A 57,671-nucleotide genomic window follows, 5' to 3' on the forward strand; every position below is an offset into this window, starting at 1 on the left:
AGACCTGCGCTTCCCCGGTTAGTGGTTCCAGTCCGAGTCCAGACTACACCAGAACTGGATGCGCGACTATGACCCCACAACAGGACGATACATCCAGGCAGACCCGCTGGGGCTGGTCGATGGGGCGAGTGTGTATGGGTACGCGCTCCAGAATCCGGGGCGTTATGTGGATCCGCGGGGGGAGCAAGCCGTGCCCCCGTCAGGTCCAAACGGCGTTGTCCCCGGAGGACCGTGGACACCAGCAGGACCTGGTCAAAAACCATACACTTACTATGGTCCCAAGCCAAAGGCGGGGGGACCACGTGCCATTTGCCGATACGTTCCTGACGGCAAAAACGGCGGGCCCAGAACCGCAAAATCCGGGTATTGGAAGACCCAGTCATCGGGGCAAAGCGGTTGGCAGCGATACGATCTGAACGGAAACCCGCAAACTGCGGATCAGGCACATCCGAGACCACCTCTTCCGAGGCCCGTTTTTCCTCTGATAATGTTCTTTGATCCCTCTTTCTTTGATATATGTGGTATATGCCCAAGGACATGACTTGACATGAAGATAATCCCAAAATCGGATTTGGAACCGGTCTGGACCAACACCGGTCAACGAACTGGTTGCATACCGGTTCATGAGCCCTTTCCCCATTCCGTTTTGCCTTTTATGCTTTACGAAGCAAACGCCTGGCTCGGCGGACCTGCAGGTCGCGTTCTTGTTGTTAGAAGTCTCGCAGGCCATCAGCCATCATTGGATGGGTTGCTTGCGGGTTTGATCGGTTTCGAGCCCGTTGCCGCAATGTTGCCATTCGGCATCCGGTTTGATGTGCACTCTTATCAGAACATGGACCAGCTGGACGAAGACGCTACGACACGGTCTGAGGTTCAGAGCATTATTGGCCTTTTGACGGTATGTCTGATTGGCGACGTGTCTTGTGTATTGCGATCAACAGATGGCACCTGTGATATTGAGATTCATGACCAAAGTGTTACGTTTTGGTACAGTACGGCATCCGAAAAAACGGTTCTGATTGATATTCTCGGGCGCTACGGGATTGATGTCGATCGGCAGCAGGCGAGGGTCTGAGTGATCTCGAACCCGTTACGCCACCGGAGCGTCCACGCTCCTGCAGGAATACATCTGGTTCGAGGGCGTGGCGGTGGTCGACGGGCAGACGGATGAGGTGTTCTTTGTCTGGACGGATCACATTGGGCGACCTGTCTTTGCGACGGACGACACCGGGATCAAGGTGTGGGAGGCGTCCTATCTGCCCTTCGGCGGGGTGGATGTGAGCACCGGCGCTGCGATCAACCTGCGCTTCCCCGGCCAGTGGTTCCACGCCTCAAGCGGCCTGCACCAGAACTGGATGCGCGAATATGATCCTACGACGGGGCGGTACATCCAGGCTGACCCGCTGGGGTTGGTTGATGGGGCATCAGTTTATGGATATGCTCTGCAGAATCCAGGACGGTATGTTGATCCGACTGGTGAATTCGTTCCTATCTTGATCGGACTTGGGATTGGTTTATTGATCGATACAGCAATACATCACTTGGAAGATAAGTGTACTTGCGAAAATCCAGGGATCTTACCATCCAATAAGTACACGGCTCTTGGGGGAGCATCCGGTGCTACAGGCGCATTTGTTGGTGGGAAAACAGGTGGGGTCGCGGGAGGTGGTAAGTCCGGTTATCGCACGAGCGTATGGAGTAAGGTTGGCGGCAAAGCTACTCGTCCGATCGGAAGAACAATTGCGCGCCGCTTGCCTTACGTCGGCACGGCATTTGTATTGAGCGATCTGTATCGCTTTAGAGGATGCTTCATTGACAAAATCTGATTTCTATCAAGCAGCTCTAAAAAAGCTTGCCATAGATCCAATCAACAAAAGAGAGGATATACTCTCTAGCAGGCTCGTCCACGATCTGGGGATTGCTGGCGATGACTTCCAAGATTTCTTTGAAATACTTGACGCAATGAGGCCGGTTAGTGGCAAAATTCCTGCCAAGTACATTCCAAGCGAGTTGAGCAAAGACGCCTTTTTGGTCGCTCGTGCCCACAGCTGGCTTGCAAGAAAATCACCAACGTACAAGCAGTATTGCCTCAAGAGAATTGTCACGCCACAGTTGGAATTGCGCAAGCTTGATGAATTTTTGTACGATACCTGATCGACGCAATGCTACGAGCTGTATTGCATTGTATTATCTGGAAAGTCGTCTTGCGAATTGCTTCGTCGTTTCAACTTTGATTGAGTTACGGTCGATGACCCAGTTGGATGTGACAGTTCACGTAGCGATCGAGGGTGGCATTGATTTCCGGAGATGTTCCATGCCTCAAGCGGCCTGCACCAGAACTGGATGCGGGAGACAAGAGATCTGGAAGGTTAGCTACCCACCCCCAGCTCCCAACCCAAACACTTTGACCAATTCCAACCTATCTAACTGACCTTTTGCACATTGTGTCTCAGCCTGCTCGCGCATGGGTTTGAAACCTTCATCTCGCGCTGCTGCGTGCAATGCTTTGGGCGTTGCGCTAGCACTTATGGCCGCAGTGGTCTTTGGGCCCGGCTCAAAAAACTCCGACACCACCGTCCGCCCTGCTTTGCCGGAACCCGCGCAAGTATCGCACCCCACGCCACGACATTCAGCGCAGTTGGTCCGCACCAAACGTTGAGACAACACACCGCGCAACGTATCCGCCAACAGATAGGCAGGAATACCCAGATCAATAAGGCGCGTGACGGCGGACACCGCATCGTTGGTGTGGATTGTACTCAGCACAAGACGGCCCACCAAAGCGGCCCGCACTGCAATCTCGGCTGTTTCTTGATCGCGGATTTCGCCCACCATGATGACGTCAGGGTCTTGGCGCAGAATCGCACGCAAAGCCCGCGCAAAATCCATGTCGATCTGCGGCTCGACCTGCACTTGATTGATGCCGTTTAACGCGTATTCGATGGGGTCTTCGACGGTCACTATTTTGAGGGCTTCTGCATCCAGCCCCGACAGCGCTGTATAAAGCGTCGTGCTCTTGCCGCTCCCTGTGGGGCCTGCGACCAGAAAGATGCCATTTGGTCGGTTCACGACCTGTTCGATCTGCGCAATACGATCTGCGCCATACCCCAATGCGTGCCAGTCCAGCGCGACCCTAGAGCGGTCCAACAGCCGCATCACGATGCTTTCGCCGTGCTGTGTGGGCAGAGTAGAGAGGCGAATATCAATAGAGCGTCCGCGCATCGACACCTGCGCGCGGCCATCCTGAGGGCGCCTCTTTTCAGAGATGTTCAGGTTCGCCATGATTTTAAGCCGCGAGGCCACAGCTGCACGATGCGCCTGCGGGATCGCGCGACGTGACTGCAACACACCGTCAATCCGAAACCGCACCCGTGCCGCGTTTTCCTCAGCCTCAATATGAATATCGGACGCGCCGGCCACCGCGGCCTCACCGATGATATCATTCACCAATTTGATCACAGGCCCATCGTTGGCCAGCGCATTCAACCGCTCGACGTCTTCGTCCGACGCCACATCACCCGCTTGTGCGGGCTCCTGCCCCGTTTGCGCCAATGCGGCTTTGATCATCGAAGGCGCAGCAAGCGCCAACTTAACCGGCGACTGCAGGTGATAGCCGATGCTTTGCACAATCTCTTCGGCGCGGGGATTTGATGTGGCCAGCAGAATGCCCTCTTGGGTTTCTTGCGCAGGCACGACTTCCGCGCGACGCAGGAAATCAACGGACAATGACAAACTGCGCATCAACGTGGGGTCAACATCCGCCTCGCTGACAAACGGCAGGTCTAGATATACGGCCAGCTCTGAAAACAGCGTGTCTTCGTCGATTAATCCGAACTCGAGTAAGGTTCGCTCAATCGGTGTTCCGGTCTGCTCACTGCCAAGCGCTGCGCGTTTTGCGCTAGCAGCCGTCAGCTTTTGCGCGTCGCAAAGCCGCGTAAGAAATTCCTGGGGATTCAATTCTGCCACACTCCGCTGCTGCAACCGCAATAAGTCTATGAATAGTTTAGGTTGTAACCTACAGTGTAAAAAAAACGTGCGGAAAACAATTCCGAACAACGTGGCAGGTAAAATGAGCAGTCAGGCTGCAACAAGCATAGGCACATGGGTGGCTGCGCGTTTTTCCGCGTTGGTTCCTGATTGGCTGCGGACCATGTTCGCAGGCTACCCCTTGGCGCGCGTTATAACATTTATTCCGACTGACAAATTAAATGGACGCAGCACTCTTTCGCAAGATTTGCTGACCACAGATACACCCAAGCCTGTCAAAAATATGCGCCACAAACGCATCGACGTGGTTGCCCCATCAGAATTGTTTCTTAGACGCACGATTAAGGCGCCAAAGATCTCGGCCGCCAAACTGCACGCAATGGCAACGCTGGACTTACGTCAGCACACACCATTCGACGCACAAGATGTTTATTGGCAGCTCGATACCCCACAAAATCAGGACGGTGCAATCGAGGTCACGCAGTGGGTTGTCAAACGCGCTGACATTGAGAAATGGCGCATGCGGCTTGAGGCCCAAGGATATCAAATCAGGCGCATTTTTGTGCAAGGAGCGCAAACAGCACAACCCATTGCGGATTTTTCCGATGCATTGGTTCCATGGCAACGCGGTCTGCGCCTGTTCAATGGCGCGCTAGCGCTGGCAGCAACAACCGCTGCATTGGCGGCATGGCTGTACCCCAGTTGGGTCGCCGACCGCCAAGCAGATGTGTTGCAAGCACAGGCTCAAGACCTGCAAATTCAAGCTGTTGATCTGCGCCGCGAGGTCGAAGGTCTGCGCGGATTGGACCGCGAGCGCACGACTTTCCTTGATACCATTCTGCGCCGTCCCCTGCTGGTAGACAGCTTGCGTGAATTGACCGTCGCTTTGCCAGACGAGGTTTGGATCGCGTCGATGGTCTATTCCCCTCAGCGGATCGTTATGACCGGTGAAACATCAGGCTCTGCCGCCGAAATAGTTCTAAAGCTTGGCGGGCGCCGGATGCTGGGCAATCCGCGCCTCAGCGGTCCGGTGCAAAAGACCGCCAATCAGGCGGAGCGGTTCGAGTTATCGGTTGATTTGGGGCGGGTTAATTGAAGTCCGCAACGCGCATACTTAATAGTGTGGTGGCGCTGGCTTTGCTGGCAGCCATCAGCGCATTGATCTGGTTTGCAGTGCTGGCTCCCTTGCAAGACTGGCGGTCTGCTGCTTTGAGCAAGCGGCCTCAAGCCGTTGCAGAAATTCGCCAGCTTCAAACGCGCATCAGCGGGCTTGAAGATGAACGCGATCAACTGTCCGGCAACGAAGAATTGAACATCTTGTGGCGCGCGGCACAAACCGGCGTGGCCACAGCGCGTATCCAATCCCAACTGTCCAAACTCGCCTCGGAACGCGGGATCAGCCTGCGGTCCATCAGCCCGACACGCGCCCGCGATCTGACACTGGCACAGGCCGCAGGGTTTCGTCTTGAGATGGAATCCAGTTTAGATCAGCTGGTGTCGTTCTTACAGGCCGTCGAATACCATTCGCCCGCCTTGCTTGTCGAAAAGGCGAGTCTGCGGCGGTTGAACAAGCCCAACACAGATCAGCCGCAACCATTGGTCTTTGCGCAAATCGACATCTCTGCCCCCGTGGTTCTTGATGCGGAGGTGAACCAGTGATTTCCGGGCTTCTCACCTCAGCAGGTACATTGACCCTTGCGGGAACAGTTGTTGCAGCAGGCTATTGGGCCGTGGATGTATACCACCAGCAACCCCCCCTGCCCGATCTTAGCCGACCTGACAGCGCGACTACAGCGACAGACCTTAAGGGCAATGATCCCTCCCCGCGCCGCAAACGCCCCGATGTCTTCTATGCTGCCTTGCTGGAAAGACCTTTGTTCGCCCCGGGCCGCCGCCCTGTGGTTGCTGAACCCGAAATCGAAGTCGTTGCACAGCAAGAAGTGCGCGAACCGACACCCGAGCCGACAAAAGCACCCGCTCCTGACCTTGGTCTCTTGGGCGTGATGGGAACGGACAATACGAACAGCGCACTTGTGGCCAACGCAGGCGGTGATCCGATTTGGATCACAACAGGCACAACTATCGCAGGCTGGACAGTCACCAACATCGGCACCGACTGGCTTGAATTGAACCTAGATGATGAAACTATCCGAATAGAGATGTACCAGAAATGACCCTAGCACCCCTTTTCGACATTCGCCGCCTGATTGCAATCCTCTTGGCCACAGTGTTGTTGGCTGCTTGTGAAGATGGCGCATTGGTCAGCCGCGAGGACACAGCACCTTTGTTGGCAAACCAAAACAACGCCCGCGGGTCTGCACGTGGTGACGGAACCAATGCCTTTAGGCGTGATTTAACCGGTCCTGCACCAGAGCGACGGGTTGTGGGTACAGACGAATTTCTCAACGAGCCACGCGGCGAAAAAAACCTGTTTCAGGTTTCTGATGATGGTGCCATCACGCTGAACCTTTTAGACGTCCCGATTGCACAAGCAGCCAAAGCCGTGCTGGGCGATGCGCTCAAGAAAAACTACACAATCAAGCCAGGTGTCGAAGGGTCGGTCACCCTTCAAACTACGCGACCTCTGTCAGAAAAAGCTCTGTTAGAGACATTTCAAACCATTCTGGAGCTGAACGGCGCGGCCTTGCAAACCTCAGGTGGGTTAATCACGATCGTGCCACGTGCAGGTGCCGCACAACGCATCGCGCGCACAGGCCAACCCCAGACCATCGGATCGCGTGTGGTTGCAATGCCGCTTGAATACATCGGCACTGCCGAGATGATCCGCCTGCTGGACCCGATTGCCGGCGAAACCGTACGCCTGCAGCCCATCCCAAATCGCAACATCTTGCTGATCTCAGGGACCCGAGATGAAATTAACGCAGCAATTGATGCGGTGAACCTGTTTGATGTCGACGTCCTCAAGGGCAAGTCCGTGGGCCTGTACCGTCTACGCGCCGCCGAGCCAGAGGCGGTGGTTGAAGAACTAAATCTGATCTTTGAGACTGCCGATGGCGGCAGCTTACAAAACGTAGTGTCCTTTATCCCGTCACAGCGCCTGTCGGCAGTCATCGTCGTCAGCTCGCGTTCCAAATATCTGGCGCAGGCCGAACGCTGGATTCGTGATTTGGACCGCACCGCAGGCGGCGAAAAACGCAGGCCTGTTGTCTACAGCTTGCAAAACCGGAGTGCCACAGAACTGGCTCCGATCCTTTCCGAGATGGTCGACGATGTCGTCAAAGAAGAAGGGAGCCCCACAACCGATGGCAAACCGCGGGTTGTGGCAGATGATACCAAGAACGCAGTTATTGTGTGGGGCAACAGTGACGAACAAGAAAGCTTCTCCCGGCTGATACAAACCCTTGATACGACGCCTGTGCAGGTGTTGCTTGAGGCCACAATTGCCGAAGTCACCCTGAATGATGAATTGAATTTTGGCCTGCGCTGGTTCTTTGAAAGTGGTGACGCAAGTGCGACATTCTCGGATGCCAGCAATGGCGGTGTAGCTTCAAACTTTCCCGGTCTGTCGTTCCTGTTTCAGGGCACCGATGCACGGGTGGCACTGAACGCGCTTAATGCTGTGACGGATGTGGATGTTGTATCCTCGCCCAGCCTTCTGGTGGTCGACAATCAAGAAGCGCGGCTCCAGATCGGTGACGAAGTGCCGATAGCAACGCAGCAAGTGCGCGACACGTCTGATCCTGCCGCACCAGTGGTCAACACCATCTCTTTCCGTGACACGGGCATAATTCTCAAGGTGAAACCCCGCGTGTCGCGTTCAGGACAGGTCGTGCTGGATATCGAGCAAGAGGTGTCGTCCGTTTCCAATACCACCACCTCGGGCATCGATAGCCCGACTATTTCAACCCGCAAAATTGAGACAAGTGTAGTGGTTTCTGACGGCCAGACCATTGCCTTGGGCGGGTTGATCGAGGAAAGCCGGAACCGTACCAATTCGAAAGTGCCGGGCGCGGGCGATGTGCCGGTCGTCGGCGCCTTGTTTCGCAATCGCAAGGACAGAGTTCGAAAGACAGAACTGTTGGTGCTGATTACGCCACGCGTCATTCGCAACGGGCACGAGTCACAGTCAATCACGGCAGAGCTGCGCAAACGGATTTCGAGCGCGGATGGGCTGATCCGGACTGGAATTGGCATACCCCCAACTGGCCACCGGATCATTGACTAGCGCGGGCTTCACCGACAAGTTGAAACGGCGCTTGTTTTTGGGTTGTCCGCTATATGCCTCTTTTTAGTTATTCTGCCTACACGGCCTCCGGCGCGCTGGAGACAGGCGAAGTTCAGGCGCCATCAGATGTGGCAGCCCTTGATCAATTGTCTGCGCAAGGGCTAACACCGGTTTCTTTGAAGGCTGGTGGACAGTCCTTGCCGTGGTGGCAGCGTGATCTGTCTTTTGGCGGCGCACAAAGTTCAAAGCCCGACGCACTTGAACATTTCTTCAAGACACTCGCAGGACTGCTTAAGGTGCGGCTTGCCTTGCTGCGCTCCTTGCGTTTTTGCGAAGGCAATACCAAAGACCGTGCGATGGCCCAGGCCCTGAGCCGTGTTCAAAGAGATGTCCGCGATGGCAGCACTTTGGGACAAGCTTTGCGCAGCGCGGGCAGTTTCTTTCCTGATCGATTGGTCACCATGGTCGAGATCGGCGAGGCCGCAGACCGTTTGGCGGATGTTACCGACCGTATCGCCGTCACCCTCGCGTCCGAGGCTGAACAACGGCGCGAGTTGCGCGGTGCGTTGATTTACCCCGTGATCCTTGTGGTCATGTCATTGCTGGTGATGGCGCTGCTGGTTTTCTTTCTGGCCCCAACCCTTGCGCCCGTCTTTGCCTCGGCAGATGCCGAGCTGCCAACCGTGTTGCGTTTGATGGTGGGTTTGCGAGAAGTGATCTTGGCGCAGTGGCCTGCGATTTTGATCGCCTTTTGCGCAGTGTTGATGGCGTCGCGCTTACTCAGGCACCCCGTCCGCAATTTCATCGCACGTATCGCGTTGCGCCTGCCCATACTGGGTGGATATTTACGCCAGTCAGAGACCCTCAAGATTCTGCAAACACTGGCCCTGATGCTATCCAGCGGTGCGTCGCTGCCACGTGCAATGGCCACCGCCCGCGCCACGACCCGCCACCCCGCTTACCGCGCCCTCTTAACTCAAACAGAGGACCGCATTATGGCAGGCGGGGCGCTGTCAGATGGCCTATCACGCAGCCCGCTTGTTGATCCGATGGCAGGCGCGATGTTGGAAGCTGGCGAAGAAACCGATCAGATGATACCGGTGTTGGACCAACTGGTGATTGATCTTCGCGCCCGCAGCGCCCGCACTTTGGCCCAAGCAATCCGCCTTATCACCCCGCTGATCACGCTTGTCATTGGTGTCAGCGTTGGCGGCATCATCCTGTCCACGGTTTCTGCCATTATGTCGCTGAACGATGTCGCGTTCTAAGGGTTCCTTTCCCCCCTCAAACGCTGGCTTTTCCCTGTTGGAGACGCTGGTAGCGCTCGCGATTTTGGCCGTGGTCACAGGCGTTGCAGTATCAGCTCTCAGGCAACCACCCCCTGCTCTGCAATTGGACAATGCGGTCACCCAAGTGCTGCGCACAGCAACGACAACGCGCAACCGTGCGGTCTCAACTCAGGTTCGCATGTCAATGCCTGTGGCCGATTGTGACGGTGATGATGGCCTTATCTGGTTTTACCCCGATGGGACCGCAAAAGGCCCTGAAGTTTGTGTGTCACACGCGGGTCTGGTCCGTAGATTACGCGTCTCTGCCCTGTCCGGCCGCCTCATTCAGGACGCGGTACAATGAAGCCCGCAAAAGCTGGATATTCCTTGTTCGAAGTCCTATTGGCTTTCGCCATCATGGCCATGATCCTATCGGTATTGCTGCCGCGTCAAACGGACATGCTGACCCGCTTACGCAATATCGAGGACCGCGCTTTGGCGCTAGATTACGCCATGTCGCGCCTCGATATGCTAAGCATCGTAGCGCCCTTGTTGCCGTCAGCGACAACAGACACCTACCGTACATGGACGGTGACCGAAAACATCGAAAGTACGTTAATCGCCGGCAGTGACTTAACTGCGCTGCACGTTGAGGTGACCGTTCAGGATCAGCGCGGCACCATGCTGGCCACGGCGCAGATGCAGGTGATCCCCGATGAACAGCCGTAGCGGGTTAAGCCTGTTCGAGCTGCTTGTAGCACTGGCCCTGCTCGCCATGATTGCAACTGGCTTAGCGGGCGCTTTGGGGTTGGCAGTCAGTGTCTGGGACCGCTCGGCAACGATATCCGCCTCAGCCGAGGAAATAGCCCTGCGCAGCCGTTTGCGCATCTGGACACGTCAGGCCATCCCACCCTCGCGCCTTACACCCATTCCGGCGCAGTTTGTGGGCCACACAGACGGATTCAGCTTCTTTACCCTGTCCGAAACACCATTCGCGCCTGATGCCGCAGCTTTGCGTGTGTCGGTCACCACATCCGGAACGCAGATATTAATGACTGCTCAATCCATTGATGATGAAGGCGCTGAAGTCAGTCGTGTCGAGGGTATCTTGGCAACTGGCATTTCCCCACGCCTTTCGTACTACTCTGACACAGCATCCCCTCCTGGCTGGCAAGATACTTGGGAAGACACAAGCCGTCTGCCCACCTTGGTGCGTATAGAAGCACCGGACGGCAGCGCACCTGACTGGCCGGATTTTGTGGTACGGTTGCGGTTGGACTGACAAGTAAGATACTGCGGCTATCACGTGCAAAGCAATTTGGCTTTCAAAGCGACAGCCGCAGCACCGTGATTTTCGAAAATATCATCGCCGATTAGCTTGTGACCTTCTTCTAGGAATTCCCAAAGAAGTTTCTTTTCTTGTTTTGTGTAACCGTCAATCAAACCTTCTTGATCAATAAGGAAGGGCAACATGAGCATGACGTCAATAATATGCTTATCCAAATTAGGCCAACGTAGGCAGAATGCAAAGACCTTGGGTATGAGATACCGGTATCCTGCACTGCTTAGCGCTGGGTTCGGCTCATAGAAGGCATCCAAATCGCTTGGCGTTCCGCTTTCCCAATCCATGCTTTCTAGAGCAGCGACCTGATCTGCATACCTGTCACGTGTTTCGCGACTTATGGCTAATAATGTGACGGGTTTTGTCGATTTGCCGAAGGTACTTGCCAATTCTTGAGACAGTCTCGATAGGTCCACTTACGCTACCTCTTCAACGCTATTTCGCCGAGGCCATAGCATTACGTATGCGCTTCCGACAATTATCCTGCTTTTTGAAAAGTATTCCAATGTGAGCAGGGTGGGTTTTGTCACCACGTGCCCCTCCGGAATAGCACATCGAAAGCTCCAGTGTCCTAACCCAGACATCCTTCTGGATCTTACCCATCAAGATCAAGTTTGGGCCAATACTTGCTTTGCCTTTGCCACAGCTACCGATGTTATGCGTCTTCATCGAATCGAACCAAGCCGTAGTTGCTGGACTACAAATACCATAGTCCGCCGGAATTGAGCTCGGTTTTATGCCGCCAGTAAATAGCTTCATTTCGAGCAAATAGCGTGCAGTTGATCCAGCCAGACCAGCGATACCAGCGAACATTCTTGTATTTGCGTGCATGCTCTCCGCTTGTTGCAGAACCATCCCTTGGCTCATTTCGACGGTACTCATCAGACCTTCGGGGTCAGTTGCACCGAATGGGTTGGAGGCAACGTATTGATAGAGGCTGAATTGCCCACCCTCAAAATTAATAGGGTCTGCCTGCAAGAAGAAACCACCACTAGGATCATAAGCCCTTGCGCGATAGTGGTAGAGGCCACTCTCCGCATCAAACTCACGACCAGTATACCCGTAAGGCTGGGCTAAAGTACCCTGCGTTTGGGTTATTGCCCCAAACCCATCATACTCATAAGCTGCGACGACCGCTCTACCCGCAGGCTCTGCAATCCAAAGAACCGACCCTTGACGGTCTGCGAACATAGCACGTTCAGCACCGGACCCCGCGCCGGAACTTTCCGCATAATCTTCAAAGCCAATCGGTTCATCAACACTAAGGGAATGCGTCCAGCGACGTGTCAGAACTGGTGATCCAGCGGTATCAAATTCCAATAAAATATCCTCATGGGCCAATGGATTGTTAGAACCAGAATCGTAGATGTACGCGATCTGCGTCCCATCAACTGTTTTTGAGATCCGCCGGTCTAGAGCATCAAACGCATAAGCCGCAGTCGTGTTTGGTGAGTTGTAGGCGATGAGTTGGTTATGACTATTGTACGTATACGTCTCAACCGCACCACCCCCCTTCGCTGTCTTCGACACGCGGTTGCCCTTGGCGTCGTAGGCGTAGGTGAAATCTTCGTCTTCTAGCAGTTGGTTATGATCATTCGACGCATAGATCGCAGACAAATGCGATGCAGTGCGGTTGCCCTCCTCGTCATAGACATAGTCCTCGACCGGCAAGGGTGTGCCGCCAGCAATCGGTGGTATCCCCTCATCCACCTGAACCAGACGGTTCAGATCATCGTAGTTTATAAACTTGGACTTCTCAGGATCAATCGCATCCAAGATCGCGGTCAGTTGACCGTCAACGTCGTATTCATACGCCAGATCGGTCAAAGCCACCCCAGACTGCGCGTGGTTGAGCGCGGTCAGCAGGCCGTTGGTGTAGCCGTAGTTCGACACGCGGCCTGATGTAGACGTCAAAGACGTGCGCCGTCCCTCGCCGTCATAGCCAAAGCTATAGACCGTGCCCCAAGGTGCCGTCAGGTCGGTCAGGCGGTCTTCGGGGTCATAGGCATAGCTGGTGGTACCACCCAGAGAATCCGACATTGTCAAACGGCGGTCTAGCTCGTCGTAGGTGTAGCTCAATGTCACCTGTGGCTGCGGGCCGACGGTGCCGTCAGTGGTGGTTGTCTCCAACCGGTTGCGCAGGTCGTAGGTAAAGGTCACGCGGCTGTCGTCGTCTGCGGCCTCGGTCAGATTGCCACGCGCGTCGTAGGCGTAGGTCAGCGTGTTGTCGGGTGTCACCACTTGGGTGCGGCGCGACAAACCGTCGTAGCTGGCGGTCTCTACCGTGCCGTCCTCGCGGGTCAGAGTGCCAAGGTTGTCACGCGCGTCATAGCTGCGTGCCATGGTCTGACCGATGGGGTTGGTGCGCGTTGTCATCCGGTCGCGGGTATCATAGCCGAATGTGGTCACACCCCCGCCGCCGTCTGTCACCGTTTGGATGTTGTCGCGGGTGTCATAGCTGAACGATTTCACAAAGCCTTCGGGGTCTGTAGTTTGGGTTAGGCGGCTGACACTGTCGTAGGCATAAGCATGGATTTCATCATCGCCATTGATGTGCTCAGTCACTTCGCCGGCGGCGTTGTACGTACGGCGGATCAAGCCCTCCGCAGGATCATCTAGTGCCACCAGACGTTCCAAGCCGTCATAGCCCATTGACGTGATCAGGCCCGTCTCGTCCGTCACCGTCGCAAGGTTGCCTGCAGGCAGATAGCTGTATTGCGTCACACCATCGATCTGTGCGCCGTCAGCGCCGGTCACTTCAACAGTCAGCACACGGTTCAGCGAATCATAAGTCCGCTGGACCTGCCGCTCGATGGCAGTGCCCGCTGCTTCGGCAATCATCGTGGTGTTGCCAGTAGCATCATATGTCATCTGCGTGACGGACCCATCTGCATAGGTGACACTGTTCAGGTTCTGATCCGCATTGTAGTCGAATGCGGTCAGATTGCCGTTCTTGTCCGTGCGCGAGGCAAGCTTGCCCTCAGCAGTGTAGACCTTGGCCTCAGTGCCCCCCTCGGGATCAATCGTGCTCAGCAGGCCACCGAATGCGTCATAGACATAAGTTGTCTCGAACCCGTCCCCGTCGATCATCGACACGACATTGTTGAACTCCGGCTCATAGACATAGCTCATGGACCGCTCGGCAGGTGTGCCCACCGCTTCGGTCATGGAAAGCACATTTGCAAGATTGTCGTAGGTGATCTCGTCGACACGGACACCGCCCGGTGCTACGTCACTGGGCCGCTCTATGCGGGTGACAAGGTTCTGATCGTTGCGGGTCATTGTGGTAACCCGCCCAAGCGGATCAGTCGTCTGGATGATGGAACCGAATTCGTTCACCACAACTTGCGTGATCTCACCCTTGCGGTCAGTCACAGTTGTTGTCCGGTCCTCAGGTGCCACATAGGTCAGCGGCTGTGCCGCCAACCCGCCAAGGCCATCGGTCAGGCCCAAAGAGGCAGCAACCTGATTGTTGATGTTGGATCCATCAGGCAATGTCGCACCGCTCATGTTTCCAACGCCGTCATAGGTGTAGAGCGTGGCATTGCCGTTCTGGTTCGTGGTCGAAATCAGGCGGTTGTTTTCGTCGTAAGCAAAGCTGACTTGCGAGCCTGTTGGTTCCTCAACATTGCTCAGCTGCGCTAATGCGCTGTAGTTGAATTCAGTGATGCGCCCGTCGGGATATGTGATGGATTGCAGCAAGCCGTCAGCGGCATAGGCAAACACGGTCTGCCCGCCAACCTGATCGGTGATCGTGGCAAGCCGGCCCAATGCGTCATAGGCGTAGTCACGGCGCTGGCCATACGTGTCTACTTCGGCAGTTTGGCGTCCATCTTCGTTGAAGATAACCGTGCTGCCATCTTTGTAGCGCCGCTCCCATCCTCCGCCGGGCAATGCTGCTAAAGTCGAGAAGTCACCGTTGCCAGAAACATAGCGGCCATCGTCCGATGGCTTGGAGAAATCAACGGTGACAGAGAACCGCTGCGAACTTACAAGGTCAAGGCCGCCATCGCCGTCCACGTCAATGACCACAAGCTGCCGGATGCCATGGTTAAAGTCGGTGGAGACCGAGGGCTCGAATGTCCCATCGCCCACCCCGGGCAAAACAAACAGTGTTTGCGTCAAAACCGATGCGTCATCGTCGTTGCCAGACACAAGAATGTCGAGAATGCCATCCCTGTTCACGTCAAACAAGGCAATCGGCGCTGCAGTTGCCGTTGCCACAGGGCGTTGCAGGGCGACGGGCGCTGCAAAGCTGCGGCCATCCACGTTCTTGTAAAAGTCGAACTGGTTTTGGGCCGACCAGATCATGTCTTGCAGGCCGTCACCGTCGAGGTCGGCAAATTTGGCAAATTCACCCAGAAGGTTCTCCCCACCCTCGCCGAGGTCCGACACATCACGGGTAAAGTTCCGGTCGCCGTTGTTGAACGCAATGTTCACACCCCTGCGCGAGCGGACGGCAACGTCCAACCGCCCGTCCTGATCGATATCGGAAACCTCGATTTGCACGCCGCCCACTTGGCTGGATACGCCAAAGTCAAAGGTTGCAACGACTTCTTGGTCAAAGCCATCCGCACTGCCAAAGTAAACAGTCACGTTTGAGCGGATCACAAAGAAGCCAGTGCGACCGGGGGTTACAATGTCTTCGAATCCGTCGCCATCCAGATCAACAAGCGCAAAATCAGAAGGCCGGTCGTTGGTGAGGTTTTCGTTGACGAAGTTCCCAAAGCCATCGCCTTCGGCGACGCCAAACTGTTGGGATGTCTGGCTGGAATGGACAACATCCAGAATGCCGTCATTGGTGTAGTCAACTCCAACCGCTGCCAGCAAATTGGGGAAATAGCGCCCGGTGTCAGGCACATCGCTTGGCTCGGATACTGCCACCTCATTCACAATAGAGATGTCGCGCCCGCCTGCGTTCAGGGCAACCGACAAAGATCCTGAGCCCGAGTTCGGGAAAACAATGTCCGTTGTACCGTTGCCGTCAAAATCAGCGACCATCAAGTCTTCGACACCAAAACCGGGCAGAACCAAGGGTTCGTCGTCAAATTCGGTAAAGTCGTTGAGCGGATCAAACGGTGTGACGCTGTCATCATCGATAATGGCAACCGTGCCGTCCGGATTGACCACCAGCTCTTGCAAGCCATCAATCGACCAGCCGCTGCCATACGGGCTGTCGGTTTCGTTCTGGACGTAGATCTCTGCACTGTGGCCTGCACTCACAATCGAACAATCGTATTGCGCACGGGCGACGAACTGTGCATCGTAGCGGCCCGACGCAATGCCCGAGCCATCAAAAGGAACGGATTGGCGCAGGGTCACAGCCTCGCCTACTAGGGCGGGGGTTGTGCCGTCTGCAGCAATGCGCGGCGTCCATTGATTGGTGTCGTTGACCGACAATCCACCCAGATCAAGGCGCGTGCTTAATGTGACAGGCAAGGACGCATCAGCCGCAATGGTCACATCGCCTGAGATGATCACAGAGGGGTTCGCGGCTTGGCTGTGGTACGTCAGCCCAACTAGCTGTGACTGCCCAAAGGCTGTGTATCCGGGCAAGGTATAGGTGGTCGCATTGTCGCCCTCGAATGGCGTCAACATCCGCACGCCATTTGGCATATCGCCTGATGCAACTGTACGGGGTGACTGTGGCAGGAAGGTAAACAACGCTGATTGGTTTACATCTGAAAGAGTGGCGCTGACGGTTGCCCCACCCGTATCAACGCCTGCAGGCGAAATCCGGCGGAAGCGCCCGTTGAGATCGTTCACACGCCACAACTCAAGGCGCGTTGCCTCAGGCAGGTTATCAAGGTTCGGACCGACAACAGAAATCGGCTGTGTGAATACCGCACCGGGCGCGTCCAGCGCATAGATACGGCACGCCTGCGTGTCTTCGTCAAAACCGGGATGATCAAACATGTCCGGCAAGGAGCCCAGACAGATCTGGCCTGCGTATGGATCGCCCGCAGTATCTTGCACGGAATCCGCCGGTATCGACACATTGACGCCCGAGACAGTGCCACTCAGCACGGTATCGACGCCTGCAACAATAGCGGCACAGCCATCGTCAAGCGGCACCAGCAAAAAGTCAGGCGCCAAATCACGGTTCTGGTTTTCAGTGATAGAGATGGCACGCAGAGTAGACAGATAGCCACCTGGCCCACCCGCCGCAGAGGGTTCAACGAGCACAAGATCACTGCCCGCCGCGAGGCTGCCAAAATCAAACGTACCATCAACCGATGTCGAAGTCATCAGGGCGGCATCGCGCAGACGCACTGGAACATTACTGACTGGTGTGATGGTGCCATTGGCAAAGTCCCGTGCATCCAATACCCGGCCAAAGATTGCCGTATCACCAAAGTCTGCTTCGACAACCTCGATGTTCAACACGGCCTCATCGGTGAGCGTGCCATCAGACACCCCAACCGTAAACGAATAGCTGCCAACTTGCCCTGCTTCGGGACGAAAACGCACTTGACCGTTTGTAGCTTGCAATGTGATTCCCGAGGCAAGCGGCAGCGGTGTGGCATAGAAAGTGACCGCATCGCCATCGGGGTCAACGCCGGTCAGGTCAAGGGCAAGTTCCAGACCCAGCTCAACCGTATAGGACGCATTGAGCGGCCCCAGAACAGGCGCGGCATTGCCCGCCAGCGCGGTGACTTCAAAGGTCTGGATGTTGCTTAGCAGGCCATCCGAAACGGTAACCTCCAGCGTGTAATCACCAGCCAGATCGGCGATGAACCCAACCTGCGCATTGCCCAGATCGCTCAGAAACGGGTCGGCACCTGCGGGCTGCGCAAGGATCGCATAGCTGAATGTGAGGGGGTCATTGTCCGGATCACTGGACGCGGCCGCAGAATAGATTTCCTCAGCGTTCAGATCGATCTCGGCGGACCCGGTCAGGGCCGCAACCGGCGCACGATTCGGGGCTGTCAGGGTCCAGGTCGCGGCAGGGCTATCAAGCAAACCATCAGAGACCACAAGGCTGAACACATAATCACCACGGCGATCCGGAACGAAAGACATGATCGGCTGATCGCTGCTGGCCAATATGGCGACGCTGTCCTGCGGTGCTGACACCAGCACCCATTCAAAGCTGAGCGCATCGCCATCCGGATCAAAAGAGGCGGACCCATCAAGGGTGGCTGTCTCGCCGACAAAGGCTTGTGCATCACCGCTTATCGTGGCGACGGGTGCAGAGTTTATGACCTCGACTTCGATCACGGCAGGGACCGCGATCATCGCGCCGTCATTGGCAGTGACCTGCAACAGGTAAACACCTGCGCGGTCGGGTACAAAGTCCAGCAGCGGGCCATCCGTGACAGGGGCCGCCAGAGCAGCCGAGCTGCCCGCCGGTCGGGCAATCAACGACCAGCCATAGCTCAGAGCATCCCCGTTGGCGTCCGTGCCATAAAGGGCGGCGTCAAAATTCACTGTCGCTTCTGCCAGCGCTTCAAATTTTGGCCCTGCGACCAATACAGGGCGGATGTTGCTATTTCCGACAAAGACCGTATCGGGCAATGAAGGCACGCTCCCATCCGCAACAATAAGCTGCACAACGCCCGACCCTATGCCCGTACAGACAGGATTATTGCGGTTGAACGGCTTGTTCTTGTAGCGCGCGCTTGCACGGGTGACGCCATCAACCTGCGCGTTCAGCTTTGTGGTGCCAATGTCAGGGGTGGTGACATGCACGCTGGTTTTGCCCGGCACGACAAAACTTCCATAGGCATTTCCGGCGGCATCTTCGAGGGTCACCTGACGGGTATGGCTCTTCTTGTTTTCGATTTCCCAGACCTGAAATGTGGTCCCGTTGTCGGTCCGCTTGCCCCGGTTTCGCAGCTTGATTTTGATTTGTTCGGAGGCATTGGTACCCCGCAAATCAGCAGGCAACCGCGTGTCGAATTGGCACAACCCACCACGATCCGACCGCTTGAGGTGATAGACGGAGGCCTGCGAGATCACGTCACGGAACCGGCCCGTGCGCAGATCAAACGAGACTTCGGGCATGACAAGGCCCGCCTCGTTAAGCGAGACAACCCCGCCGTCACCGTTCAGGCCGATGCCCGACCACGCATAGGACAGCGCCGCAGATCTGGAGGAAAGCGACCCGTCCAGCGGGACCGTCCCTGTCTGGCCCGCCAGTAGATCGGGCCCGGCCTGCGCCAGCGGTAATGTATCTTCGACGCGCACCAGAATGGTATCCGGCACGCCCGCAGTGGCATCATCCGCAACCTGAAGCTGAACAATGTAGTCACCGGCAACATCGGGTGCCAGTGCGACAAAACCCGTTCGCTCGACTTCCAGTGCGGCGGCGCTGCCCACAGGTGCTGACAGCAAGATCCAGGTGTGGCTGATCAACGCGCCATCAAGATTATAGCTTTGGCTGCCATCCAGCACCAGACGTGCGTTCAATGGCGCGCTGGTGACATCACCAATACGCGCAACGGGACGCGCCGTCGCATCGGGCCCAACAACGATCAGCACCTGATCCTGGTCGCTGCGGTTTGCATCCGACACATCCAGCGCCACCAGATAGTCACCCGCCGTATCGGCACTAAAGGTGGCCAGACCGTCGGCATCCGTGCTCAGGCTTGGCGTCGATCCCGCAGGCTGCACGGCAATAAACGCACTGGGTGTCAGCACATCCCCGTTAATGTCACTTGATGCAAAGGGATCAAGCACAACGGCCTCGCCCACGGTTGCGACCAATTGATCAAACCCAAGGTCAGCTACCGGGCCCGACTGCGCCGCACCGCTGGTCGCTGATCCCAGCGGCTGCGGCACCACACCAAGCCAGGGCTGCTGGTGCAACTCGCCATTGGACAGCTGCACGTTTAAGGCAATGACCGTCCCTTCAGAAGACCCTGCAAAGCCGCTCATCCAAGCATAGGGGGCCAGAACATGCCCGACAATCGGCGTGTTCACCTTGATGGACGTGGCCTCGTAGAAGTTCCAGATCACACGTCCGGCGTATCCGGTGCCACCCAGCGGGTTCATCTGGAAATCACCAAACTTGCCAGCAACATTGATCAGAACCGTGTCGGTGCCGTTCAGGTCGATGGAGTACCCGCCGGTCTTGAGATCATTCATATGCGTTTGGACAACACGGGTACGCGCGCCAAAGATCGCCTCGGCGGCAATCGCATTGGGGGCACCGCCAAACTTCTTGTTGTTCTGATCAGACACATCGGCAGGCGCGCCCGTCAGGGTGGCCAGGAACGCGGCTGTGTCCCGGAACGCCTGAAAGTTGAACGGCGGCAGATCGGTCGCGTTTTCGACTAATGTACCGTTGTTCACGTTGGAATTGCTTTGCACGCCAGAGATACGCAGCTCGTCGCCGGGTGTCAGATTGATCGTCGAATTGCGCAGATCGCCGTTGATGTACATTTCGGCGTAGGGCAACCCGTCCTGCGCGGGCGCATAGCCGAACTGGCCTGTAACGCTTTCGATGTAGCTGTCGATATATGTCCGCCCTTCGACCTCCTGATTGCCAAAATAGCCCTCAGTGATCAGGTTGAACGTGCTCAGGCTGTTTTGGAGATCAAGACCCGTTGCCCCCCCTGTCACCGTCACGTCAACCGTGCTGGTCGCCGACAGATTACCGACCGCGTCCTGCACAGTAAGGGAGAACGTGTAATCACCCGGTGTGGAAAGCGTGGCACCTGAAAGCGCTGCCTGCGGATCTGCGATGGTCGCGGTGGATCCGGCGGGGGCTGTGACAATGCCCCACAGATAGGTCAACGCGTCGCCCTCGACATCAAAGCTGGCAGACCCATCAAGCGTCAGCAGGGTGTCGTCACCGGGCATGCCGCGCAGACGCGCGCGTGCAACGGGTGCAAGGTTGTCAGAGCCAAAGCTGACAACCGCCTGCGCCGCAACGCCACCGTTTGCATCCAGAAACTCGACCGTGGCTTCATAGGTGCCGGGCAGATCAAGGGTGACGTCCGGGCGCAGGGCGGCAGGGTCACTGAAACTGGCAACACTGCCAGAGGGACGCAAAGTCCAACGCCATGATGGGGTCAGTGACGAAGAGGGAAGGTCAATTGCACCAGTAGGATCAAGCCTGACAGTTTCGCCTGCAGCAGCTTTGATTGGTAGCGCCGTCTGAGCCCTTGCAACGTTCCCTGAAAATCCGAAAGCGACGCAAAATACCGCCGCACAAATCGCGCGCAAAAGAGTATCCATGACCATCCCTACTGATACAATCATCTATTTTTTCGACCCTAGGTAGCAAAATTAGGGGCCACAAGACCGAAAGTGACGTAAAGTCAAATTAATGCTGTATGCTTAGAAAGAGCTAATTATCAGCCCATTAGCGGTAGAACCCACGTTTATTACACCAAGGTGAATTGCCTGATCTCCCTTGTTCATAACGGTTACGTGATAGTTTGCTCCCGATGGCGGAGAGACCCAATCGGTCTGCAGTTCTCGAATTAAGATGTCCCTGCTTCCGGTTGATCCCGTTAAGTGCTCAAGCAATTCAATTGGTGCCAATTCCACTGCGATCCCTGGTCTGCCGGAGAATACAGTCGCAATTGGCAACAGCGATTCGCGTAACGCTGCATCGCCCCCCGTGACGCGCACAAAATCAGAGGTTCTTTGCAAACGCAGCGGCGCCCGACGCCAAACTCGGTAGGCTTCAAGCTGCGCTGGCGTCACCTCTAACGCAGTTGCCAGTCGTTCCAACATTGCAGGATTGGCTGTGTTCAGATCAATCAAACCCCCTGCATCTTGCAGACGCAGCTCCGCATTCTCTCCGCGCCATTGCACAGGCAACATCATGTCTGTTGCAAGCGGTGTCTCTGCATCGCCATAGACTTGCGCCGCAAGCGCTAACAACGACGTACGGTCCTGTGCATCCTGCGCTACTAAGAAATCCGTGCGGGTGTCCGACAAGCGGTTGATGGCGCGATTGCTCGCTATTGCAAACAACAAGGCGATGATGCTGAGTGTGGACAACACTACGATCAAAGCAAATCCACGACGCCTGTTGTATGTCCTATCCATGCGTCCAATCTGCCGCCGGGCTTTCCATGATGCAATCCCTTTCCCTACCTGTCCTGATCTTGCTGCACGTCCTTGGCTATGGTGCCGTGCTCATAGTGATAGGTGGCCCTGTGATCTGGTCCGCCGGGGTATTTGCCGTGTTGCTGATCTGGATCAGTGTGATTGACGCGGACCGCTTTGAAATCCCTGATATGGGCGCGGGGCTTTTGGCGCTGTCTGGTCTGCTGTTTCTTTGGGGTCAGGACATGGCCGTTGTTATCGACCATATCTTGGGTGGGCTGATCTGGCCCTTGCTATTTTGGGCCATTGCCTATGGCTACCTGCGTGCACGGGGGTTTCACGGGCTGGGCTTTGGCGACGTGAAATTGATGTGTGGCATTGGATTGTGGTGTGGGTTCTTTGCGACCACCAATGTGGTACTGGCCGCATCTCTTGGCGGGATCGTGATCCTCGGGTTGCGGGCACTCACCAAGCGCTCTTTACCTCGAGGCCTCAACCAATCCATGGTTGCATTCGGCCCCTTTCTTTGCCTTTCTGCGTGGACGATTTGGCTGGCCGGAGCGCATCTATGAAAACCCGATCCATAAACTGGACCAAACGCAGTGGCATCACGATACTGGAAGTGCTGATCGTGCTGGCGATCATCGCCATGATTGCAGCTGTGGTCGGGCCGCGGTTGATCGGGTATCTGGGTCGCGCCAAATCTGAGACAGCTTCGCTTCAGATTGATCAAATCGGCAATGCACTGCAATTGTTTTACATCGACACTGGTCGCTATCCGACAGACGCCGAAGGGCTGAGCGTGCTGGTCAACGCCCCCCCCGGTGACAGTTCTTGGCAAGGACCCTATCTGGACAGCGCCGATGGCCTGAGCGACCCTTGGAACCGTGGATATATCTACGGCGAGCCTGGCGACAACGACCGCCCGACCGTATCGTCACTGGGCCGCGATGGTCAAACTGGTGGATCAGGTGAAGATCGGGATCTTGGGGTTCAATAGCTGGTCTCAAATTTGGCCAGAAGCTAAGTATACCTATCAGAGTCAGGGCACTAACAGATCCAGCGAAACAGAGTTAACATATGCGACATTATCGGGGGTTTCACTAGCAAGAGGAATCGATGTGGGAACGACTTACACTCAACTAAGCATCACAGAACGACGCAGAATAGATTTTCATACCGCACCAGCCGCGACACTGGTGCCCTCAGAGAGATGTAAGTTTGGTCCCCGAAGAGTAGTTAGATCATGCCCCATGATTTTGCTGTATGAGCGACCTTGCGTTAGTGAATCATACCCTCCGGCCAGACTGTTTTAACTGGCCTTAGCGCGAAGCTTGTTCTAAGATTTGGTAACAGAACGAGCAAAAAATCGATGTCCAACGCCCGCCAAATCCTTTCCATGCTGAACAGCCGCGCTGTCGGTGACGAAGAGCATTTTTTATCGGTTGCCCTCCAGGTAGCTGCGGGTGAAGCGCGTCAGGGGCGTCAATCTTCAGCCGATGCAATACGTGATGCAGTCCAGAAAATTCGTGGCGGGGCAGATAAGCCACATGTTCCAATCGCTTTTTCTAAACCGCGTGGAGACTTGGACGGACTTTTAGATTTACGCGAGCCAAGATATCGCCTGCGGGACGTTGTTCTGGCGCCTGATCTAGAGGGTCGCCTCAAAGTTGTTGTCAGGCAGCAAAACAGTCGTGAACGTCTTCGAGAGCATAACCGCGCACCGTCTCGGAAGGTATTGTTCGCAGGGCCGCCTGGCTCTGGGAAAACTATGACCGCCGAGGCCCTTGCAGGGGAACTAAAGTTGCCGTTTTTTGTGGTACGGCTCGAAGGCCTCATTACCCGATATCTAGGAGAAACCGCAACTAAGCTCCGCATGGTTTTCGATGAAACCTTGCAGCGCCGCGGTCTCTATCTATTTGACGAGTTCGACGCCGTCGGTGGACATCGCAGTGCAGACAACGACGTCGCCGAAATGCGGCGTGTCCTCAATAGCTTTCTTCAATTTATGGAAGAGCCTACGAGTACGGATAGCCTTATCGTTGGTGCCACCAACCACGCCAGTTTACTTGACGCGGCTCTTGTTCGTCGTTTTGATGAAATTCTGCCGTTCGATATGCCAAGTCAGAAGCAAGTCCGCGCTTTGGTTCTCCGGCACTTAAAACCACTAAAGCCCTCAAAGGTCGATTGGCGGTCCATCGGAAGAGCCGCGAACGGTCTTAGCCAAGCTGAAATTGCACGTGCCTCTGAAGAGGCCGCAAAAGAAGCTATCTTGGCAGAACAAATGACGGTGGATACATCAGACTTGAAAATGCATCTCAATGCCCGCCGCGCTGCTCAAGCCGTGTTTGCGAAAACAAAGTAAACCATGGCGGATTACAACAAGCCTCATATCGACATATCGGGTCGGCGCGTTAAAGTCGACTATAAGTCAAACAGCTCGGCCAGATCAACGAAACCAGCTCGTGATCGCCGCGAACACGGCCAGCGTCTCCAACAGCAAATGGACGCAGCATATTTGCAAATCGCTCAAATGCGTGCTGAGAGCCCTCCCCTGCCGGAAAATTTGCCCACTCCCGTTGGTGAATACTTGACCGTTGAGCTCGCCCGCTCCCATCGCGAGCTCATGGCACCAGCGGCTCTCGCACCAGAAGTGCGACAAGGCACAGTACAAGTCGCGGCAAACGATGCACGCACAATTACGTTTCATGTATCGCCCCGTGGTCGTGAGATCTTAAGTCAGTTGCTTGATGAATATGTAAACGGCGAACGAACGGCCAAAGGCAATCCCCCAAGAGCTTCTTTGGCAGAACCCATTGAGTCCATTCGAGCAACGCGGCTCGAAGAGTTGTGGCGGGAGGATCAAGTGCTTCTTCCCGCTTTGGGCGGTGCCGCCACGTGGTGGGCGCTCTGGTGTGCCCGAGGATTTGAAGCGTCTGCTGCCCAACTGGCGCAGTCGCTTGGGGCCACCGTTGCAAATGAAGACAGATGGGCACGGTTTCCCGAGGCTATCGTCGTACCGGTCCTCGCGACACGGCTGCAGATCGAAATGATGATCTGGGGCGGACGCGGTGAAATCGGAGAGCTCGGTGTGGCGCGCGATAATCCGTCTGTCATCATGGACGATATGCGGGACTATCAAGACGATCTTATCAACGATCTCGCCGGGCGCATCACCTGGCCGGGAGCAAATGTGCCGGCCGTCTGCATTCTTGATACCGGAGCCAATCGCGCGCACCCGCTGCTCGAACCCGCACTTTCAGCAATCGACATGCAAACGCTCGATGAACGATGGGGTGTCGATGACAGCCATCCCGGTGGTCACGGCACCGGTATGGCGGGTCTCGCCTTACTCGGCGATCTCACCACTCCCATGGCGGATCTTATTGAGCCGATCCTCAGTCATCGTCTTGAAACCGTGAAGGTCCTGCCCCCTGCCGGATGGCCCGGACACGATCCTGTCAATTACGGCGCTGTAACATCATCCGCTGTTAGTTTGGCGGAAGGTAGGGCGCCAAACAGAAACCGCATAATCTGTTGTGCTGTCACAAACGAGGACCGACCCGGGGACGGACCGTCCCGGTGGAGCGCAGCTCTAGATCAGATGGCATCTGCAACACAAGATGGTGACGGCGATGATGCCCCACGCCGCCTGATTGTACAGGCCATGGGAAACCTGCAAATGGGTGTGGCAAAGGGTGATAATATAGATCCTGATGATTTTGCAGGCGAAGACCCATCCCAAGCTTGGAACGCGATCACCGTTGGCGGCTATACTAATTTTGATCAGATAGCTGAGGCAGGTTACCAAGACTGGACTGTTGTTGGTGCCGCTGGCGACCCTGCCCCCATTGCGCGTAACAGCGTATCATGGCCAGAGAGCCGCTCACCCGTAAAGCCTGACGTTGTTTTTGAAGCCGGAAATCGTGCCCTTAGTCCTTATGATGAACCCGTTATGGACAAGCTTCCCTCATTGTCTGTTTTGACAACGGGAAAAGGCGCAGGGCAAGCCCTGACACCCTTTAATGCCACAAGTGCTGCCACCGCTGCAGCCGCACGTATGGCCGCGCAATTGACTGCGGCGTTTCCAACCTATTGGCCGGAAACCATCCGCGCGTTAATGGCTCATAGTGGAGAATGGACGCCGCGCATGCTCGCCCAGCTCGACAACGTCGATGGCTTGCGAGACCGGCGCCTTCCCAGACGCCGGTTTGGGTACGGTGTCCCAAAACTCTATCGCGCTATGCGATCAGCGGAAGACGATTTCGCCATGATTGCGCAGGATACAATACAGCCCTTTGCACGTTCTGGCGCAAGCGGTGTCAGGTTCGGGGACGCGCATTACTATCCACTGCCTTGGCCGAAAGCCGTTCTCGAAAATCTCGATAATCGCAGATTGCGGCTCAAAGTGGCGCTTTCCTATTTCATCGAACCAAATCCGAGTTTTGATGCAAGGATTGACCCCGCTCGATATCGATCACATGGCCTAAGGTTCGACCTTAAAAGGCGCGGTGAAGGTCTGGGAGAATTCCAGTCTCACACAAATGCTGAGTTTGGGCGCGCGACTGCGCGTCGCGAGTCCGACAGTGGTTGGATGTTCGGCCCCGACGCAGTGTCGGCGGGTTCACTGCACGTTGATGTTTGGGAAGGGCCTGCGGTTGAATTAGCTGCACGCGATCAGCTGTGTGTCTACCCCGTGACCGGTTGGTGGCGCACACGGCCAGGACTTAAAAAGCTGGAGACGCCTGCACGATATGCTCTTATCATGAGCATTCAAAGTGACGGGGTTGATTTATACACGCCAGTAAGTGTCGCAGCGGCTGTCCCTGTCGCTGCTCAGGCAGAAGTCGCCGTTCGATAAGCGCTCAAGTATACAATCGCCCTATTAAGAGAACTCACTAAGATGACGTGGCAAACTCCAAAGCGCCGATCTGGCGGCCGAGCGATTGGCCCTGACTGGACACTCTGGCGTAATCTATAAGTATACGAATATACCAAATAGCACGGGTGAATTATGCACCGGATATTTGCACCGCCTCAGCTGCCATGTTTTCATGGCTTCGGAACCGTGTTGCAAATATCATGCTTTTCTTTCCAAGCTCCCAAACCAACAGGTCAATTGGTCCAGTAGGAAAGAGAATTTGACCATTGCATTCGATCCTCCATCAGTTTTGCGAACGGAACGATGTCGCCTCCAACACTCGCCGACTCCAAGGCAGACATATATGCAGCTCGATGTTCGAAATCGATAACTGTCCAGGGGTAGCCGCCGGATGCAAACATTGCGTTCATCAAGAAACGTGCCATGCGCCCGTTTCCGTCGGGATAGGGGTGGATGTAACCGAGTAGCCAGTGCCCAAGAACTGCGCGAACCGCTGCGGAATCTTCATTCTCGAGTCTTTTGAACAGGGTCTCCATACCGTCGGCAATAGCTTCCACGCGCGGCGGCGTGTGACGTGATCCCCGTAGATACACTGGATGATTTCGGTAGCCAGCCAATGCGCCAGCCTTCAGGATACCTGCCGTCACAGACGGCCGGAATAACTCTTCATACCAACTATCATGATCTTGTCTGGCCGCCTGCCCTACCGACGCCCCCGTTAGTATCCTTTCAATCGACGCACGAACGGATTGAAAAGCTTGCCAGTAACCGCGGGCCGCAAGCGCATCGACATCCTTCTTGTGTTCCACGTTTCCAAGAGGGTCGAAGGACCCCTGTCGCACTTGCTCGATCAACTCTGTAGTGACGGAATAGCCTTCAATGGAAAGTGAGTGATAGGCATCGTTGACGTAGATGTCGTCGACCACCGCCAGATACGTATCTTTGTCGGCAGGCATACCTGGTTCGTCGGGAAATATGCCTAGAATGGCCTCGCGATGTGTGTCCCACGCAGCATTGATCCGAGCCGCAAGTGGCGAGCTGCCCACTTCGAGGGGCATCACGTGGGCACCTTCCACGAACGGGTTCCTCTCCCGGACATCGTAGTCAGCGGCCTTCATCTTCTTGAGAATTGTGTCGGCCTCATTGTCGCGCCCAACGCGACGCAACGCACCCGCAATCCGCCCTGCGGCCAAAACGTGCCCGCCGTCAAGCAATTTGACAAGCAAGGGACCTGTATTCCTCAAACCGCTCAAGACAATTTGCGCTTCCATTGCATAGGAGCGGTAGAATGCTTCGGGGACGTTTATGAGTGCCGCTTCAACAGTGAGAATGAACAGCCCATCTTTTGTGACGATGTCGCTCTTCGGAGGCAGGTCCTTCTTGAGGTCGTATAGCGACGTGTCGAACGGCAGCACCGTGTTGTTGCCAGACCCCTTGGGTGTCCAAACGATCACTTGCTTCGGAATGTGGGTGCTTTCGGCGTGCAAAAGTAAAGATTGCTCGGACGAGAAGCACCACTCCACGCCATAGCGTTCGTGGCAGTACCGACGACAGAAGTCCCAGAATGATGTGTACCAGAAGGTCGAGTCATGGGACTTGTCTTGTGGTCGAGTCACAATCAGCCAACCCAGAATGACATCTGTTAGGAAACCGTTTTTCTTGAGCCTCTCTCGGTGGGTCCGGCTAAGCTCACCGCTTCGAAGGACGTTGCCATGTTCCGCTTGTCGCTCCTTAAGAAGCTCGAGCGAGGCCGCAAGTTTTTCATTCGGGGTCGCCATGATAGGAGGGTCACCTTTCTAAAGAAGTTGGCGGTGCTTTAGACGTATTAAGAGACGTACACTTAGACGTAAAGCGTGTCGTTTGTATACACGTTTTTTAAGCCGTGCAATCACACGTAAAGTTAGATGTGCATCTTGACGGGTTTTATGCTGATCCCGCATGGGACCTAGCAACTGAACGGGAGCGTTCGCCACCGATTAAAAGTCGAAGCCAGACCAATAGAAAGTGAAGAAATTCAAACGCCCCCTGCCCCACTCACAAAGACAACAGATGTCGCAACACACCCCACGATAAGACTTACGCTTTGAGTAGAAAAAATACTCGGTAATAAATCGAGTTCTTCACGGGGCGGATCAAAAATCCAACTTTCGCGCATGTAAGATGCGCGAAAGTTGGATCTTAGTCTTGATTCAAGGCGAAATCGATATCTGCCACAGAGCCCAAGGCCACCAAGCCGATTTTGTGTCCGCGGCAACAACTTACATAAGTTCCTACCATCCGACCGATTCGAGCCATAGACATGTTTGCTATCAATTGCGATCATGTGCCCAAGAGCTACAACATGTTGCGATAATTCATCGAAATCCCGAAAAAATGATTTTTTTCAACATGTTACCTAGGGTTCTTCGGGCATGACGGCTGAATTGAAGAATCCTTTGCCACCGAAAAGGCCAAAAAATTGTTGCCTGGGGATAAGTTGCGTGTCATGAGTTCAATTGTCGCAATCTGACGTAAATCACGCCTTTTAGCGACGAAACGCAGATGACCCACTAAGAGGTCGTGAGGGCAGCATGAATTCAAACGCAACTAGCGCGCAAACCAGCTCTATCGCAGCTTCCATTGCGTCGAACGCTGCCCGCCTGTCGGAAGCGCTTAACAACCATATGCGCAATAGCTTCCAGCCCGACAGCCGAAAAGCTTTGCGTAAGTTTCATCCTGCCGAAGTTTCCGAGCTGACAGGTATCAGCATGTCCAACCTTAGGACACGCCATCAGGAAGGCGATTTCCCCGAAGTAGAGACTGATTCCAGAGGTCGCAGGCTCTATACCGCTCAAGAGATCGACCAAATCCGCCATGTAATGGCAAAAACAGGCCGTAACGGTGAGACTTATCTTCCCGGACGTCGCAAGCACGATGCCCTTCAGGTTATTTCTATAGTGAACTTCAAAGGCGGATCCAGCAAGACAACCAGCGCCATCCACTTGGCTCAACGCTATGCGTTGCGAGGCTATCGAGTACTTGCAATCGACATGGACCCACAGGCGAGCTTGACCACGATGTTCGGGTACCGTCCTGAGATCGAGTTTGCTGAGAGTGGCACCGTTTATGACGCGCTAAAATACGAAGACCCTGTGCCGCTGAGCCAAGTCATCCGAAAAACATATTTTCACAACCTTGACCTCGCTCCGGCAGGTCTCTTGCTATCCGAGTACGAGACCGAAACTGCGTATGCGCTACAGCACAAGATCGACCCGCCATTCACACAACGCCTTGCGATCGCTCTCGACGAGGTCGAAGCAGACTACGATCTCGTCATCATCGATTGCCCGCCTCAACTTGGCTTCACAACAATGACAGCTTTGTTGGCGTCTACCGGACTTCTAATCACGGTTGTTCCTAGCATGTTGGATGTTGCATCAATGGCGCAATTCCTTGAAATGGCTGGAGAAACTGTCCAAACTCTCGAAGAGGCGGCGGGGCCTATCGACTGGAACTTCCTTAAGTTTTTGGTCGCTCGATATGAGCCAACGGACGTACCACAATCACAAATGGCGGGTTTCTTACGCTCCATTCTCCTAGATCAGGTATTGACCACACCGATGCTCAAATCCACAGCGATCTCTGACGCTGGCATGACACAGCAAACCATCTATGAACTGGATCCCTCGCAAGTCGTGAAAAAGACACTAACCCGCATATTAGAGTCTGTTAATGGCGTCGCGGATGAATTCGAAAAGACGATCCAGCAAGCTTGGGGAAGGGAAACTGACTAATGGCCCGTAGAAACCTATTCCAGCCCCCTCCCCCACCCGATGCGGCCAGCACTGCGGCGCCGACCGAAGATCAAAAGTCGCGTTTCCCAAGTACGGGCGCAATGAGCGGCGTGAAATCCACGCTGAAGGATGTTGCGAGCAATGCAGTGAGAGAAATCTCCGTTGATGTCATAGAAGAAGACGGCCCTAAGGACCGTCTCACTTTCACCGATGCCGATGTTGTAACATTGGCTGAGAGCATCAAGGCACACGGCCAACAAGTGCCGATTATGGTGCGCCCCATCGCGGACAAACCGGGACACTACAAGATTGTCTATGGTCGCCGCAGATTGCGGGCCTTGCGATCTCTCGGCCTCCCAGCAAAAGCACTCGTGAGGTCTCTTTCTGACGAAGAGGCGATACTTGCCCAGGGACAAGAGAACAGTCAACGTTTGGATCCAAGCTTCATTGAAAAAGCGCTTTTCGCCACCGAGCTGGCTACAAGCGGCTACGAACAAGCAATCATTCTAGATGCCCTCGCTGTGGACAAGCCAATGCTGTCGCGCATGACCAAAGTTGCACGGTCTATTCCAAAGTCAGTCATCGAGAAGATTGGCTCCGCGCATGGCATTGGACGCAGACGCTGGGAAGAGCTGGCAGACCAGTCGCGCAGCGATAGCGTCGATCTTGAACAGGTCACCGCAACGCTTCAGTTTAATGCTGCCAAGAGCTCCGACGACCGCTTTGGCTTGGTCAGTGATGCCATTACTCAGGCGCATAAATCTCAAGCGCCAGACAAACCGGCTGCCCCCCCTACCCTCTCCATCAAGCTTAGCGATGGGACAGCTTTGGCCGAGGTAAAGGAAACGGCACGTGCTTTGACATTTAAGCTGTCAAAGTCTGATGCACCAGAATTTGCTCAGTGGATGCGCAACAACGCAGAAGCTGAGCTTACACGCCTCTATGAGGCGTGGCAGTCAGAGGAAAAGTCTGACTGATATCGACCGAGCAGTAAAACTTAAAAAAGGAGCACGACCAACAACCCAAAAAAGAAAGAGCCCCCCAAGGTTTCCCTAGGAGAGCCCAATCTGTTCTTTGCACTTTCAGATTTACCAGCTTCTCCGCGCCAGTCAACAACAACCGATTCGGTTGACCAAGATTTGCGGCCTTTTTTCTGATTTTCAGAGATATTGGTGTCTTTCACATCAGGTTGTCGTGAAAAAACATGGCATTTACACAAGCAACTGCACCCACCGGGCTGCGGACCAGTGAATTATTGTCCGCGGACAATTCCATTCCAGAGCGTCACATCGTCGTAGCAACGCTCCGCAACGCAGCGCCTCGTCTTGGTCTCAGCGCATCGGTGATATCGACCTTAGATGCGATGCTTTCGTGCCTAGCGCCAAAGCGCAATCACCACACAGTGTTTGCATCGAATGCAACACTCTCATTTCGACGCAACGGCATTTCAGACAGAACAATCAGACGTCACGCGGCAACGTTGCAGGATATTGGCCTACTGGTGCGTCGTGACAGCCCAAATCGAAAGCGCTTCACAAAGCACAACAGACACGAGGGCAAGGCCCTTCGGTTTGGCTTCGACCTATCACCACTCTTTGATCGCTTGCATGAGATTGCTTCAATGGCAGCTGAGGTCATGAAGGAACGGGAGCAAATTGACTATCTGCGCGCCAAAATTCGCGCAGCAGCCAATGCAAGTCTGACCGACAACCCAAACGATGAGATCGCCCTGGACATCTTTCGTGTCCTACGTCGGAAATTGTCGCGCAAAGACTGTGAGCAAATCCTCTCAAACCTGACAATTTCGGTAGTTGATGCCGAGTCCGTAGATGATGAAAATCCAATTTCAACAACAACTATGACCGCCAGTGACGGTCAAAATGTCCGGCACCATCATAAATCAAATAAAGAACATATTGATAAAGAGGGCATCCCACAAAAAAAGCAAACTACTCCTATGACCTCGGATGCTCCGATCACAATACAAGAATTGCTATCGGCTTGTCCCGAAGCAGCCCAATTTTCGCTGAGAAGAATAGAAACTATCCATGATGTCATTGCTCACGCACGAACACTGGCCCCAATGATAGGGATCAGTCCTCAAAACTACGAAGCAGCCCATGAGCGACTGGGTGCGTTAGGAGCAGCGGCAACCGTTTGGGCCATCATGCAATTCCATGACAAGATCAAAGCAGTCGGTGCGTATTTTAGATCGATAACCACCGGATCAAAGAGCGAAGGCTTTAGCCCAGAGAAACTCATCCGGCGTTTGGCTTTGGCGCAAAAATATGCAGTTTGATTTCAAAATTGTCCGCGGACAATTTTCCGAGCCGCATCGTCAGCTTTGATGAACTACCGTCCAATCAAAGGTCGCATGAGGTGCCAAATCTTGCGGTCGCCTGCTAAACAGATATTATTGCTTCTAGAAGAGATGGGGCAGGGACCACTGATTGATCTACAGTCCACCATGATGCTTTGCCGATACCTTGTGCGCACCATTTAGGCGCATTACGTACCTCAGTCGCTATTGAGCCTTATTCAACGCTCAAGGATGGAATTCAAACACGCTTTTCAATTAAAATATATATTTATCAATAGGTTAAGGGATAAGCGCGTACGATTTCTTGCTATAGTTTCCTGAAGCCCGATTCATTAGTGTCTTGAGAGGTTTCGCGTTCCGCCAAAACAGATGCAGCGTAGCATTATCCTAAAGTAAAAGTTTCCTTCTTGTTTTGGGACTGTCTGAAGGAACCCTTGTGGGGTGTTCCTGACGGGTCCGGGTCGGTTTCCGGCCTGTCTGTTCGGACAAGGAACCCCCCATGCAAACAGAAGTGCTGCGCGCAGAAGCCCAATCGTGGTGGCGACACCGAGAGCTTAGAAGAACTGGTGACCTTGATGAGGCGCATCGGTTGGAACGCCAAACAATCCGCCGCGATATTGAATATCTCCGTACGGCCCTCAACAACCCCAACGCTTATGTCAGCTGCGGTGGTGGAGGGACCATTCTTCACCTCGGGCTGACAACAGTCTCGCTCTATGCCCCCGTTGAACGCTTCCCGCTCGCCAGCTTAGCTGTCCGGCTTGGAACGCCTCTGATCGACTGCCGTCCCGTCCGCGACATCATCGCTTTCGCAAACCTGCCCAAGGTCACAATGGACGGCCAGATCGATCCGGAACCTTGGACGGCCTCAAGCCGTATTTCGCTCCTGACATATGTCGACGCTGCCGAACGCCTTGGCGCTCGTATCGTCAACGATCCGCGCGCAGGTCGCGCGACCTAACCCAACCTTCCAAATCAATCTCAACCGAAAGGAGGCCAGCCATGGCCCGATCCCGCACGTCCAAATTCGACGCATCTGAAGCCATCACCAATGAACTCATCCGCATAATTGAACGCGGGGTTCTTCCTTGGCGCAAACCGTGGACCGCAGGCGGCAGCGCGCGTCCATTGCGCCACAACAGCGAGCCCTATCAGGGCGTGAACAACTTCCTGCTCACTATGCGCACGGTGGTGGCAGGATATACCTCTCCGTTCTGGATGACCGTGCCACAGGCGAACTCACTTGGAGCTAAGATCCGGAAGGGCGAACGCTCGTCCGTTGTTGTTTATTATGGCCAGAGTCGAACGCAGTCCGATGATGAGCAGGATGCCAACGATGGCAATGCCGAAGAAGCCCGCGTCTTTCGCTTCCAGAAGTCATATCGCGTGTTCAATGCAGATCAAATCGAAGGCTTGCCGGATGCATTCTACCCTGACGCCTGTCCGGTCCCCGATCATGCGCCGTCTGCGCCAATCGAGCATATGCAGGCGTTCTTCGATGCCATCGATATTGCGACGGTCTTTGGTGGAACCGAAGCACGCTACAATCCGCCCGTCGACAAAGTGTTCATGCCAAGCATCGAGCGCTTCAAGAACCCGCTGAACTTTTACGGGGTCTGGGCGCATGAGCTGGCCCATGCCACCAAGGCACCCCATCGCTTGAACCGAGACTACGGTCTTAGCCGGTTTGGCAACACAGCCTATTCTCGCGAAGAGATCGTGGCCGAGCTGACGTCCTGCTTTCTGGGGCAGGAGCTTGGGTTCACAGCGCATACCCTAGAGCTGAACGCGTCGTATTTGTATCACTGGCTGCGTGTGCTGCGCTCGGACAAATCGGCGATTTTCAAACACGCGACGGACGCGCAAAAGGCCTGCGATTATCTGATCGCGAGGTCAGAGGCGTGCAGGGCAGGGGCCAGTGATCAGGCAGCTTGAGAGGTCGGGTTTTTTCGTGGGCGGCGGCTCTCAAAAAGTAAAAGCAAGCTTTGGGTTTTGTGTTTTCAATTTCCTCGAAAGGACAGACCCATGACCACCTCCCAAGCCTCGACAACAGATCGCCCCGACATCACTGTGATCGCCGCGCACAACGATGCCTTCCGCAAATTCGCGTGCCTTGGAATGCCTCCAGATATCGCCATTCCTGGCCGGATGCATGTCACCCGCTCGCTGATGGAAGCGGAGGACGGGTTCATGGACGAAGCAGTGAAGGCGACCGGTGAGTTTGAGGTCTTTGAACCTGAGAATGATCCAGACGGGTGCCACGACTTCGGGGCCGTGGATATCCGCGGGCAAAAGGTCTTTTGGAAGATCGATTTTTATGAGGCGGATAGCGATTTCCGCTACGGTGCTGAGACGCCTGACAATCCCGCAACCACCATGCGCGTGCTGACCATCATGATGGCATCCGACTGGTAGAGCAGGGGACCAGCCTCACAAACGATGCACAATCTGAAGGCTCGCTGACCCCAACAAAGGGAAAGCGGGCCTTTTTTCATGTGATCCTCAAACCCGGGGATTGGTCAGGCCGTTCCGAATGTTCGGGGCGGCGCAACATCTCAAAAGGACATCACATGACACATGCTCTCAAATCCATCTCGGTCGCCATTGGTGATCTCACGTCGCATCCTGCCAACGTGCGCAGCAACTCGCCTGAAACTTACGAGACAGAGGCTATCGCGCACCTCACTGCCAGCATCGGCGTCCTGGGCATAATCCAACCGCTGCTTGTGCAAAAGATCGATGGCAAGTTTGGCGTCTTGGCAGGTGGCCGTCGTCGTGCAGCCCTGAACGAGTTGGTCGCTGACAAGACCGCCAAGGGCTTCACCAACAAAACCAAGATCGAATGCCGTTTGGTGCCGGACAACTGTGATGTGACCACAGCCCTGTCGCTGGCCGAGAACATCACACAGGCACCGATGAACGCTATCGACGAGTTCGAGGCGTTTGCGCGTATGATGGAAGTCGATGGGCAGTCACCTGAGACGATTGCCAAGACGTTCGGCACCACAGTCGCCGCCGTGAAGGGTCGCTTGCGCTATGGTTTGATCCATCCCGATATCCGCGCGGCGGCCCGCGCCAAGACGATCACCCTCGATACGATGAAGGCCTTTGCGGACCATCCAAGCCAGGCCGTGCAGCTTGAGGTGTACGAGGCGCTAACAGGCGATGACAGCTATGTGCAGGCCTATACGGTGCGTCAGGCGCTCAAGACTCGCGGTGTGCAGGTGAGCGACGATATCGGGGCCTTCGTGCGCGAGGACTATGAGGCGCGGGGTGGTCCCATCGCTGCCGACCTCCTCGAGGAGCACTCGGTGTTGGAAGACATCGCACTGGTCGAGGCCATCATGGTCGAAAAACTCACCGCCGCCGCCGAAGAGGCACGGGCCCAAATGGGGTTTGCGTGGGCTGAGGCATTGGTGCGCTACGACTATGCAACGATGGCAGAATATGGTCGCGTCTATCCCGGTCCGGTCGAGCCCGATGTGGCGGGACAAAAGCGCGTGGATGCGATCACCGAGGAGCTCGAGAAACTCCGACTTGAGATGGAGGACGAGACCCTCGAGACCGATGCCTACAACGCCCTCTACGATCCCGTGGATGCGCTCGAAGAAGAGGCGCGGGATCTGCAGGAGGACTACAGTGCCGAAGATCTTGCGCAGGGCGGTGTCATCGCATCTTGGTCGAACGGCAAGATTACGCTGCATGTCGGCCTGGTACGGCCAGAGGACAAGCATGAGGCGACAGCGCAGGCAGCAAGCGCTGCTGGCACATCCATCGACTCAGACGGCCAAGGCGCAGAGACAATCGTCTATCCCGCCTCACTAACCCAAGACCTCAAAACGGAGCGGGCAATGGCGCTTGGGGCGGCCATGACCCTGTATCCCGAAGCCACGCTTGATCTCACGTTATTCAAGTTGGTCACGGACGTGCTTGGCGGCATGAGTGCAACCCAGGCCGTCAAGGTTGAGGCCCGCAAAGAATACCGCAGCCATGCCAAGATGGATGAGATCGATGGCACGTCGCTGGAACAGGTGGCCGAGGCGCACGACGCGCTCGATCTGTCCTGGGCGGATGAGGCGAAGTCTCCGGCCGATCAGTTTGCGGCGTTCCGTGCACTCGAGGCAGACGAGAAGGCCAAACTGGTCGCCTATGCCACGGCCGGCACCACGCAATCCTGCTTTGCCCGCAGCGTTCAGAGTGACAGCCTAATGCATGACTTCGAGATCGAGGTCATGCCTGACGTGCGCGCGCATTGGACGCCAAACGCGGCGCTGTTCAACCGGTTCAAGAAGGCGTGGCTGCTCAAAATCCTTGGCGAAGAGCTCGGCCTTGCGCAGGAGGCGGTGACACTGGCGTCTATGAGCAAGAAAGAGATCGTCGCCTTTTGCGACAAGCTCTTTGCCGAGCCATTCGCGACGCTGACAGAGACGCAGCAGCGGGCGGTCGCTGCGTGGTGTCCGCCGATGATGCAGACGACCGGTGGCACCGGCTTGATAGTCGATGAGGAGGAAGACGCCGCTCAAACCGAGCCCGTTCAAGCGAAAGCCGCCTGATCCGTTGAGGCGACCCGCGCTTGGAAACACCAGGCGCGGGTCAGATCCCGACATTCCCTTGAAACACCAAGAAAGACATCCCCATGGCTATTCTCAAGTTCACCGCATCCGCTGTTGCGGCGCAGATCGCGCATGCGCGCTCCTGTTCAACCTTCCTGCCAAATTGGAACGGGCCAGTCGACAAGCCCGCCCTGATCCTCATCGTTGGGAACGGTGTGCATCTGCGCTCCAACGGTATTGACGGCTCTACCACCCGTATTGTCACCACCGAGCAGTCCGATCCCAGCTTTGCCTTTGCGAACGGCATCAATCCGTTTCGGGACAGCGATTGGATGGCACAGCGTCAATTGGCATTCCGCGATCTGACCGGACAGTTCTACACAGACATCCTTGACGATGTGCAGACACTTATCGATCGCGGGCAGGGGGCCATTCGGCTGGCAACCGATGGGCATTCTATCCGTGTCTTCGTCCGTCGCGCCTCAGACTTCCTGATCGGTGGCACCTATGAGGTTCCGTCAGGCTTGGGTGGCACTTTCCGAGTGGTCCTCAAGGACGCCTGCGACACCTTTGCCATCGTTCAGAACTGCGGCAACTGCGAAGACTTCGATGGCATGCAGCCTTACCGCGTGCCGCTCGATGCACTCATGGAGCTCGAAGACCGGAGGGCAGCGTAATGGGCTGGCTTTTCTACACTGACCGGCGGGTTCAGACCTACGCCGACGAGAAGGCAGAGATCACACGTCTCTGCACGTTCGAGACAGATACGCGCCGCACGACACTGGCCAAAGCCAGCAAAGTTGGCTCGACGTGGTATGCGGCAGCACAGGTTGAGAGCCTTGATGCGGCACCTTTGGAGGATCGGACCTATGTGATCGACAAGGACGGATCATTCACCTTCGGTGCAGTGTTTCTTACGCGGTACGACGACGGGTGCTGGGGCTACAAGGACATGGAGGAAAGCGCTGGTCCTTGCGAATCCCGCGCGCCGCTGAGCATTCTCAATCTTCTGTCCGAGTTGAAAGACCCCGACAGCTACGCCCTCGCTTGGCGGCAGCGGTGTCGGGACTGGGCCGCGATCCCTGACTACGCAGAGGGCGACAAGATCAAGCTCGCCTCCCCTGTGACACTTAGCGATGGCAGCACCTGTCAAATCGTCACAGCAACTCATTACAGGCGGGGACGGCAAAAACGGCGCTGCTACCGCATTGAGGAAACCAGCAGCCTTGTGCGGCTCTCAAAGGCGTCACTGGCGGGATCGAAGCTCATCAGTCGCGAAATAGCTGAAGGCAGTGCTGTGTTGGCGGAGTTTTTTGCCCAGCAGGGACCGTAGAAGGCCCCACAGCGCGTTCTCCGCCGTATTCTAGCCCCAGCCGCCTCCTCTGCGCAGCAAAGCGTAGAGGGGGCTTTTTGTCCTGTGAACCACAAACCGGATCACAAAGGACAGAAAACATGGCCCATCCCAACCAGAAGCACTCCAATCTAACCCCATCTAACGCTCAGCTTAAATCAGCCCTGTCGCTGATCGCCGCCGAGATCGCGCTCGGTCCTCTGCGCAGCTCCTCACTCGCAAAGATCATGCGCGACACCTTTGGCGGCAGCGATGCCAGCGGTGCGTGGAACTGGCGTATGGCCTACGACATGATGCAGGCTGCTGCGGTTCAAACACTTTTCTTGGATGCGAACGGGTCAGATCCACTTGGTGCTGCCAAGAACCTCGCGATGCGGCTTTTGACCGAAACCCGTCGGTCCGAGCAACAGATCCGCCTGCAACAGTTCTCTACCCCGCTGCCTTACGCGACCCTCGCCGTGCGGGCGGGCGCAATCCGTTCTGGTGAGACTGTGCTGGAACCCTCTGCTGGAACGGGCTCTCTGGCGGGGCTCATGAAGCGGGCAGGCGGCATTCTCATGCTCAACGAAGTCGATCCGTTTCGCCAGCGGCTACTCGATGTGGTGTTCGACGCGCATGCGACGGCGCATGACGCCGAGCATATCGACGATTTGCTGACATCAACAACAGTACCCAGCGTTATCGTGATGAACCCGCCGTTTGCATCCTCGGTGGATCGCTCCGGCGATAAGCACATCGCAGCAAAACATCTCATTGGCGCCGCGAAACGATTGGCACCCGGCGGACGTCTTGTTGCGATCATGCCGATGGGCTTCACCCCCGAGCGGGATGCTGCACATTGGGCCCGCGCAATGGGCCTTCTTACGCCGCGGCTTGCTCTCGCCATTCCCGGCCATGTCTATCGCAAACTCGGCACGAGCGTGGATACCCAACTGATGGTCTTTGAAAAGACCAGTGATGACGTCGAGATGATCCGCACCTCCGTCGACGATCTCGACGCAGCGGTCAGCATAGTGGACGAGGTCGCCAGGGCGCGCCCGATTATGGCTCCAGTGACGGCGGCACGCTCATTGCATGCTCATCGCTCTCTGTTGCAATCTGCGCCTCACAAGGCGCGCAAGCCTGATGTCTCAAATACATCCGCTGCCAAGACACCTAAACACGCAGCAAGGCCGCTGTCGTATACCCCGCTCGAGACCGCGCGCGAAAACACCCCCATTTCCGAGATATACGCCCGCTATCGTCCGCAGCGGATCGATATCGCTGGTGCACAGGAACACCCGACGCCGCTGGTTGAAAGCATTGCCATGGCCTCGGTCGCACCCCCCGTGCCGTCCTTGCAGGCCGCCGAGGGACTGCGCCTGCCGAACCGACTGATTGCAGAAGGTCATCTCTCCGAGGCTCAACTGGAAACCATCATCATGGCCAACGATGCCCACGGGCGTGATTTGCCCGGCAAGTTCACTATCAATGAGGATCAGACCAAGATGCTGCGCAGTGATGAAGATGCGGATGCACGTGCCTACCGCTTGGGGTATTTCCTCGGTGACGGCACCGGCTGCGGCAAGGGACGCGAGTGCGCGGGTCTTATTCTGGTCAATTGGCTTTCGGGGCGGCGCAAGGCCGTTTGGGTGTCAAAATCCGCAACCCTGATTGAGGACGCCGTGCGCGATTGGACCGATCTAGGTGGCTCGCCTGCAGATATCCAGCCGCTCTCGAAATGGAAGCCCGACCAGCAAGTCACGATGGGCGATGGCATCCTGTTTGTGACGTATGCCACGCTGCGGTCTTCCGGCAAATGCGGTACCACGCGTCTGAACCAGCTGCTCGCGTGGATGGGGGGCGATTTTGATGGCGTGCTCGCCTTTGACGAGGCCCATGCGATGCAGAATGCGGCTGGATCGGAACAGGGCAGGGGGGCAAAACCGTCCCAGCAGGGGCTTGCAGGTCTGCGATTGCAACTCGCCACGCCGCGCGCCCGCGTCTTCTACGTTTCAGCGACGGGGGCTACATCTGTCCACAACCTTGCCTATGCATCCCGGCTCGGGCTTTGGGGCCAAGGCCCAGAATATCCGTTCCCGAGCCGCGAGAGCTTTGTCTCGGCGATGGAGGCGGGCGGTGTGGCTGCCATGGAGGTGGTGGCCCGCGATCTTAAGACGCTCGGGTTCTATACCGCGCGCGCCCTGAGCTTTGATGGGGTCGAATATGATGTGCTGGAACATGCACTGACGCCTGCCCAAACAGAGATCTATGACGCCTATGCGGGCGCGTTCCGCACGATTCACCATAACTTAGAGGCCGCACTGACCGCGACAGGTGTCAATGATGCATCGGGAGAAACAAATGCCTCTGCCGCAAAAGCATCCGCCAAGTCGCGGTTCGAGAGCACAAAGCAGCGCTTCTTCAATCATCTGCTGATGGGGATGAAAGCTCCGTCTATTGTCAGCGCTATTCAGCAGGACCTGTCCGATGGCTTTGCCTGCGTCATCCAAGTGGTCTCGACCGGCGAAAGCCTTCTGAAACGGCGCTTGGAGGTGATGGACCCTGACGATGAACTCGTGGAGGGCGCGCTGACGCCGCGCGACTACGTGCTCGGTTATCTCGAGCAGGCTTTTCCGATCTACACTCAAAAGGTCGTGGAGATTGACGGCAATGTCGTCGCAGAGCCGCTGCGGGATGAAACAGGGGCATTGGTCGTCTCTCGCGAAGCCTTAGCATTGCGGGACGAGGCAATGATGGACCTGATGGCGCTGGCCCCGATCCCCGCGGCACTGGATCAAATCCTCTGGGCGTTCGGGGATGAAGCCGTCGCTGAAGTCACAGGGCGATCTATTCGCCCGCTCAAATCCAGCGACGGCGCGCTCTTTATCGAAAAGCGCGCCGCGAGCAGCAATTCCTCCGAGACGCAGGCGTTCATGGATGGGGAAAAGAACATCCTGATATTCTCAGATGCGGGTGGCACAGGGCGATCCTATCATGCGGCACAAACGGCCAAAAACCAGAAGCGACGTCGCCACTACCTGCTGGAGCCTGGCTGGCGCGCGGATGCAGCCATTCAGGGACTTGGGCGGACGCATCGCTCCGCTCAAGTCAGCGCACCGTTCTTCCGGGTCTGCACTTCGGACGTTCATGGCGAAAAACGCTTCACCTCAACAATCAGCAAACGTCTTGATCAGCTTGGCGCGCTCACCAAAGGCCAACGCGAGACAGGCTCGCAAGGCATGTTTCGCGAGGAGGACAATCTTGAAAGCCCGATCGCGCGGTCCGCGCTGCGAGGATATTACGCCGATCTTGCCGCGGGGCGAGCGGAGGCGATGGGTTATGAGACCTTTACCGATTGGACGGCCTTGCGCCTGATCGACAAGGACGGCGTGTTGCTGGAAGAATTGCCGCCGATCCAACGGTTCCTCAATCGGGTGTTGGCGTTGCCGATCCATATGCAAAACGCGCTCTTTGCGGAGTTCATGCAGCGCATTGCTGATCAGACAGAGCGTGCACGGGACGCAGGTACGCTTGATCTCGGGGTGGAAACGCTGCGGGGCGAGACGATCAAACAGGTCTCAGTAGAGGATCTCTGGACCTGCCCGCAATCCGGGGCTGTGACACGTATCATTGGATTGGAGGTGACGGATCCTGTTCACATTGCGTGCGCCGATGATGCCCTTCGCAATAACTTCGACAATATCCCTATGGTCAATCGCGCATCGGGGCGGGTTGGGCTGATCTCAAAGCGTCCCATGCAAATGTATGACGAAGACATCGTCACCCTCATGCGCAAGGTGGTGCGCCCGACTGGTAAATCCTATCTCGAGGAGGGCAAGTTTGAAGCCTCGGCTTGGGAGGCCGCCGCGCAACCAGAGTTTATCCGCCTTTGGGACGAAGAGGCCGACAGTCTGCCCAAAACCACCACGACAAAGCTCTACCTGCTGACGGGTCTTTTGCTGCCGATCTGGAAGACCATCCCGACAAGCAACGAGCGTATTTATCGCGTCACGCCCGAAGGCTGCGCGAGCATGATAGGCCGCACGCTTAGCGAAGCAGGGGCCGTAGCCCTTCGGGCGCGGTTCATGACAGGGACGCCTAAAACACCGAGTGAAATGCTGACAGCTGCCCTTGGCACGACGGCACCCGTCGATCTGGGGCGCGGCCTGACGCTGACGCGCCGCCGTGTTGCGGGTGATGTGCGCCTGGAGATCAACGGGGCGGATAAGGGTTCGATTGAGGGTCTCAAATCCCTTGGGTGTTTTACGGAGATCATCGCCTTCCAGCTGCGGGTGTTCGTGCCGCACGGGGCGGGTGTCGATACCACTGCCATTTTGTCCCGCATCACTGGTGATAACGGCGGCCGCACGCGAAACGCTGCCTGACCAGTGGGGCAAGTGCCCCGTTTCCAAAGCAAACCCAGAATACCAAAGCCCACTGCAGTGCGCGGGCTTTGGCTTCCTGCCGCCACAAAAACATACCGGAGACTGACATGAACATCGAAGCTATCAAAGCCGCAGTGGATGCGGGTCAGACCGTCCACTGGGCGAACACGGGCTACATCGTGCACAAAGACGCCTTCGGCCAGTACCTGATCTCATATCGCCATGGTGGCAGCACCATCGGTCTGACGGATCAGTCGGGAACCCGTTTGAACGGGGATGAGGCGGAGTTTTACGTTGCGGTTGCAAACAATGACCAGTGATCGAGGCTGGATGCGCCAGATGGAATGGCCTCAAGGACGGGGGAGCGCGTTTGGCGAAGCTGGCTCTTCACATTGTGGGACGGTGGATTTGGAGACCGAGGGAGAAAGTGGAAAGCAGGCTTTCTGTTCTGTGATCCCATGAGGGGTCAACAAAGCAATCTCGGATGGTCTGGCAAGATGTCAGGTCCCGATAACCCAAGAAGGATAAGACCCATGTTCGCAGGAACCCTTACGAAAAACGCCGACACCGCAGCCGCTGTCTTCACCGGCACAATCCACAACACCAAGTTCGACATCGCGATCCAGTTGGAGACGCGCCCGAAGATGTCCGAGCGCAGCCCGGACTTCGACGTGACCGCCGTCAACAAATCCGGACGCAAGGTGCGTATCGGTACGGCCTGGAATGAAACCGGCAACACCAGCGGTAATCCCTACATTTCGATGCAGATCGATGTTGGACTTGGCCCGTTTCGCGTTAACGCGGTGCAAACGCAGGAAGCCCGCAAAGCCAAGAGCGAAGACTACGAGATCATCCCGCTGGTCTCAAACGGCACGATGAAATCCGGCTCAATCTCAGGCGAGCTGACGGCGATGGATGCTGACAACGCCTTCGCAGGCTACATCGCCAACATGATGTTCGATTTGGACTTCATGCTGATCGAGAACGACTACAAGACCGAGGAAACCCATCCCGACTACCGGATCGAAGTCAGCTCGCCGAAGGGCAAGGCGATCCGCGTCGGTTCCGCTTGGATGGCGAAAAGCACCCGGACCGGCAACGATTATCTGTCGCTGCTGATCAACACGCCTGACGGTGATCTGCGGGTCAATGCCGTGCAGAACGAAAAGCAACGGGGTGGCCAGACGTTCTCGATCATTCCGTTTGTGCAGAGCGATGATCAGCAGCCGGACGCAAGCAGTGGACTGTCACTGGTTGCTTGATCGCACCAAGACCATCGACTGATAGAGCAGGGGAGCCGCGGCAACGCGGTTCCCCTTTTTTGTGTGAGTGTGCTTGAAAGACACCCGTGCCTAACCCGGTGCTTTTATTGGCACCCACAACATCATCGCTTGTTATCTCCGGACTTGTCGAACCACCCAAGTTTGGCACAAGGATATACTATTGTAGCATGATTTTTGAGAGGGCGGATGGCTAGAAAACCGAAAACAGACCGCGTTTGGTTCGAAAACTTTGACCTCGAAGTGGAAATCACTGCGCTGATCACGCGCATTGAGACATTTACCAAGTTTGAGCTACCAGACAAAAAGCGGGATATGGCGTTTTCTTACGCAGCGACGAAGCTGGGTAACACGAAAGAGGCCTACGCCAACGCGAAGAGCGAGGGCAAACCGGTCTCCACATCCCGTCGCGACTTTTTAGAAACCATTCAGGATACGATTTTCTTGGCGATCCCGGCTGAGAATGTCGCGTTGATGCCGTTGAGCGAATATGTCCTGAACGATCCGTCTTATTATCAGGACGCGATGTGTCGCGCAGCATCCCTCACCGAGGATGAGCTCTTTATGGCCCTCTCTCCCATGCTCAAAGATATGACAGTGCAGGATGCCCGCGACTTTATATCAAAGCTTTGGCATGACGGGATCGACGATAATGCCAGAAAGTACGCGGAAGCATTGAAGCGTCCGGAGCGTGAGCGCGTTCCACTGCGGCTGGGTCGAATTGTTTAAGCTGCCGACGTTGTCTGGCCTACAGCGGACCTTCATTAAATCTGCGGCAAATGACTGCAAGGAGCCCAGACTCACCGATGCTGCGGACGGGACGAATGGCCGTTAACTGGTTCGCGCTACCGCTTGATCGACCAGATCATCGCGGTCTCGTAACCTGACTCTTCCAGCATCTCGATCTTGGACTGCCATCCTGCGGGGCAAACGACAAAGGTAGCGCCCATGCCCCGCTTGGCGAAAGCGGCTTCGGCGGCGCGCAGAAGCGCCGTTGCGCCTTCGCCGCCATCCCTTAGGCGTGCTGGATCGGCCAATTCCGGATGGTAGTAATCGTCGATCACACCTGTCTCGGTGATGTCATGGGCAGGCGGAAAGTGCAGGCGCGAGGCGGGCTGCGCAATGATGTAGCCCTCAAGTTCTCCGGATGCGCCCATGACCATCATGTCCCTGTCTCGCAGCGTGAGGCTGCGCGTCATCCATGCTGAAAAGCGTGGATTGGCTTCGGGATGTATTTCCCAGAAGGGGTCGATATCGAAAAGAACCTGCAGGTTCTCTGCGCTGCGCATTACGATGCCAGCAACATCGTCTTCTGTCGCTTGCCTAATATTTGAAGGCGTGCCCTGATCGTCAAGATCGGTGCGCGACAGGTAGAGCGTCAACGGATCATAACCCGTGCCCTCGAACGCTGCTCGCCAATCCCCGCCCGCCACATAGGACGACAAAATAATCCTGGCACCGGCTTCTTGAAGGGCCTTTTCAGCCGCAACCAACAAAGCATTGACCGTGCCATCAGGCGCATCCGGTGCGGTGTATGAGTCGGGCAAAATGAGGCCGGGTTCACCGCTTGATCCTGCGTAGATCGGCGGCACCGGCAGCAGCATCGAATGAACGACACCGCCGATCCAACCGTCATCATCTGCGACCTGCCAAATCTGGCGGAAGGGTTGCTGTTCAGCGGTCAGCGCGAATGTCAGAGCCTTCTCGATCTGGGCCGGTGCATCCTCTGCCATCTTCCAAAGGATGCCATCCTCTGCATGGCGCACCTCAGCGTCCAGCATCAGTAGATCAACTAGTCGCGGTATGTCGTCAGGTGTTGCTGGCCGGATGATCTGAGGCATGTGTGAGTTATCTTCGTAAAGGGCTGGTTCTGGCTTCGTCGTATGTATCGACCAGCCACGCAGATTTGACAAAGCAGGAGATTTTCACCAGCGTTTAGAAAATCTATCGCCTTGGGCCTATGAAATGAGACAGCTAAATCTGAATGCACTGCGCGTGTTCGCGGTCGCGGCGTCACACGGCAACCTGCAACGGGCAGCGGACGAGCTGAACCTTTCGCGCGGTGCCGTGTCCCAACGGATCAAGCAACTTGAAATTGACCTTGGAGTGGTTCTTCTGAAGCGGGGTGCGCGCGGCGTGTCGCTGACCGCTGAAGGCGAACGCTGTCACGCTGGTGTCACCGACGCGCTTGCGGTTCTGGAAACGGCACTGGTCGGAATCGGCGAAGAGAATGATCGCATCACTCTTCACCTCGGGTCTTCTACGGCCACAAAATGGCTGATGCCGCGCATGGATGCCTTCGCAACTGCATTCCCGAAAATCTCGCTGAAGACCGAAGTTCATGAGCAAATACTGTCCCGCAGCCTCGGTCGGAACGAGATCGCAATGTGGCCAGGAAGGGCACAAGACCCCAACCCCGTCCACCGATCACGTCGCCTGACCGACATTAGGCTCGTTGCCGTATGCAGCCCTGATTTTCTGCGGCCTGACTGGCCCATGGGGCTGGAAACCCTGCTGACGCTGCCTTTACTTCAGGACGCGCATCGGCGTTGGGAAAAGCTGATCGAGGCGACAGGCTATGGCAACGCGCACAAGCTGCTCAACTTTGACCGATCTGCCTTGGCGCTAGACGCAGCCATCGGCGGCCACGGGATCGCCATCGCGCCGCCCTACATGATCGAAAACGACCTCTCTTCGAAGCGCCTTGTGGAGATTTGGGTTGATCCAGAACCATCGAGCGATGGGCTGTATGTTTCGTGGTCAAAGGATCATGTTGGCCAACAACGCATCAGCCGGATTGTTGATTGGATTGCATCTGAGTTTAGGTGAAAAGCGGACATCCAGTGTCAACCATCGAACGGCAGCAAGTCCCGCACTGTTGACCTTGAGCGATAGAATATCAAAGTCCGCTCTGACGTGCTCGCCAATCAACTGAACCTCTGACGCAATACCTAACGGCCTCCCCTGCTCGGCTTCGCGTGTCGCAGGTGAGAACGGCCCTGCAGTCCGTCGCGCATGCGGCCATGCGGCCTTACCGCGGTGGCGCACTTTGGGTCCCCGTTTGCCCGTCTCGCGAGCACGGCGGCGCTCGGCCACGCCTGCGGTCTTCGCTCTGGTCTGTTTTGCCAAGGCAAAACGATCCCGTCGCTGCGTCCGCCTGCGTGTCCGGCCCCACCGCTTGCCTGCTCGCGTCGGACAAACCTGGCGTCAAAACACACACACATGAGTATGGAAGCATATCCTCCGGATGGCCCCCAAATCAGCCCGCCTCAAGGATCGCAAATCTTTTCGGCGAGAGTGGGGCGTGTGGTGAGGTCCGTCGCGCGCGCGAGGGTGCGCCTTTTGTAAGCGTTGCGCTTGGAAAACTTTTCCGCCCAGCAAGCTGGCGGCTACGCCGTCCCTGACCCGGACAGATTCGGTTAACCAGAAATCGGCCATGCCCCCACACGCATGTGGTGGTCATCAAACTCAAACATCTGGAGATGAACACATGGCCTACGATCAAGCGACAACATACGAGACAATCGAACTCTTCGGCCTGACGGAGAAAGATGCACACCTGCCAATCCCGCAGGACGATATCCTGAAGGACAGCATCATCCGCGAAGCATTTGAGACCCTTCTCGGGCAGCTACGTAACACTGGACTTGAGGGAGAGATCGAGCCTCTCGCCCACGGGCTGGCAACAATCCTGCAGCGCCGCAAGGTAGCCCTCGGCAAGGAAGTCGACCGCACAGCCGATAAGATCGGCGCACTGGCAAAATGCCACGATGGATCAGAGATCGCAGAGACGGCTCTGGAAGAGGCACAAGCGCGCTTCGTGCAGTTGCGCGAGATCGTGGACGCGATCGAGACGATGGGGGAGGCCGCTGCAGAGTGCTACGAGACTGAGACCGGCAATGCCTTCATCCCTGCATCGGGATCGCGGGCAAGCGTTCGGGCGCAAGAGACGGGTGCCGTCTTCGAGGCCAAGCAGCTTCTGGAGCAGCATGATCGTGAGACCGCCGCCAAGTCAAAAGTCGAAGGCGTACCGCTCATCGTGTCGGGGTCAACCGACTGGTCCGACATCGATGTCATCTTCCGGACCCTCGATAAGGTTCGGGATCGCATCAAGCAAAATCGCAATCAGGATATCTTCCTCTGCCACAAAGGCGGCAAGCATGGGGCGGAAATGATCGCGGCCCGGTGGGCGCGTGCGCGGGGTATCAATCAAGCGCGCTTTGATCCGCGCTGGTCCGCACACGGACGAGCGGCACCGTTCAAGTGCAACGATGAGATGCTGGACGATAAGTTTGCAGCGACAGGCGTTGTCCTCTTCGGCGGCAACGGGGTCGCGCTGAACCTCGGCCAGAAGGCCGAAGCGAAAGGATTGACGGTGATGCGGGTCGCGGATCCCGCGAAGACATCGGGCGAGGCATAAGTCAGAGAGGGTCACCTTCGGGTGGCCCTTTTTTCGTTCTCAAGGGGCGCGTGCAAAAAAGGGTGCGTTCGCTTGGACAGTTGTTCGCCATTCTCGGGCCGCCTGACAGCAACTCATCTCGGCAGGATAGGGTGGGGTTCGGTGGCATCAACATCACGAGCTCTAAGACCGCAGATACAATGAGGCGCATGAGGCCTTTAGATCGCTCCATCATAAGTCTTAGATAACGGACCAAATCCCAACACGCTGCTCCAGAGCGAACCCGACCTTCACCTCTATCGAGATCAACGAGTCCCGTGGCGACTGCGATGTGGGGGCACACATTTGGGCCTCTTCTTTTTGCTCATTGATGTGGATCGCACGGGGTCGGACCGGCCGTTCCCTACGCTGTGCTCCGGCAAGCACAAATACGGCTTCCACGCCTTTGGCGCGGACCCTCCGCATTTGCGCTTGCGACCGGTCCTGATGCCCCCATGCCTTTTGATCCTCATCGCAAAAAGGAGAGACCCAAATGACCAACCACTACGTCGCAACAGTTCCCGTCAAATACACCGATGGCGAAGGCCAAGAACGCACCCGTTTCCAACGCGTCGGGGCCATGTTCCGCAACACCCGCAACGGGGATGGCTCGGAGTTCTTCAGCCTCAAGCTCGACTTCCCCGTCGGCGTCCAAGAACTCGTGATGTTCCCCCCAAGCTCAAAGGAACCCCAAGAGTAAATCCTCCCCGAGGATGGGCCGCCGTCAGGCGGCCCTATCTCTGTTCCAGAGAACGCCGTGCGGTCAACTGAGACCCCTGCCATAGGCCGCGGTCACGGTTGCCGATGACAGGACTGCGGAGCAGTCCTGATGGTTTCTGTTGGGGTTGAAAAAGCGCGGTGACAGAGCCGCCAGCCAGCCTCAAGGGGGCCATCCGCAAAAACCTTTCGGCAAGAGCCTTCCCGGTTTTTGCGGCAGAGAATTGGCAAGCCAATTCTGGCCTCCCTTGACCCTGTCTGTCTGCCCTGTCGGTTGAGGTGTGTCCCGCCCCATCGCTTCCGTCCGAACATTATATGTTCAGACAGATCTCAGGCGCGGGCCCTGTTGAGATCGGCCGATGCTGGAGCCTGCGGCTGGTGTTGGTTGGCGCCCTCTCGGGCGCGGCCTCGCACCTTTGGTGCTCGGCGTGAAACGGAATACAAGCCTGCCTGCGCCCTTATTCACCGTAAGTATATTATTGACAGATTAGTATATTTTCGTATGGTGGGTGCAGCCTTGTATGAAGGTGGCAGGAAATAGGGGGTCTTTCTTCGCATGTCTCGCTCAAAACGTCTCACGGATGCGCAACGCATGGAGATCGTGCGTGAAGCTGCGGACGGCGTTTCCACTTCAGTGCTAGCACAGCGGTTCGGAGTGACACCGCGGGCGGTGCAATACACCTTGAAGAGTGACGCAGAGCGCCAGCGCGATACCGCCGTGCCGGTGTTGGCGGTGAGTGTGAAAGTAACTCCTGAGGAGATGGCAGCGTTCGATGCGGTGCTTGCGTCAGCAGGGATAGAGACGCGCTCGGAAGGGCTGCGCCGCTTGATGCAAGCGGCAGGTGGCACCTTTGTGGCGGACGCCCAATTGGCGGCAGAGATGGCGCGCTATCGCGCCTCTTTGAATGACGTTGGAAACGGAGTCGCCCAGATTGCCAAGCAGATGCAAAAGGCCAATCGGGCGGGGCAGGGATCTGGCCCCGAATTCTCCGAGTTGCGGCTTGCGCAGATGCGCGGGTTAGCGCGGTTCATTCTGGACAGTGCAGACGAGATTGACCTGCTTGTGCGTCGCCGTCGCGATGCGATGCAGCTGGAAGCGACAGCCGCTCTAAGGGAGTTTGCGCATGCCGCTGAATGATGCAGTCAGCACCGTTACGGGCGAGGTGTTCTGCGATGGGTGGAGCCGGATCCGTGGCTCGATGCAGGGTCTGTATGCCTCCAAGCAAAAGCAGATGGTGCGCGCTGCGGCGGGACATCGGGCCGCTGTGTTCAAAGCGATCCGGGGCGGGGGCACGCATAATAAATCCCAGCTGTCCAACCAGCTCGAATACCTCACGACGAAGTCCACTCACATCGTCGACAGCAGCGGGTTTCTGGATGGCAAATCCAAGCTTGATCGCGGCGAGATCAAAGACCTGACCGAGCGCTTTGCCAAGCGGTGGGACGCGGGGTTCAAACCCAAGCTTGGGCAGACCACACATCTGCTGATGTCCTTCCCGATTGGAACGCGCGGAGAGGATGTGCGCGACATCGCGTCCGACGTGGCCGAGCGGTTTTTCCAAGCCGATGAGGGGCACTTCGATTACATCATTGCTGTACATGAGGACCGCGATCACCCGCATGCGCATCTCGTTCTGAACCGCCGCTCGCAAGAGGGTGAGTTCTTCTATTTGGCGCGCAACCACCGGTTCAACTATGACGACTTTCGCTTGGCCATGGTCGAAGAGGCGGAAAAGTATGGCGTGCGTCTGGAAGCCACGCGGCGGATAGATCGCGGCGAGGTGCACTACCCTCCCCGCACCCGCGAGGTTTATGCTGCCAAGGAAGAGGGCAGGACGCCTCTCGAGCGGGAACGCGTTGGCAAGGATCTGACCCGCACCCTGGCCGAGATCGCAAATACCAAAATCATGTTCCACTCGCTGGCGGCCGAGGCGTCCTCCGAGAACCGCGAAGACATTGCCGAGGTTCTGTTCCGTGCCGGCGAGGTACTGGCGAAAGGGGGTCACGTTGAAACCGCAGGAGGCATTTACATGGCCGAAGACGAGTCTTTTGAGGAACTGCGCAGCCGTTACGCAGAAAAGGTCGCAAACATCACAAACCTGATCGCGGCAAAGCCGGATGCGGAGCGGCCCGCGCTGGAAAAATCCCTCAACGCAATTCAGGTGCGCGTGCAGCATATGCAGCCGCTCGGGCTTCGGTCCAATTCTCTCTCGGAGGGCCCGTCAGAGGGTGGGGTTTATTCCGAAGCCAATATTCAGCAAAGCCAGCTGGAGCGTCTGTCGGAACCACGGGTACGCGCCCGTGTGGACGCGGCCCTTCGCGGCACGGGGATTAGCACATCCGAAGTTGTGGCCCGGATGGAAACCGGCGCGCAAAACGCGGCTCTCGAACATCAATGGATTGCGGATGATCTGTCCAAGGTGGCCGAGGCAAAGGATTTGAACCTTGAGCGCCGCGCGGATTTAGAGCAGGCGCGGGATGATCTTAATGATGTACATGTGCAGCTGGGGACCATGCTGGAACGGGAGGGCGTGCTGCGGCGTGACGGGGTCATTGAAGACGCCCGCGAGGTGCAGGCGCATGTCACCGAAACCCAGATTGAAACCGCTACCAATGCCGTTCGTATCGAGACTCGGATTGAAGCCGGGACTGAGGATCGGGACGACGCCGTGATCGAAAGCCTTGCCGTAGAGCGTTTGGAAGACGAACAGCGGAACTATCTGCGCGACCACCCAGAGCTGATCGCCCGCCCGACGGATGTGATCCGCACGGATGAAGAGGGCAGGGCGGTGATCGTAGATCGGGCCGCTGCAGAGCGGGTTATCGTTGAGGTTGAAGCGGCGCGGTTGGGCGCACACAGCAGGACGCCAATCTCCGTCTCCGTCGCGCGCGATCTACAGACACGATATCCTGATATGCCCGAGCAACTGGCGGAGGGTCTCGGCGACACCTATGAACGGGTTTATGAAGCGCGCGGCGCTGAACGGGAAGAAAACCTGACGGAGCGCGAGACAGTCCAGAATGAGACGCCCGAACTGTCCCGTGTTCTCGCCCATGAACGGGCAGGGGAGTTGTCTTCGCCCTTTGAGACTGCAACCGATCGCGAGGCCTTCCGTGCGCAGGTCGCGCGGGTGTTGGACGCAGCGCAGCTGGATCGCCTGAAGGATGGTGACAGTGACGCTTTGGAAAATGTCATCGAAGATCGTCTCGACCGGCTCTATGCCGCAAAGGTCTATTTGCAATCGGATGCGGCCACCGCAAACTCGGAGGCGTTGAGACAGGTTGTCGATGAGCTGGCAGATGTTGAAGTCGAGAGACACCGCGCGGCGGACATGGACGGCGAAACTGAGCGGGGCCAGGTCCATTGAGTGGATCTATGGGTAAGGCTTGGATAGCCATCGGGGTGGTTCTCGTGACTTTGGTTGCAGGCGCCATGGGCTACACTATCGCCTCCGCAGCTCTAACCTTCAAAGCACTTGGCTTCAGTGCCGATATCGATTTTGGATATATCGCGCAGAATTACCTCTGGATCAGAGATAGACGGCCCGATGATTTCCAGCTGATCAACTTGATCATCGGCGGGTGTGCCGTCGCGGGGCTGATGCTAAGCCTTGCCATGTCCGGCTCGGCCCTCACGCGCTTTGGCCAGACCCATTGGCAAAAACGCGCCGAGATGAAAACCAACGGGTTCTTTGGCAAGCCCGGCACCGGATTTATTCTGGGCAAATTGGGCAGCCCAAAGTCGCGTGCCCGCTACATCACATCGAAGGTCTTTCCCCATGCCCTGATCGTGGCACCAACGGGGCGCGGTAAAACCACAGGTTTTGTGATCCCGAACCTGCTCACATGGCAGGGCTCTGCCGTCACGTTGGATGTAAAGGGCGAGTGTTTTGAGGCAACGGCCCGCCACCGCGCTGCGCAAGGCGACAAGGTCTACCGCTTCGCGCCCACGGACTGGGAAGGCAAGCGGACTCATCGCTACAATCCGCTTTTGCGCATTTATGAGCTGAAAGACCCCGCGCGCCAGCAGATGGAATTGCAGCTGCTGGCGACCTTATTCCTACAAAGCGACAATGATCGCGTTCAAGGGCTTTTGAAGGGAGGTATTGATCTGTTCGTGGCCGCAGGCTTGTTGGCCTTCCAGCGCAAGAAGCCGAGCTTGGGCGAGATTTACCGGATCGCGGCCTCGGGGGGCAGCAAGCAGAAAGAGTACGTGGCTCGGAGCCACGAGATTGACAACAAAGCCGCGAAGTTGATCTTTACGCGACTGGCATCCACCAACAACGACACGCTGACCTCTTATGTCTCGCTGCTGATGACGTCAGGTCTGGATCAATGGCAAAACCCCGCGATTGACGAGGCGACGCAAGTTTCAGACTTTGACTTCCGCACGATCCGCAAGAAACCGTTCACCGTCTATCTCGTTGTTCAACCCCTGATGGTGAAACCCCTCGCGCCGCTGATCCGGTTGTTTTTCTCGGACCTTCTCTCGGCGATGCAAGAGAAGGAACCGGGCAAAGATGAGCCTTGGCCTGTGATGATCATGCTCGATGAGTTCAACCGTCTTGGCAAAATGCCCATTGTGGTCGAGAGCATAGAAACCCTGCGCACCTATCGCGGAAATCTGGCGGTGGTCACCCAAACCATCCCCGCCCTCGATGAAATCTATGGAGAAAACACCCGCCGCGCGTTGCAGGGCAACGCTGGCGTAAAGCTCTACCTCACTCCCTCAGATGAGAAAACCATTGAGGAGCTGAGCAAGGCCGTAGGCAAGACAACAAAGACGGTCATCACGCGGTCGCGATCCATTGGCAAGAATCCGTTTGAGGGGCGCAGTCAGTCCACGCGGACGGAAGAAACATCTCTGTTGCCTGAGGATGAAGCGCGCCGGTTGCCGCTCGATGAAATTATCATGGTCGTGGATGCGCAAATGCCAGTGCGGGCGAAACGGATCCAGTATTTTGATGATCGGCTGTTTGCGACGATCTACTGCGCGCAGAAGGGGGAATTGCCGTTTCCAGTGATGGGCGGAGGTGGCGGTAAGGCGCACGGGCCAGATTCTTGCGTGTCAAAGCGGACCCCAAGTCAAGCTGGAACGAGTGCGGAGCCTAATGCGCATGATGAGCGTCTATTTGGCTCAAAAGAGCTCAGCTCAGGTATATCTGTGTCGCTAACCAAGAAAAGTTCGAAGGCTGTTCAAACCGTTGTCGAAGAGGAGCAACGGCAGATGGAAATGAGCTTTGCCGACCAGAGTGAGATGCAAAGTGAGGAACGCGACGGAGGCGATAGAGATCGACTCGATACAGTGGTGGATGACTTGGACGGGCTGGAAAGTCGGTTGAAGCAGGGGGAGGGGGTGTCTCGCTGATATTGGTAAGGCGTAACGCAACCATTGAACGCGCGTAGATCACTGGACCAGTCGTTCGCCGCACCAGATTTGAAGGACGGCAGAGCGGACAAACCGGACTTATGCAGGCGCGGCTGTTGCTGACGCAGCATTAGTTCGCACGCGCGGCGCGTTCATCGCTGTGTCGCAGCTGATGTCGCCATACCGGTCGATCAGAGGCCCCGATTGTGCCTGAGCCAAGACCGAACTTTCGCCGTACGCTTCGCCAATATGAAAGATGGTGGGACAGAGATACCGTTCGCGAAACTCAAGCTAACGGCTGCTTTACTCGATTAGGCTGCCGCCAAAGCCATCCTTCATCAAAGCGTCCAACATAGGACAAGCCGCAGAGCCATCGTCGCAGTTCTTGGAAAGGCTCAAGAGCGCGTCTTGGAGGCGCACTAAGTTCTCAATCTTGGCGGTGATCTCACCCAGATGGTTCTCAGCCATTGCTTTCACCTCGCCACAGGATCGGTCACTCTGCTCGGTCAGAGATAGAAAGGTCTGAATAATCGAGATCGGGAAGCCCAAATCGCGACACCGGCGCACGAACCTGAGTTTGGCAATTTCATCGGACGAGTATAGCCGACGCCCGCCTGCCGAGCGCCCCGGTTTCGGAACAACACCCTCACGTTCATAATACCGGATCGTTTCGATGTTCACGCCGCTTTGTTCTGACGCTTTGCCGATGGTGAACATTTTGCTTGCTCCTGTAGTGGCTACAGGAAGTAGAAGTGCAAAATGGACATGAATGCAAATCAACAACCCGTGGTAGACACCGGCATCGCTGCCCGCCTAGTGATGCCCTTCGCAGCGCTTTTGGCGCTATTGTCGGCGTCTTGTTGTGTTTTGCCTATCGGCCTTTCGATATTAGGCCTTGGCGGCGCATGGCTCACCATGCTTGGCCCATTCATCGCTTACCGAGGGTTCATTCTTGGCGCTATCGCGATCGCCCTCGTTTGGGCGTGGTATCGTGTGCTGCGTCGCAAGCCATGCGCAACGCGCAGACGATCTGCAATTGTCTGGACGTCAGTCGCATCTATCGCCTTTTTGATCGCACTGTCTTCGCCGCTCTGGGAGGCGTCAGCGCAGCGTTTTATGTGGGATTTGTGGAGATCGACACGATGAAAAACAAACTACTGGCGCTCGGGGTGGGCGGCACGATTGTGGCGATCCTCTGTTGCTTCACGCCGATCTTGCCGGTCGTGCTTACAGCGCTTGGCCTGACAGGCCTGCTTGGTGTCGTCTACAGCGATGCTGTCTTGCTGCCGATATTGGCAGGATTTCTCATACTCACGGGGTACGCGATATGGCGACAGAAGACGCAAAAGTAGTGCTGCAATCGACTCTCACCTGTCCATCTTGCGGGCACGTTGAAACCGAGACTATGCCGACCGATGCCTGCCAGTGGTTTTATGAATGCAAGTCATGTCAGACCGTCATGAAACCGCTAGAGGGGGATTGCTGCGTCTACTGTTCTTACGCAACGGTTCCATGTCCACCTATCCAAGAAGGCAAATCCTGCTGCTAAGAGCGTTGTTCATATCAATGCTCGCGCCTGCAAAGCTTATGATCAGCGAGTGACGCCAGAACATAACAATCCTCGGCTACGCCATCACCTTCACATCCCTTGGACATTCGAACGAGTTCTTTCTCCAAAGCGCGCAACCGTTTGATTTTGGCGCGCACATCCGTGAGCTGCGATGTCGCAATCTCCGTAGCAGCTTGGCAAGAACGATCCGGGTGTTCCTGGAGCTCTATGAGGGACAGAATAGCCTCAATCGAAAATCCCAGATCACGAGCGTGACGAATGAAACTCAGTCGTTCCAATCCTTCCTTATCGTAGCGTCTTTGGTTGCCACTTGTGCGCTCGGCCTCTGCCAAAAGTCCCATTTCTTCATAGTAACGAATGGTTGGAACCTTGACCTTTGTGCGTTTTGAAAGCTCGCCGATAGAAAACATGAAGAAACCTCTTGAACCTCTAGTCACTAGAGACATTACACTATCACCAACGTAAGATGAAAGAGGATTCACCCATGTCAGGTTGCTGCGGACACGACACCAAATTTGACGGCGTATCAGACGATTACAAGCGAAGGCTTTGGATCGTCATTGCATTGAACGCGACGATGTTCGCAGTTGAAATGACGGCTGGCCATCTGGCGAAGTCACAGGCGTTGCAAGCCGACGCTCTCGACTTTGCGGGTGATGCAATGACCTATGGCATTTCTCTGGCCGTCATTGGTGCCTCTCTTCGCGCCCGTACCAATGCCGCACTTTTCAAGGGTTTTAGCCTGTTGCTGATGGGACTTTGGGTATTCGGATCGACCGGCTACCGCATCTTTTATGTCGGGGTTCCCACAGCCGAGATCATGGGTGTTGTTGGCTTTCTGGCATTGCTCACAAACCTTGCCAGTGTGGTCTTGCTGGCGCGCTACAAAGACGGTGACGCCAATGTGCGATCTGTCTGGCTATGCTCTCGCAATGACGCCATCGGCAACGTCGCCGTCATGTTCGCCGCCTTGGGCGTCTGGGGCACTGCAACGGGTTGGCCTGACCTGATCGTTGCAACAATCATGGCGGGGCTGTTTCTATCATCGGCTTTCCAGATCGTGCGGCAAGCCCTCGCAGAACGACGGGAAATAATCGACCACGAACACGCGGAGGCATGATGCAGGGATTTCTCATTTTTCTGGGTCTGGCGGTTACCGCTATGACCCTTGCAGCAATCCTCTGGTCGATCGCCTTTCCTGAGCGGCGGATATGGCCGCCAAGACGATACACGACACTCACGCCTTTCTTTGTCTGGGTGCC

The 57,671-nt window shown here is 56.2% G+C and carries 45 protein-coding genes and 2 pseudogenes (1 of these 47 running past the window's edge); 39 read left to right on the forward strand and 8 right to left on the reverse strand.

What is annotated here, in order from left to right; translation table 11 throughout:
- Positions 1-37: 37 nt before the first annotated feature.
- The 4 genes and pseudogenes from ABMC88_RS18575 to ABMC88_RS16890 form a co-directional block, all read left to right on the forward strand.
- A pseudogene (locus ABMC88_RS18575) lies at positions 38-541 on the forward strand (RHS repeat-associated core domain-containing protein); the annotation flags it as partial.
- A 6-nt stretch (positions 542-547) separates the two neighbouring features.
- Positions 548-1,075, forward strand: coding sequence for a hypothetical protein (locus ABMC88_RS16880; protein WP_349578068.1), 528 nt, complete (start codon positions 548-550; stop codon positions 1,073-1,075).
- Between the two features lie 67 nt (positions 1,076-1,142).
- Entirely contained in the window at positions 1,143-1,826 is a 684-nt protein-coding gene (locus ABMC88_RS16885) for an RHS repeat-associated core domain-containing protein (RefSeq protein WP_349578069.1), read from the forward strand.
- Positions 1,813-2,154 carry a hypothetical protein gene (locus tag ABMC88_RS16890; protein WP_349578070.1) on the forward strand — a complete coding sequence of 114 codons (342 nt, stop codon included), beginning with the start codon at positions 1,813-1,815 and terminating at the stop codon, positions 2,152-2,154. The genes ABMC88_RS16885 and ABMC88_RS16890 overlap by 14 nt, the downstream gene beginning before the upstream one ends.
- Positions 2,155-2,373: 219 nt before the next feature.
- Here ABMC88_RS16890 and ABMC88_RS16895 read toward each other — a convergent pair whose 3' ends face one another.
- Positions 2,374-3,966 (reverse strand): GspE/PulE family protein, encoded by a 1,593-nt coding sequence (locus tag ABMC88_RS16895; protein ID WP_349578071.1) that lies wholly within the window; start codon positions 3,964-3,966, stop codon positions 2,374-2,376.
- Positions 3,967-4,069: 103 nt separating this feature from the next.
- Here ABMC88_RS16895 and ABMC88_RS16900 point away from each other — a divergent pair, with 103 nt between their 5' ends.
- The 8 genes from ABMC88_RS16900 to ABMC88_RS16930 are packed head-to-tail and all read left to right on the forward strand — an operon-like array spanning position 4,070 to position 10,723.
- Positions 4,070-5,083: a PilN domain-containing protein gene (locus tag ABMC88_RS16900; RefSeq protein ID WP_349578072.1), complete on the forward strand. Its 1,014-nt coding sequence runs from the start codon at positions 4,070-4,072 to the stop codon at positions 5,081-5,083.
- A complete protein-coding gene (gspM, locus tag ABMC88_RS16905) occupies positions 5,080-5,646 on the forward strand; it encodes a type II secretion system protein GspM (protein ID WP_349578073.1) in 567 nt (188 codons plus the stop codon). The genes ABMC88_RS16900 and gspM overlap by 4 nt, the downstream gene beginning before the upstream one ends.
- A 29-nt stretch (positions 5,647-5,675) precedes the next feature.
- Positions 5,676-6,161: a hypothetical protein gene (locus ABMC88_RS16910; RefSeq protein ID WP_349578074.1), complete on the forward strand. Its 486-nt coding sequence runs from the start codon at positions 5,676-5,678 to the stop codon at positions 6,159-6,161.
- Positions 6,158-8,173: a type II secretion system secretin GspD gene (gene gspD, locus ABMC88_RS16915; protein WP_349578075.1), complete on the forward strand. Its 2,016-nt coding sequence runs from the start codon at positions 6,158-6,160 to the stop codon at positions 8,171-8,173. The genes ABMC88_RS16910 and gspD overlap by 4 nt, the downstream gene beginning before the upstream one ends.
- A gap of 53 nt (positions 8,174-8,226) precedes the next feature.
- Positions 8,227-9,441 carry a type II secretion system F family protein gene (locus tag ABMC88_RS16920; RefSeq protein ID WP_349578076.1) on the forward strand — a complete coding sequence of 405 codons (1,215 nt, stop codon included), beginning with the start codon at positions 8,227-8,229 and terminating at the stop codon, positions 9,439-9,441.
- Positions 9,428-9,805 carry a pilus assembly FimT family protein gene (locus ABMC88_RS18580; RefSeq protein ID WP_439655617.1) on the forward strand — a complete coding sequence of 126 codons (378 nt, stop codon included), beginning with the start codon at positions 9,428-9,430 and terminating at the stop codon, positions 9,803-9,805. The genes ABMC88_RS16920 and ABMC88_RS18580 overlap by 14 nt, the downstream gene beginning before the upstream one ends.
- Positions 9,802-10,170, forward strand: a complete 369-nt coding sequence (locus ABMC88_RS16925) for a prepilin-type N-terminal cleavage/methylation domain-containing protein (RefSeq protein ID WP_349578077.1) — start codon at positions 9,802-9,804, stop codon at positions 10,168-10,170. Before ABMC88_RS18580 ends, ABMC88_RS16925 begins: the two co-directional genes overlap by 4 nt.
- A complete protein-coding gene (locus tag ABMC88_RS16930; RefSeq protein ID WP_349578078.1) occupies positions 10,157-10,723 on the forward strand; it encodes a prepilin-type N-terminal cleavage/methylation domain-containing protein in 567 nt (188 codons plus the stop codon). The genes ABMC88_RS16925 and ABMC88_RS16930 overlap by 14 nt, the downstream gene beginning before the upstream one ends.
- Positions 10,724-10,743: 20 nt before the next feature.
- Here ABMC88_RS16930 and ABMC88_RS16935 read toward each other — a convergent pair whose 3' ends face one another.
- From ABMC88_RS16935 to ABMC88_RS16945, 3 genes are all read right to left on the reverse strand, one after another.
- Positions 10,744-11,199: a hypothetical protein gene (locus ABMC88_RS16935; RefSeq protein ID WP_349578079.1), complete on the reverse strand. Its 456-nt coding sequence runs from the start codon at positions 11,197-11,199 to the stop codon at positions 10,744-10,746.
- A 19-nt stretch (positions 11,200-11,218) separates the two neighbouring features.
- Positions 11,219-20,782 (reverse strand): PKD domain-containing protein, encoded by a 9,564-nt coding sequence (locus tag ABMC88_RS16940; protein ID WP_349578080.1) that lies wholly within the window; start codon positions 20,780-20,782, stop codon positions 11,219-11,221.
- A 288-nt stretch (positions 20,783-21,070) separates the two neighbouring features.
- A complete protein-coding gene (locus ABMC88_RS16945; protein ID WP_349578081.1) occupies positions 21,071-21,790 on the reverse strand; it encodes a hypothetical protein in 720 nt (239 codons plus the stop codon).
- Between the two features lie 26 nt (positions 21,791-21,816).
- Here ABMC88_RS16945 and ABMC88_RS16950 point away from each other — a divergent pair, with 26 nt between their 5' ends.
- The 4 genes from ABMC88_RS16950 to ABMC88_RS16965 all read left to right on the forward strand — a co-directional run bounded on the left by ABMC88_RS16950 (position 21,817) and on the right by ABMC88_RS16965 (position 26,651).
- Entirely contained in the window at positions 21,817-22,362 is a 546-nt protein-coding gene (locus tag ABMC88_RS16950) for a prepilin peptidase (RefSeq protein ID WP_349578082.1), read from the forward strand.
- On the forward strand, positions 22,359-22,790 hold the full coding sequence (gene gspG, locus ABMC88_RS16955) for a type II secretion system major pseudopilin GspG (RefSeq protein WP_349578083.1): 432 nt from the start codon (positions 22,359-22,361) through the stop codon (positions 22,788-22,790). Before ABMC88_RS16950 ends, gspG begins: the two co-directional genes overlap by 4 nt.
- A 372-nt stretch (positions 22,791-23,162) precedes the next feature.
- Complete coding sequence (locus ABMC88_RS16960) at positions 23,163-24,155, forward strand: AAA family ATPase (RefSeq protein ID WP_349578084.1); 993 nt, start codon at positions 23,163-23,165, stop codon at positions 24,153-24,155.
- 3 nt (positions 24,156-24,158) lie between these two features.
- On the forward strand, positions 24,159-26,651 hold the full coding sequence (locus tag ABMC88_RS16965; protein WP_349578085.1) for a S8 family peptidase: 2,493 nt from the start codon (positions 24,159-24,161) through the stop codon (positions 26,649-26,651).
- Between the two features lie 254 nt (positions 26,652-26,905).
- On the opposite strand, the gene ABMC88_RS16970 is transcribed toward ABMC88_RS16965, so the two are convergent.
- Positions 26,906-28,450 (reverse strand): Fic family protein, encoded by a 1,545-nt coding sequence (locus ABMC88_RS16970; protein WP_349578086.1) that lies wholly within the window; start codon positions 28,448-28,450, stop codon positions 26,906-26,908.
- A 792-nt stretch (positions 28,451-29,242) separates the two neighbouring features.
- On the opposite strand from ABMC88_RS16970, the gene repA reads away from it, so the two are divergent.
- The 13 genes and pseudogenes from repA to ABMC88_RS17035 all read left to right on the forward strand — a co-directional run bounded on the left by repA (position 29,243) and on the right by ABMC88_RS17035 (position 45,045).
- On the forward strand, positions 29,243-30,445 hold the full coding sequence (gene repA / locus ABMC88_RS16975; RefSeq protein ID WP_349578087.1) for a plasmid partitioning protein RepA: 1,203 nt from the start codon (positions 29,243-29,245) through the stop codon (positions 30,443-30,445).
- Positions 30,445-31,422, forward strand: a complete 978-nt coding sequence (gene repB / locus ABMC88_RS16980; protein ID WP_349578088.1) for a plasmid partitioning protein RepB — start codon at positions 30,445-30,447, stop codon at positions 31,420-31,422. Before repA ends, repB begins: the two co-directional genes overlap by 1 nt.
- A 227-nt stretch (positions 31,423-31,649) precedes the next feature.
- Complete coding sequence (repC, locus tag ABMC88_RS16985; RefSeq protein WP_349578089.1) at positions 31,650-32,744, forward strand: plasmid replication protein RepC; 1,095 nt, start codon at positions 31,650-31,652, stop codon at positions 32,742-32,744.
- Positions 32,745-33,264: 520 nt separating this feature from the next.
- Positions 33,265-33,726 (forward strand): hypothetical protein, encoded by a 462-nt coding sequence (locus tag ABMC88_RS16990; protein ID WP_349578090.1) that lies wholly within the window; start codon positions 33,265-33,267, stop codon positions 33,724-33,726.
- A 41-nt stretch (positions 33,727-33,767) separates the two neighbouring features.
- Entirely contained in the window at positions 33,768-34,700 is a 933-nt protein-coding gene (locus ABMC88_RS16995; protein WP_349578091.1) for an ArdC family protein, read from the forward strand.
- A gap of 90 nt (positions 34,701-34,790) precedes the next feature.
- Positions 34,791-35,180 (forward strand): DUF3768 domain-containing protein, encoded by a 390-nt coding sequence (locus tag ABMC88_RS17000; RefSeq protein WP_349578092.1) that lies wholly within the window; start codon positions 34,791-34,793, stop codon positions 35,178-35,180.
- Between the two features lie 155 nt (positions 35,181-35,335).
- Positions 35,336-37,318, forward strand: a complete 1,983-nt coding sequence (locus tag ABMC88_RS17005; RefSeq protein WP_349578093.1) for a ParB/RepB/Spo0J family partition protein — start codon at positions 35,336-35,338, stop codon at positions 37,316-37,318.
- Positions 37,319-37,401: 83 nt separating this feature from the next.
- Positions 37,402-37,995 (forward strand): regulator, encoded by a 594-nt coding sequence (locus ABMC88_RS17010; protein WP_349578094.1) that lies wholly within the window; start codon positions 37,402-37,404, stop codon positions 37,993-37,995.
- On the forward strand, positions 37,995-38,651 hold the full coding sequence (locus ABMC88_RS17015) for a DUF6927 domain-containing protein (RefSeq protein ID WP_349578095.1): 657 nt from the start codon (positions 37,995-37,997) through the stop codon (positions 38,649-38,651). Before ABMC88_RS17010 ends, ABMC88_RS17015 begins: the two co-directional genes overlap by 1 nt.
- A gap of 119 nt (positions 38,652-38,770) precedes the next feature.
- A complete protein-coding gene (locus ABMC88_RS17020) occupies positions 38,771-43,036 on the forward strand; it encodes a strawberry notch-like NTP hydrolase domain-containing protein (protein ID WP_349578096.1) in 4,266 nt (1,421 codons plus the stop codon).
- 107 nt (positions 43,037-43,143) lie between these two features.
- Positions 43,144-43,335 (forward strand): annotated as a pseudogene (locus ABMC88_RS18585) (hypothetical protein); the annotation flags it as partial.
- Positions 43,336-43,569: 234 nt separating this feature from the next.
- Positions 43,570-44,298: a DUF736 family protein gene (locus ABMC88_RS17030; RefSeq protein WP_349578097.1), complete on the forward strand. Its 729-nt coding sequence runs from the start codon at positions 43,570-43,572 to the stop codon at positions 44,296-44,298.
- Positions 44,299-44,505: 207 nt separating this feature from the next.
- The gene (locus ABMC88_RS17035; RefSeq protein ID WP_349578098.1) at positions 44,506-45,045 is read left to right on the forward strand and encodes a hypothetical protein; all 540 of its coding nucleotides are present in this window, start codon (positions 44,506-44,508) and stop codon (positions 45,043-45,045) included.
- A 116-nt stretch (positions 45,046-45,161) separates the two neighbouring features.
- Here ABMC88_RS17035 and ABMC88_RS17040 read toward each other — a convergent pair whose 3' ends face one another.
- Positions 45,162-46,097: a hypothetical protein gene (locus tag ABMC88_RS17040; RefSeq protein WP_349578099.1), complete on the reverse strand. Its 936-nt coding sequence runs from the start codon at positions 46,095-46,097 to the stop codon at positions 45,162-45,164.
- Between the two features lie 184 nt (positions 46,098-46,281).
- On the opposite strand from ABMC88_RS17040, the gene ABMC88_RS17045 reads away from it, so the two are divergent.
- From ABMC88_RS17045 to ABMC88_RS17070, 6 genes are all read left to right on the forward strand, one after another.
- A complete protein-coding gene (locus ABMC88_RS17045; RefSeq protein WP_349578100.1) occupies positions 46,282-47,145 on the forward strand; it encodes a LysR family transcriptional regulator in 864 nt (287 codons plus the stop codon).
- 661 nt (positions 47,146-47,806) lie between these two features.
- The gene (locus ABMC88_RS17050) at positions 47,807-48,736 is read left to right on the forward strand and encodes a DUF2493 domain-containing protein (protein WP_349578101.1); all 930 of its coding nucleotides are present in this window, start codon (positions 47,807-47,809) and stop codon (positions 48,734-48,736) included.
- 511 nt (positions 48,737-49,247) lie between these two features.
- Complete coding sequence (locus ABMC88_RS17055) at positions 49,248-49,454, forward strand: hypothetical protein (protein WP_089423413.1); 207 nt, start codon at positions 49,248-49,250, stop codon at positions 49,452-49,454.
- Positions 49,455-50,027: 573 nt separating this feature from the next.
- A complete protein-coding gene (locus ABMC88_RS17060; protein WP_349578102.1) occupies positions 50,028-50,609 on the forward strand; it encodes a helix-turn-helix domain-containing protein in 582 nt (193 codons plus the stop codon).
- Positions 50,596-52,839, forward strand: coding sequence for a relaxase/mobilization nuclease domain-containing protein (locus ABMC88_RS17065; RefSeq protein ID WP_349578103.1), 2,244 nt, complete (start codon positions 50,596-50,598; stop codon positions 52,837-52,839). The genes ABMC88_RS17060 and ABMC88_RS17065 overlap by 14 nt, the downstream gene beginning before the upstream one ends.
- Before the next feature lie 8 nt (positions 52,840-52,847).
- On the forward strand, positions 52,848-54,839 hold the full coding sequence (locus ABMC88_RS17070) for a type IV secretory system conjugative DNA transfer family protein (RefSeq protein ID WP_349578104.1): 1,992 nt from the start codon (positions 52,848-52,850) through the stop codon (positions 54,837-54,839).
- A gap of 303 nt (positions 54,840-55,142) precedes the next feature.
- Here ABMC88_RS17070 and ABMC88_RS17075 read toward each other — a convergent pair whose 3' ends face one another.
- Positions 55,143-55,556, reverse strand: a complete 414-nt coding sequence (locus ABMC88_RS17075) for a MerR family transcriptional regulator (RefSeq protein WP_108816670.1) — start codon at positions 55,554-55,556, stop codon at positions 55,143-55,145.
- 293 nt (positions 55,557-55,849) lie between these two features.
- On the opposite strand from ABMC88_RS17075, the gene merF reads away from it, so the two are divergent.
- Together merF and ABMC88_RS17085 are read left to right on the forward strand one after the other, a co-directional pair.
- Positions 55,850-56,191, forward strand: coding sequence for a mercury resistance system transport protein MerF (gene merF, locus ABMC88_RS17080; protein WP_234417177.1), 342 nt, complete (start codon positions 55,850-55,852; stop codon positions 56,189-56,191).
- Positions 56,167-56,388, forward strand: coding sequence for a GDCCVxC domain-containing (seleno)protein (locus ABMC88_RS17085; RefSeq protein ID WP_081780760.1), 222 nt, complete (start codon positions 56,167-56,169; stop codon positions 56,386-56,388). Before merF ends, ABMC88_RS17085 begins: the two co-directional genes overlap by 25 nt.
- 14 nt (positions 56,389-56,402) lie before the next feature.
- Here the strand turns inward: ABMC88_RS17085 and ABMC88_RS17090 are convergent, their stop codons facing one another.
- Positions 56,403-56,819: a MerR family transcriptional regulator gene (locus tag ABMC88_RS17090; protein WP_025054226.1), complete on the reverse strand. Its 417-nt coding sequence runs from the start codon at positions 56,817-56,819 to the stop codon at positions 56,403-56,405.
- 74 nt (positions 56,820-56,893) lie between these two features.
- On the opposite strand from ABMC88_RS17090, the gene ABMC88_RS17095 reads away from it, so the two are divergent.
- Together ABMC88_RS17095 and ABMC88_RS17100 are read left to right on the forward strand one after the other, a co-directional pair.
- The gene (locus ABMC88_RS17095) at positions 56,894-57,529 is read left to right on the forward strand and encodes a cation efflux transmembrane domain-containing protein (protein WP_025054227.1); all 636 of its coding nucleotides are present in this window, start codon (positions 56,894-56,896) and stop codon (positions 57,527-57,529) included.
- Positions 57,526-57,671, forward strand: partial view of a methyltransferase family protein gene (locus tag ABMC88_RS17100; RefSeq protein WP_025054228.1) — the beginning only. Its footprint extends 406 nt past the window's final position; 146 of the gene's 552 nt are visible here — the first part of the coding sequence; it begins with the start codon at positions 57,526-57,528; its stop codon lies off the right edge, out of view. The genes ABMC88_RS17095 and ABMC88_RS17100 overlap by 4 nt, the downstream gene beginning before the upstream one ends.

Source organism: Sulfitobacter aquimarinus (assembly GCF_040149565.1).
Lineage (GTDB): Bacteria > Pseudomonadota > Alphaproteobacteria > Rhodobacterales > Rhodobacteraceae > Sulfitobacter > Sulfitobacter aquimarinus.

Bases quoted from the DNA above. Each gene is read 5' to 3' on its own strand.
- ABMC88_RS16880 (WP_349578068.1), top strand. From the start codon at position 548: ATGAAGATAATCCCAAAATCGGATTTGGAACCGGTCTGGACCAACACC.
- repB (WP_349578088.1), top strand. From the start codon at position 30,445: ATGGCCCGTAGAAACCTATTCCAGCCCCCTCCCCCACCCGATGCGGCC.
- ABMC88_RS17060 (WP_349578102.1), top strand. From the start codon at position 50,028: ATGTCTCGCTCAAAACGTCTCACGGATGCGCAACGCATGGAGATCGTG.
- ABMC88_RS16960 (WP_349578084.1), top strand. From the start codon at position 23,163: ATGTCCAACGCCCGCCAAATCCTTTCCATGCTGAACAGCCGCGCTGTC.
- ABMC88_RS17020 (WP_349578096.1), top strand. From the start codon at position 38,771: ATGGCCCATCCCAACCAGAAGCACTCCAATCTAACCCCATCTAACGCT.
- ABMC88_RS17035 (WP_349578098.1), top strand. From the start codon at position 44,506: ATGGCTAGAAAACCGAAAACAGACCGCGTTTGGTTCGAAAACTTTGAC.
- ABMC88_RS17075 (WP_108816670.1), bottom strand. From the start codon at position 55,556: ATGTTCACCATCGGCAAAGCGTCAGAACAAAGCGGCGTGAACATCGAA.
- ABMC88_RS16950 (WP_349578082.1), top strand. From the start codon at position 21,817: ATGATGCAATCCCTTTCCCTACCTGTCCTGATCTTGCTGCACGTCCTT.
- ABMC88_RS17085 (WP_081780760.1), top strand. From the start codon at position 56,167: ATGGCGACAGAAGACGCAAAAGTAGTGCTGCAATCGACTCTCACCTGT.
- ABMC88_RS16995 (WP_349578091.1), top strand. From the start codon at position 33,768: ATGGCCCGATCCCGCACGTCCAAATTCGACGCATCTGAAGCCATCACC.
- ABMC88_RS16990 (WP_349578090.1), top strand. From the start codon at position 33,265: ATGCAAACAGAAGTGCTGCGCGCAGAAGCCCAATCGTGGTGGCGACAC.
- merF (WP_234417177.1), top strand. From the start codon at position 55,850: ATGCGCAACGCGCAGACGATCTGCAATTGTCTGGACGTCAGTCGCATC.
- ABMC88_RS16970 (WP_349578086.1), bottom strand. From the start codon at position 28,450: ATGGCGACCCCGAATGAAAAACTTGCGGCCTCGCTCGAGCTTCTTAAG.
- gspD (WP_349578075.1), top strand. From the start codon at position 6,158: ATGACCCTAGCACCCCTTTTCGACATTCGCCGCCTGATTGCAATCCTC.
- repA (WP_349578087.1), top strand. From the start codon at position 29,243: ATGAATTCAAACGCAACTAGCGCGCAAACCAGCTCTATCGCAGCTTCC.
- ABMC88_RS16945 (WP_349578081.1), bottom strand. From the start codon at position 21,790: ATGGATAGGACATACAACAGGCGTCGTGGATTTGCTTTGATCGTAGTG.
- repC (WP_349578089.1), top strand. From the start codon at position 31,650: ATGGCATTTACACAAGCAACTGCACCCACCGGGCTGCGGACCAGTGAA.
- ABMC88_RS17010 (WP_349578094.1), top strand. From the start codon at position 37,402: ATGGCTATTCTCAAGTTCACCGCATCCGCTGTTGCGGCGCAGATCGCG.
- ABMC88_RS17005 (WP_349578093.1), top strand. From the start codon at position 35,336: ATGACACATGCTCTCAAATCCATCTCGGTCGCCATTGGTGATCTCACG.
- ABMC88_RS17090 (WP_025054226.1), bottom strand. From the start codon at position 56,819: ATGTTTTCTATCGGCGAGCTTTCAAAACGCACAAAGGTCAAGGTTCCA.
- ABMC88_RS17050 (WP_349578101.1), top strand. From the start codon at position 47,807: ATGGCCTACGATCAAGCGACAACATACGAGACAATCGAACTCTTCGGC.
- ABMC88_RS16900 (WP_349578072.1), top strand. From the start codon at position 4,070: ATGAGCAGTCAGGCTGCAACAAGCATAGGCACATGGGTGGCTGCGCGT.
- ABMC88_RS18580 (WP_439655617.1), top strand. From the start codon at position 9,428: ATGTCGCGTTCTAAGGGTTCCTTTCCCCCCTCAAACGCTGGCTTTTCC.
- ABMC88_RS17040 (WP_349578099.1), bottom strand. From the start codon at position 46,097: ATGCTGGACGCTGAGGTGCGCCATGCAGAGGATGGCATCCTTTGGAAG.
- ABMC88_RS16925 (WP_349578077.1), top strand. From the start codon at position 9,802: ATGAAGCCCGCAAAAGCTGGATATTCCTTGTTCGAAGTCCTATTGGCT.
- ABMC88_RS17070 (WP_349578104.1), top strand. From the start codon at position 52,848: ATGGGTAAGGCTTGGATAGCCATCGGGGTGGTTCTCGTGACTTTGGTT.
- ABMC88_RS16965 (WP_349578085.1), top strand. From the start codon at position 24,159: ATGGCGGATTACAACAAGCCTCATATCGACATATCGGGTCGGCGCGTT.
- gspG (WP_349578083.1), top strand. From the start codon at position 22,359: ATGAAAACCCGATCCATAAACTGGACCAAACGCAGTGGCATCACGATA.
- ABMC88_RS16930 (WP_349578078.1), top strand. From the start codon at position 10,157: ATGAACAGCCGTAGCGGGTTAAGCCTGTTCGAGCTGCTTGTAGCACTG.
- ABMC88_RS17095 (WP_025054227.1), top strand. From the start codon at position 56,894: ATGTCAGGTTGCTGCGGACACGACACCAAATTTGACGGCGTATCAGAC.
- ABMC88_RS17055 (WP_089423413.1), top strand. From the start codon at position 49,248: ATGACCAACCACTACGTCGCAACAGTTCCCGTCAAATACACCGATGGC.
- ABMC88_RS16920 (WP_349578076.1), top strand. From the start codon at position 8,227: ATGCCTCTTTTTAGTTATTCTGCCTACACGGCCTCCGGCGCGCTGGAG.
- ABMC88_RS17015 (WP_349578095.1), top strand. From the start codon at position 37,995: ATGGGCTGGCTTTTCTACACTGACCGGCGGGTTCAGACCTACGCCGAC.
- ABMC88_RS17065 (WP_349578103.1), top strand. From the start codon at position 50,596: ATGCCGCTGAATGATGCAGTCAGCACCGTTACGGGCGAGGTGTTCTGC.
- ABMC88_RS17030 (WP_349578097.1), top strand. From the start codon at position 43,570: ATGTTCGCAGGAACCCTTACGAAAAACGCCGACACCGCAGCCGCTGTC.
- ABMC88_RS17045 (WP_349578100.1), top strand. From the start codon at position 46,282: ATGAGACAGCTAAATCTGAATGCACTGCGCGTGTTCGCGGTCGCGGCG.
- ABMC88_RS17000 (WP_349578092.1), top strand. From the start codon at position 34,791: ATGACCACCTCCCAAGCCTCGACAACAGATCGCCCCGACATCACTGTG.